Genomic DNA, 57,671 nt, shown 5'->3' on the forward strand with positions numbered 1-57,671 from the left:
CCAAAAAACACCCCAAAAAGTGACGTAAGGCTTCGAAGGTAATTCCGATTACTTTTCGGGGACCCCGGGAACTGAGTAAGGGCTAAAATGCAAATGAAGTTTCGTATCCAGTTTTCAAGGATTAACCTTGAACGTTTGGTGGCGATGGCGGAGGGGTTCCACACGTACCCATCCCGAACACGACCGTTAAGCCCTCTAGCGCCGATGGTACTTGGACCGAAGGGTCCTGGGAGAGTAGGAAGCCGCCAAGCGAAACCCCTTAGGGGGATTTTTTTTCGCCAGTATTTATACATATTATTCGTTGAATTGTGTTCCTTTTATAAGGGCCCTTAGCTCAGTTGGTTAGAGCGCACCCCTGATAAGGGTGAGGTCGGTGGTTCGAGTCCACTAGGGCCCACCATCTAAATCCCATAGCTACTTCATGCATTATACGGAGCCCCGGAAAGTAATCGGAATAAACTTCGTAGCATGTCGTCACTTTTTGGGGTAAAGTTTGGGGCCATAGCTCAGCTGGGAGAGCGCCTGCCTTGCAAGCAGGAGGTCAGCGGTTCGATCCCGCTTGGCTCCACCAATGTTCCCTGATAGCTCAGTTGGTAGAGCACTCGACTGTTAATCGAGTTGTCACAGGTTCGAGTCCTGTTCGGGGAGTTGATTCCCCAGAAAGTGAAGAATTACTGTTAATTCTATTACTTTCTGGGGACCCTAAACACATGGAGAGGTGTCCGAGTTGGCCGAAGGAGCACGATTGGAAATCGTGTAGGCGTCACAAGCGTCTCGAGGGTTCGAATCCCTCTCTCTCCGCCATAATTATCTTACTGTTATACTATATTGCATGGCCCGTTGGTCAAGGGGTTAAGACACCTCCCTTTCACGGAGGTAACAGGGGTTCGAATCCCCTACGGGTCACCATGTATGGAGGCTTAGCTCAGCTGGGAGAGCATCTGCCTTACAAGCAGAGGGTCAGCGGTTCGATCCCGTTAGCCTCCACCATAAGTTACCTCAAAAACATTTTTTTATTGACGCGGGGTGGAGCAGTCCGGTAGCTCGTCGGGCTCATAACCCGAAGGTCGTAGGTTCAAATCCTGCCCCCGCAATTAGCTTCAATCTTAACAACTCAATTAACAATATTATGGCGGTCGTGGCGAAGGGGTTAACGCACCGGATTGTGGCTCCGGCACTCGTGGGTTCAAGTCCCATCGATCGCCCCATTTATTCTTAAAAATGAGTTATTGGGGATTAGCCAAGCGGTAAGGCAACGGACTTTGACTCCGTCACTCATAGGTTCGAATCCTATATCCCCAGCCATTTCATTTTATGAGCCATTAGCTCAGTTGGTAGAGCACCTGACTTTTAATCAGGGTGTCGAAGGTTCGAGTCCTTCATGGCTCACCAGTATACTCATTCGAGTATATAGTGTGATTGTGCGCGTGTGGCGGAATTGGCAGACGCACTAGACTTAGGATCTAGCGTCTTTGACGTGGGGGTTCAAGTCCCTCCACGCGCACCATAATAAGTAATAGACAGTTCTCAAGTTAATTCTTGAGAACTTTTTGTTTTTTATGGGGGTTAGATTATTGCAGGAATAAACGATATCTCTATCAGACCGTAAATTTAAAACATAGTAAATAAATTCAAAGAAAAGGGTATTTTTTAGATTCCTTACCATCAATTTCTTGTCAACTCCCCTACTATAGATGTTATAATCAATTGGATTCGCTTACATAAATTTTTATTAACATACTTTTAATAAAAATCTGGTATGATGGTTATTGTTTGAGAAAACGGAATATCCGAACTTGCAAACAAAACTAATTTCTCTATGGGGGTTAAAGAAAGTGAAGAAAAAATTGATGCTTCTTGCTGTGTTTACTTTGGCTGTTGGATTGCTCGCAGGATGCGGTTCGGGCAACAACTCATCGAAAAGCGACTCTGCTAATTCCGGAAATGCGGGATCCGGGTCTAAAGAAATTAAAGAGCTAAAGATCAGCTTTGTTCCGTCCAAAGATCCAGGAGAAATTATTACGGCGACGGATCCGCTTAAAGACCTTCTGAAGAAACAATTGGCTACTGAAGGTTACGATGTAGGAAAAGTAAGTATCGATGTCGGAACGAATTATGAAGCAGTAGGAGAAGCACTGACGGCTGGCTCAACAGATATCGGATTCATTCCAGGTGGTACTTATGTATTGTATGATGACGGCGCAGATGTAATTTTGACGGCTACTCGCGCAGGCTTGTCCAACGATTCGGACAACCCTAAAGATTGGAATGACAACAAACCAACGGCACCAACTACAGATCAAACCAATCATTATCGCGCATTGTTCATTGCTGGTCCTTCCGCGAAAGGACAAGAACTGGCAGCTAAAGTGAACAATGGCGAAGAATTGACTTGGGATGATTTGAACAGCGCAAACTGGTCAATCATGTCCACTTCTTCACCAGCTGGTTACATCTATCCAACCTTGTGGCTGCAAGATCATTATCAAAAGAGCCTGACGGATCTGTCCCACGTTGTAACTTCAGATTCTTACGGTAGTGCGTTTGCACGTCTGGCTAATGGTCAAACGGATGTACTCGTTAGCTATGCCGATGCTAGAAGAGACTTTGAGAATCAATGGACTTCCGATTTCGGCCGCGACAAATCCGTTTGGGATGAAACGAACGTAATTGGCGTAACTCAAGGGATTTATAACGATACAATTAGCGTCAGCAAGAATGATCCAATTATGACCGACGACTTCAAAGCCGCTCTTCAAAAAGCATTCAAAGATATCGCGCAAACAGAAGAAGGTAAGAAGGTTATTGCGATCTACACCCATGAAGGCTACCAAGATGCAAAATCTTCCGACTATGATGGTGAGAGAAAAGCTCAAGATCTAGTTAGAAGCTTGAAGAAGTAAATGCAAGTTCGATAGCTAATTCGTACTTTTCAAGAAAAGATGAGCGCACCGATACGATGCTCTCATCTTTTCCTACTCTAAAGAATTGGGGTATTTCCATGATTGAGTTTAAAAATGTGGAAAAGAAATATGCCAATGGCACGACAGCTTTGCAGAACATTAATTTGAAAATTGAGCAAGGCGAATTTGTCGCGGTCATCGGTCTTTCCGGTGCAGGTAAATCAACTTTGATTCGATGCATCAACCGTATGCATGATATTACAGAGGGCCAATTGAAGGTAGATGAAGTTGATGTGGCGAAGTTGAAAGGAAAGCAAATTCGTCAGTTTCGCAGAAGAATCGGGATGATATTCCAATCCTTCAACTTGGTGACCCGTACAACCGTTATTAAGAATGTTATGGTGTCCTTTGTACCAGACCTGCCGTTATGGCGCAAGCTGACAGGTATATTTACCAAGGAGCAGAAGATCAAAGCTCTGGAAGCGCTCGATAAAGTGGGGATCTTGGACAAAGCTTTCATTCGTGTAGATCAACTGTCGGGCGGACAGCAGCAACGGGTTGCTTTGGCACGTACGCTGGCTCAGAATCCCGACATTATTTTGGCGGACGAGCCGATTGCTTCTTTGGACCCTGTGACATCCAAACTTGTCATGGACGATTTTAAGAGAATCAATAAAGACATGAACATTTCCGTCATAATGAATATCCACCACGTGGAGATTGCATTAGAATATTGCGATCGGATTATCGGAATACGTAAGGGAGCCGTTGTTTTTGACGGTGAATCCAGCAAGGTCACACAGGAAATTTTAGATGATATTTACGGCGGCAAATTGGAAGAAGTAAAAGCCTCATTGGAGGAGAAGTCGGCGAATGTATGATAAAATTTTCCACCCCAAAGAAGTGGTGCTGCCAAACGGCAAAACCGTGTTGGAGAAAAGATCTCGAACTCCACTTGTATTGCTATTAATAATTGTCGCGCTGATTATATCCGTGAACTTTACGAATTTTAATTTGAAAATTCTGGTGCAAAGAATCGATGAATTTTTCAAAATAATCGCTCAGATGGTTCCACCGAAATGGTCCAGTTTTTCTGGCATATGGAGATCCTTAGTATCTACATTGCAGATGTCTTTGGTTGGCTCGATGATCGGGGCGCTACTGTCTATACCTTTTGCTGTTCTAGCGTCTTCTAATATTGTTCGAAGCAAAACCGTTGTGGTCGTCTTTAAGGTTATTCTTAGTTTGTTTAGAACGCTGCCTACGCTTGTGGTAGCTTTGATTGCCACTTTTGTATTTGGATTAGGTCCTACGGCGGGGATCATTGCCATCTTGTTGTTTACTCTCTCGTACGTAGGAAAATTGTTGTACGAGCAAATTGAAAATGCAGATATGGGTCCCTTTGAAGCGATGGAATCGATCGGAATGACCAGAATTCAAGCTTTTCGCTACGCGATCTTTCCTCAGGTGCTCCCAGGTTTTCTGTCCACCTCACTGTTTTGTTTCGAAGGGAACGTTCGCTATGCGGCCATTCTTGGTTACGTCGGAGCAGGGGGCATCGGACTTCTAATCAATGAAAATATCGGCTGGCGTGATTATTCTGGTCTAGGTATGATTATTCTGGCGCTTGTCGTTACCGTATACTTGATCGAAACGGTTAGTGAGCACTTTAGAAAAAAGCTAATTTAAGGAGAAGTTTGTGCTATGACGACAGTAGAGAAGCAGCTTCTTGCTTCACCGCGCAATCATCGTTATATTCTGATCGTTACATTCATTACCGTCATTCTTTTCATATGGTCGATGACCGTTGTTAGCTTCAAAGATATGAACGCAGGCGGTATGAAGATTGCGCTTAACATTTTTAAAGGGATCACTCATCCGGATCTTCATCTTTTGTTTAATGTATCGAAGCAAGGTGTACCTTATTTGCTGGTGCAAACCTTAGCGATTGCTTTTCTAGGGACGATTGTTGGTGCGATTTTGTCCGTTCCGCTTGCCTTTTTGGCTGCATCCAATATCGTTCCCAAACCGATATCTTGGCTGACAAGATTTCTGCTCATCATCATTCGGACAATTCCGGCGCTCGTTTACGGTCTGATGTTTATTCGTGTATCATCTGGCCCGATGGCAGGGGTGCTGACGATTGCTATAACCTCGATCGGGATGTTGGCCAAGCTTTACGTGGATGCGATTGAGGAACTGGATACGCGGGTGCTGGAGTCGATGACTTCCATCGGCTGTACAACTTTTGAGAAAATCCGCTACGGTATTTTTCCGCAATTGTTATCGATTTTTCTATCGGTGACGATTTATCGATTTGATATGAATATGCGCGAAGCTTCGATTCTTGGCCTTGTCGGAGCCGGAGGGATCGGCGCGCCGCTGATCTTTGCCATGAACGGTTACAAATGGAACCAGGTCGGCTCCATTTTGATCGGACTTCTGGTGCTTATTTTGTTAATTGAACTAATTTCCAACAAGCTTCGTGCAAGATTGATCAAGGGAGTTTAAGATAGACAGGTCGTATTTGTACCACAAAAAAGAACCTTCAACACCCACTTTTCTAGTGGTACTGAAGGTTCTTTTGCTTATTTAACGGGATAGACCACTTTCCAGTTATGGTCGCAGGAGGCGTGAATGACACGGCGCTTCATAATATAGTCGGCCAGAATTTCTGTCATATCCGTCGGAATCTCTCGTATGATCGGCTTGTCCTTGATCATGTCGAAGTTTCCTCCGCCGCCCGAGCGATAGCTGTTCATGACGACGTCGAAGCTAGCTTCGGGATCTAATGGTACGCCATTTTGCTCAAGCTTAGTTACACGCCTACCCTCCGGCATCGAAATATCCAGCTCATATTCAATACCTTCCCACATATCGTAATTAAAGTGTTGTGGCTTCGGCTCTAGATAAGATGCAGAGACCTGTAGTGTCCCTGTCTGTTCATCCAGAGTGAAGTAGCGGGCATTCTGTTCAAGAGCCTCTCTGATATCTTGTCCGGACAGGCGGACGACTTTAAGCGTATTAGGATAAATATAGTTAGAGACGACATCGCGCATTGTAATTTTATCGGTAAATCCTCTGGCCTCATTCGTGAAAATGGCTGCGCACGATATCTCGGCTTCGGTCACTTCCATCTGTACCCGGTTAACGAACTCCGTGAACGAGTGGTCGGCCTGCCGCGCCTCGAATGGGTCAGGTATCGTCATATCCCCTTCGGCTGAACCAATCGGTTGATCCAACCATGCTTGTGTTTTCTGCTCATCTTCTGCGAACATGGCGAGTAGTTCCTCATCCGCACCTACCGAGTCATCCAGGTGAAGCAACTGGGCTGTTTTGTGGCGAATCGTCCAGGAGCCATCTTGCGTTGGTTCGAATTCCAGCTGGACTTTGGCAATGGATTGACCAGCAAATCCAGGCTGAGCAAATGCGACACCGTTCAGTTCGCCAGCAAGAAGTCGATGCTGATGGCCTGTTAGAAGGACGTCTACGCCTTCCAGACGCGTACACATCTCGTAGCCTTGGTTCTCACCGGTAAGTGGTTCCGTTGGCTCACCTGTGGCCGGATCGCGCTCAAAGCCGCCATGGTAGCAGAGGACAAGGGCGTCGGGACGTTCGGATGTACGAATCTGGTTAATCCAGTACTGAGCAGACTCCAGAGCATCTTTAAAGGCTAGTCCCGAAATATTATTGGGCTCTTCCCAGTTTGGAATATAGTGTGTGGTTACGCCAAGGACGGCAATGCGGATTCCCTCAGGCATGTCGAAGATCTTGTAAGGCTGTCCGAAAGCGGGTTGTCCGTCCGTCTCGCCCACGATATTGGCGGATAACCATGGACAATTTGAAGCATCGACTGCGCGGCCTAACAAATCCAGCCCGTAATTGAATTCGTGATTGCCGAACACAGCCGCATCGTATTGAAGTGCATTGAGAGCTCTTGCGGCAGGATGGATACCGCCTCCATCGTACTTGGCGTAGTGGTACATAAACGGCGTGCCCTGTAAAATATCCCCGTTGTCGAGCAGCAGCAGCGCCGGATTTTCGCTTCTCTCCTGATGAATGATGCTGGATAGCTTGGCGAGTCCAAGCGGTTTATCCCCAGGGCCACGGTAATCCGTCGGGTAAATATGGCCGTGCAAATCGCTTGTTTCTAATAACGTAATCGTAACGGATTTTGGCAAGTTCAATTCTATATTTCCTCCTGAATAAATGAAATTATAGTTTAACTTTATAATAATAGTATAACTAATTGAATTTGGCTAACACAAAGGCCGTATTTGGAGAAGATGCAATAAGTAATGGAATTTATGATCGTTAAATTCAAAAAAAGCTTGCAATGCTATGACATGCCTGGTATTATATTTATTGTCGCTAAAAAAGTTGAAATTGCAAACTGCTATTGATAGGCGGACGTGGCTCAGCGGTAGAGCATCGCCTTGCCAAGGCGAGGGTCGCGGGTTCGATTCCCGTCGTCCGCTCCATTTGCGCCCTTAGCTCAGCTGGATAGAGCGTTTGACTACGAATCAAAAGGTCAGGAGTTCGAATCTCTTAGGGCGCGCCATTTCAATTAGATAACAGCATTTTTCCCGGGATGTAGCTCAGCTTGGTAGAGCACCTGGTTTGGGACCAGGGGGTCGCATGTTCGAATCGTGTCATCCCGACCATCATTTTGCGGGTGTAGTTCAATGGTAGAACTCCAGCCTTCCAAGCTGGTAGCGTGGGTTCGATTCCCATCACCCGCTTTAGTAACCCTTGGTGCACAAGGGTTTTTTATTTGCGCAAATTTTCCGATCGTTCATAAGAAAATCCCACCGATCCATTAAGGTCAGTGAGATTTTTGATTATTCATTAGTAATTCCTATCAGTGCTGATGGCCATGTTGGCGGTGTCCGGAAGATTCAGCCTTCACGGTACATAGAATCGAATTGTCATGTCGATGGGCAGAAGTCTCTAATTGAATTGTCATATGGTGAATGTTCTTGTGTTCAAGGTCATGTTCGATTTGACGGAGCAGTCGCTCACTGTCAGCAATGGACAATTGATCATCTACAACGGCGTGGCAGGAAAGTGCATTTAACCCGCTTGTAATCGACCAAACGTGCAGGTCGTGAACGCTTTGAACACCTTTTGTATTTTGGATGGTTTGAATCACTTCGTTCATATCTACATTTTGTGGAGTTCCTTCCATCAGGACATGGAGTCCGGATTTCATAACATAGTAACCGCTGCGTAATACAAGTGCGGCAACAATGACACTTGCGAGTGGATCTGCCCAGCCCCAACCGAAGAACATAATCAGCAGCGCGGCAACAATCGCACCAACGGAACCAAGCATATCACTAATGACATGCAAGTATGCTCCGCGCATATTCAAGTTCTCTTCCACATCCCCACTGCGCATCATAAACCACGCTACAAAAATATTGACCAGTAAGCCAATTGAGGAGATGATTAACATTCCGGTTGAAGCAACTTCAGGTGGATTTTGAAAACGCTGAATTGCCTCGTAAAAAATATAAATCGCAATTAATACGAGGGTCACCCCGTTAAGAACCGCTGCTAATATTTCAAATCGTTTGTATCCATAGGTTTTGCTATAGTTTGCGACCTTTCCCCCAAGTGTAAAAGCCAATAATGCAACACCAAGGGATATGGCGTCACTTAACATATGACCTGCATCAGATAATAACGCAAGGCTGTTGGTAATGAACCCTCCAAAAGCTTCAACAATCATATAGCCTGTAATAATAATAAAACTTATCAGTAATGTCTTTTTATTTGCGCCATGTGAATGGTCATGTCCATGATCGTGTCCCATTGTATATCTCCCCTATATTAAAGATGTGCAGCATGCTCAATTGCCTTCTCCAGTAAATTCATAACGTGATCGTCATCTTCTGAATAATACAAAGTAGTGCCTGCTCTTCTAAATTTGACCAATCTTAAATTTTTCAAAAAACGCAATTGGTGGGAAACACTCGATTGGCTTAAATTTAGTATCTCTGCAATATCATTGACAGAATGCTCCCCTTTACATAATAAATGCAAAATGCGAATTCTTGTTGGGTCGCTCAACGCTTTGAATGTTTGCGAAACGACAAATAACGTTTCTTCATCCAAATCCTGCGTTCCGTCATTAAATGCCTCTTTGTATTTCTGCTCTTCACTCATTTATTACACTCCTCTATAAGGATAATTAAATATATATGAACATATACTCATATTATCATATATAGATTATAATACTCTCTATAGAATGTCAATCGGAAAGTTCCACATCCATTTCAGTCTTGCTGTTTCCCAAAGATAAATATAATATCTAAAAAAAAGACGTATAAACCTTTAATTTGATAAGTTGTTATGTAAACGCTTTATTTCTATAATTTACAAGTAAGGAGGTGGAATTAGAATTTTAAGGAAGAAAAAACAGTAAAAGTTACGTACTGCAAGTAAAACCGACAGAAGGATGTAGGGTAGTAGTGTAGGGCGTAGTTGCAAATCATATATTTAAGGAGGTATTCCATGTTCAAGTTTAATAGGAAAATAATGACGGCATTACTCGTAGCAGCGATGAGTTTTAGTATGTTTGCAGTGACCTCCAGTGCAGCAACAGACTATTGGCAGAATTGGACCGATGGTGGTGGAACCGTGAATGCGGTTAATGGATCTGGCGGTAATTACAGTGTGACATGGTCAAACTCTGGTAACTTTGTTGTGGGCAAAGGCTGGGGTACTGGATCACCGTCCAGAACCGTCAACTACAACGCTGGCGTCTGGGCACCAAATGGCAACGGGTATTTGACTCTCTATGGATGGACAAGAAACTCTCTCATCGAATATTACGTTGTGGATAGCTGGGGAACTTACCGCCCTACTGGAACGTATAAAGGAACGGTATCGAGTGACGGGGGCACGTATGACGTTTATACAACCATGCGGTACAACGCTCCTTCCATTGATGGTACACAAACATTCCAACAGTTCTGGAGTGTCCGTCAGTCGAAGAGAGCGACTGGAAGCAACGTTGCTATTACTTTTGGCAACCACGTTAATGCATGGAAGAATTATGGAATGAATCTGGGCAGCAGTTGGTCTTATCAAGTGTTAGCTACAGAAGGATATCAAAGTAGCGGAAGCTCTAACGTAACGGTGTGGTAATAGGTCGACTGTAAGCAGGACGATGGATAGGTGCCAGACCGATTTTTTGAAGTATTAAGAAAGTCTCTGAATTACTGAATAGCGCCAAAGGCCTGCCGGCTTACACCCGGCGGCCTTATATTTATTATCTTCTGTAGATGTCCCCGATTAACAACTTTTTCCATTCGTTTAAAGGAGATATATCCATGAGAAAATTATTCACTTTCGTTCTAGTAGCACTAGTATTCGTTGTCAGCGCTTGTTCACAAGAGAAGCTAGGGAAGAAAGATGCTAACAATAGTCTTGTATTTGTTGAAGGTGGGACGATGACGAACACGAAGTCCAACTACTATGGAAAAAGTGTAACCATATCAAATTTCTATATCGGTAAATATGAAGTTACTCAAAAAGAGTGGGCCGAGGTTATGGGGTATAATCCTTCAGGATTCCAGGGAGACAATTTGCCGGTTGAAATGGTAACCTGGTACGACGCTATTGAGTACTGCAATCAGAGAAGTATCAAAGAGGGCCTGGCCCCATACTACAATATCGATCAGAACAAACAGGATCCGAACAATATGAGTGAGAACGATAATATGAAATGGGTAGTAACGATTAATGAAGGAGCCAACGGCTACCGATTGCCGACAGAGGCCGAGTGGGAATATGCTGCTGGTGGAGGCCAGATGAGCAAGAGCTATACCTACAGCGGAAGTGATAAGGCAGATGATGTAGCATGGTATTGGAGAAATGCCGGAAATAAATACTTATCAGGGGATTGGAACTGGCCAATTATAGAAGACAACAAAAATAAAACCCAATCTGTTGGTGCCAAGAAGGCTAATGAGCTAGGGCTTTACGATATGTCAGGCAATGTAAGGGAATGGTGTTGGAACTGGTATGGAGAGGAGCTGGATAGTAGCAGCGGATCTTTTCGGGTTGTGAAGGGCGGCGGCTGGATTGGAGATGTTAGCAACAATGAGATTGCTTTCCGCGGCAAGTTCGAGGCGAATGGCCTAGGCCCTGACCAGGGGTTTCGTGTGGCTCGCAGTGAGTAGACTAGACAAGGCTTAGCACCGTATAAAGCAAGCAAGGGAACGATTCAGTTTCCCCTTGGTAAGCCGACCCCGTATGACTTGATCACCAGATCCTAAAGTTCCGAGTCGCCGAGAATATAGCCAAAGCCGAACGTAAAGCGAAGCCGAAGAAATAAATAATGTTCTCCGTAGAAAAAGCCGTCATTCAATCCTGGCGATAAGCAGGTGAGAATGGCGTTTTTTTGCGTGGTAAGCAAGGCGTTCGCCTTTTTTTTTTGTACGACCTATAAATAATGATTACAGTGCAGAAAAACAAGCAAAATTTGCGTACAACCAGCGCAGCGAACTCGTACGGATAGAAGACTGGAACGGGGTTACTGATATTCAACGCGATGTGCTGGGGCAAATAACCCGTGTAACCGATCCGAAGCAGCGTACAGTGAATTATACATGGACACCAGTTGGCAACAAAGCAAGTTTAATTACGCCAGACGGTAAACAGACGACATATGATTACGATGCACTCAATCGACTGAGTAGTGTGAAAGACCATGCTGGGACGACAGCTTATACGTACAATGCAGCGGGCCAATTGATCGAAAAAATAGCAGCTAACGGTAGTACAACGCAATACAGCTACAACTCACGTGGTCTACTGGAGAAACTAAGCGAGCAAAATCAAACTGGAAACATTTTAAATAAACACGAATACAGCTATGATGCAGCGGGAAATATTTTAAAATGGATCGAAACAATCGACGGCAAGAAGCGTGACAAGTCATATACGTATGACGAACTAAACCAATTGATCCAAGTGATCGATCAGGGTCAAGAGCGTACGTACCGCTATGACAGCTTTGGCAATCGGATCGAGAAGGCCGGAACTGGAGATTCGACTACCTACAGTTATAATAGCGCTAACCAACTGTTAGAGGAAAAATCAGGCGGTGTGCAGAAGAAGTACCAATATGATCCACGTGGTAACTTAACTACGGTGACCATAGGCAGCAAAACACTAGAGAGCTACACGTTTGATGAAACGAATCGACTCGTCCAAGCGGTAAAAGAAGGAAAAACGGCGGAATACCGCTATAACGGACAAGGCGCACGCATCCAGAGCAAAACCGCTGATAATACACAGGATTTTGTTACCGATCTAACCTCAGCTTATAACGATCTGTTAGCGGTGTACGAAGGTGAAATGCAGCAAGCCAGCTACACTTACGGTTTAAACCGCCTTCAAGCCCACTTGCCAAATGGTCAGAGTGAAACGTATTCTTATGACCACTTGGGCAGCATCGTTGGCTTGCAGGATCAGCAAGGGAAAATGATCGAGACGCATCGTTACGACGAGTTTGGTGTAATGCAAACTCCAACGCAGACTGATCGAGCAGTTGACTTTGCTTACACAGGCTATTCGTATGAAGATAACGGCTTGTATTATGCGCAGGCGCGGTATTATAATCCGGAGATTGGGCGGTTTATAAGTGAGGATACGTATGAAGGAAATATCCTGAATCCGCTGAGTCAAAACTTATATACGTATGCGCAGAACAATCCTGTGGGCTATGTTGACCCATCAGGTCATAATCCTTTACTATTCTGTCTTATTCCAGTAGTAGGACAAGCGACGTGTTCAGCGGTTGCGGCATCAGTGATAGAAGCCGGAGTGTTTGTGATAGGTGTATTTGGGGTATTGGCATTGGATGATGTTATGGAATCTGCTGCTCCAAAGGAAGTTCCTAAGGTTAAAGTGCCTGTTGTTCCGAAATTAGAGGTTATTAACGGTGGTAAAGGGAATAAAAAGGAAGTTCCTGAACAGAAATTAAAACCAATCCCAGTGCCAAAGGGTGATGGGAATAATAAAAAAATAACAAAAATTTATCGTATGGGTAATGATAGCCCTTGGAATATGACGCCGAGACCAGTGGATGTACGTGGAGGGTTGTCTTTTACGCTTAAGAAACCCGCTAGTAGGCATGTGGAGACAACGATAGAAGCAATTAATTCAACAGGGATACTCATTGCGATTATAGATGGGGTAGATCATGTTTCCGTTAGACCGCTAAATGGGAGTATATCCTATTGGGCGTCTCAACGGCCCAATTCAGGTGACCCAGTGAGAGATTCTAGTAGTTATAATGCCCGAGGACAATGGAATATTTATACTACTGCTTTGCTCAAGGTCATAGGGTCTTATAGCAAATGGGTATCTCAAAAAAAGTGAACGGGGTATTACTATGAGTCAAATTGATGAATGGCTTAATTTAATGAGTAAGGCTGACGAAATGATGAATACAAAGGGAGATGTTGACTCTACGATTCCATTCCTGGTTGAACTTTTAGACATATATCAAAATGCTCATCTGGAAGATGCTGCAGCCAGAGTTACACAATATTTACTTTCTTTTGGTAGCGCAATAATTCCATATTTAAATTTACAGCAACAGGAGACGAACTTTATCCACTATTTTTGTGGCTACGTTATGCCGCAATGTTCAGATGATTTATTAATGATGATGCGAGAGCAACTTTGGGGAGTAATACAAAGGAATGATACTTCTGAAGAAACAGATCTAGTCGTGATTGATTATCTTCTTCAAAGGAAAGTTTTTATTAATGAGCTAAAAGAAATTCTAGTGGAAAAGAAGAAACATATGGAGCAAGAACTAATCCAAGGGGATAGTCCTTTTATCCAAAATTACTTAGGAAGTTTAAATAACATATTACGAAGCTATCAATGACAAGTTTTTATTAAAGAGTGATCCTATAATTCACAAAGAACCTTAGCAGACTTTATGTCCGTTAAGGTTCTTTTTATTAGATAAAATGGGAAGTGTTGGAGTAGTGTAACAATATGACTATTACAACAGTCGTAAAGGAGGCGAAATATTGAAGCTATTTGATGCTGAATTAAAGGTGATGGAAGTATTGTGGAGTCAAGGGCCATTAGCGGCCGGACAGCTTGCCAAGATACTCACGGATGAAATCGGGTGGAACCGAAATACAACTTATACGGTTATTAAAAAACTGGTTGATAAGGGAGCCGTCCAAAGAACAGATCCTAATTTCATATGTGAAGCATTGGTTTCAAAGGAACAAGTTCAGGAGACGATCGGATTAATAAATAAAATGTTTAATGGTTCAACGGAATTTCTTTTCGTCCTTCATCGACGAAAAGCATTTGTCAGATTCTGAGATCGAAAAATTAAAGCAAATTGTTAAGGATCTGAAAAAGTGAGGTGAGGAGATAAGTTTATTTCTAATTGAGACAAGTATCTCTGTAGCAATTTTCATTCTTGTCACTGTGTGCTTGAGCGCTCTGTTGATAAACAATATACAGTGCTGAGAAACAAGTGAAATTTGCGTACAACCAGCTCGGCGAACTCGTGCGGATAGAAGCCGGGGTATTTGTGATAGGTGTGTTTGGGGTATTGGTATTGGATGATGTATCAAAGGAAGAAGTATTCAAAGTATATAGCCATAGATGTGACCGGCCTAAACGTTACTAAAGGGCGAGACAGCGTCTATGTCATCAATACTTCAGTGCCCTTAAATATTACAGGAAGAATTATGGGATTTGGGAATGTTCCTGCAAAGAATTAGGAGGGATTCATTTGAAATATTTGAAATGCAAATGGATTCATGATTTTATGAATGAACCAACGATAATAATATCTGAGATTGACGAAAACCGATTCGAGACCCGAAAAATTGAAATTTTTAGGGACGGAAAGTTTGGACTCGCAGCACCTAATCTAGAGTATATGAATACCCGTCTAGGTGAAGTTCCTTTGCCTGATATGGAGGAGATTGCGAAGGACGAGCAATTCGAAGTACAAAGTATTTCGAGTCAGGAGTTTAATGAAATGTGGAGGGATAAAATACAATCATTTATTAGATTGCTTAAAGATTGAACCGGTAATCACCACAGTTGTTTCGATTTATAAGGTCCATGGAATTGGATCATAGGAGAGTTTCAGATTAATGGGGATAACTTCCATATGATGAACGCGGAATTCCTTGGAGATGAAATTTGTCCTTGTTGTGGGTTTCATTTTGGTTTTAATGATGATGGTGTCAATAAGGAGGATTCCTATTATCGTTGGCGTGAAAAATGGGTTGCAGATGGATGTATTTGGTTTTCAAAAAGTAGACGTCCACATGACACATGGAATCCTGTTGTGCAATTAAAAAAAATGCAAAAGTGAAGTCACGAAGTCTATGTCACGCCACATACGAGTGTAATAACTCCATGTGGTTTTTTCTTTTTGCTGCCCACGACAAACGTGGAAAGAAAATAGCCGATTAGTGTGAGCGCGGCGGGAAATATCATAAACTGGGTCAGAAGCGTACGTATCGTTATGATAGCTTCGGCAATCGGATCGAGAAAGCCGGAACTGGAGGCTCGACTACCTACAGTTACAATAGCGCTAACCAACTGTTAGAGGAAAAATCAGGCGGCGTGCAGAAGAAGTACCAATATGATTCACGTGGCAACTTAACCATGGTGATCACTGGCAGCAAAATATTAGAGAAATACACGTTTGATGAAACGAATAGACTCGTTCAAGCGGTTAAAGACGAAAAAACAGCGGAATACCGTTACAACGCACTAGGCTTAAGCATCCAGAGCAAAACCGCTGATAAAACGTAGGGCTTTGTTACTGATCTAACATCTCTGTTAGCGGTGTATGAAGGTGAAATGCAGCAAGCCAGCTACACTTATGGTTTAAATCGTCTTCAAGCCCACTTACCAAATGGTCAGAGCGAAACGTATTCTTATATACCACTTGGGTAGTATCGTTGGCTTGCAGGATCAGCAAGGGAAAATGATCGAGACGCATCGCTACGACGAGTTTGGTGAAAATGCAAACTCCAACGCAAACTGATCGAGCAGTTGACTTTGCTTATACAGACTATCCGTATGAGGATAACGCTTTGTACTATGCGCAGGCTCGCTACTATAAGCCGGAGGTTGGGCGGGTTATTAGTGAGGATATACGTATGCGCAGAACAATCCTGTGGGCTTTGTTGACTCATCAGGTCATAATCCTTTACTATTCTGTCTTATTCCAGTAGTAAATTTCTAGTTCCAGTTGGGGGTACACAACTTGTTGAATACAGGGCTTACAACGCGGTGGTGGAACAATAAATATTGGGACATACATTCCAAGGCGAAAAGAGGCTACAAATATGAGTTATGCACATCTACAATCGTGGTTTGAATCTCCAAGAGAATTAACTGACACAGAAAAGGAATGGTTGAACAGGTTGCTTATCTCAGAACTGGTTGATAGAATGATTTTGCAGAAACAAGTTGCAAAATCAAAAGTAATTGGAGAGTGCTTATGTGGTTGCAAATCGGTAAATATGCAAGTTGACTCGACAGCACCCAGATATCCTCATACTGAGAGGATTCCAGTCGAGATGACTGCATTTGAATCAGGCAAAGCTCCAGTAATGTTCCTACTGCATATAGTCAATGGATATATTAACGAATTAGAAGTGCTAAGAGCAGACTCAAGTCCAATAGATGACGCAATTGATTTATCAAACATAGAATTGTCTATTAATATCAAGTAAACTCTAGGTGCTTCCGCCACATGTGTGTAACAACTCCATGTGGTTTTCTTTTTTTGCCCCGAACATTATGTTTCATAAACAAAAAGCCTAACTGCACCCTATAGAGTAGACTTTATAAAATACGTCATTCTATAGGGTGTTTTTTTGGCTCAAAACCATCAAGGAGAATTAATATGGATTTTATAAATATGATTAAGAAAAATGTAAACTTTAGTTCGACACCAGGAATTCTTTTAGAAATCAAAGACTCACTGAGAGGCGAAGATAAGGTGAAACAATTTGATGTGAAATTTATAGAAAATGTATATATTATTGAGATTAAGTTACAGGAATTTAATTTATCAAATGTACAACATGTGTTTTCAGAACTTGTTGGCTTTATCCAATATGAATCTGTTTTTTATGAAAGGTCAGATAAATTTGATCAAATAGTTTATGATCTGATTTCAATTAGTAGCAGTCATGATGCATATAATTGCAAGGTATTTTTTATGAAGTAAAATCAAGAAAAGCGGTTTAATTAAACAATTTAGATTGGGAGTTATTGTAGGAACGGGCCTTTGCGAATTATGGCAGTAAAATAAAGATAAAAATTAAAAATAACTATTTGGATGGGAAGGTGTAAGATTTGGATGAACTCTATCCTGAATATGTTACAAAAGAAGCTATTGAAGGGCTTGTGAAAAAATTAAATCTACCTAGGCCTGATAGGTATTCACAAGATTGGGAGTATGAAGTGTCAGATTCAGCAAGAGTAGCGGAATTTGTTGATTTTTATGGAAATAACACTTTAAACAAAGAAGAAAAATTTGCCTTGATGAAAATAATAATCTCTTCCTACGATGAAGCCTTGACAGAAGAAATGACTAATGAGGAAATTGCTTCGCAAATCAAGTCTTATCTTATTCTTGATGTTTACATTCACAGAAATACTATTAGTTACTGGGCATTGTTGGATGAAGGTGATATAGAAGATTGCTTTGCTATAACTCCTTTGATGAGAGAAGTACACGCAGCATTATAGGTCAACAGTGTAGGAATAGGAGATAATTTGATCTAGCATCTTCGGAGAGCGATTGCCCTTCTCTGGGAAGGGGCCTGACTGTTCTGTTTGGTTAATCCAACGATCAGTACAGATGCAATCAGTTCATATTCCTTTAGTGGGATCGAAAGATAACTAAGTGGTATATGTTCTAATGAATAAGGAGAATATGAGAGTTTATAACTGTTTATTTTGTTGATTTGTAGCTCAAGGAAAGAAAGGTTTGTTAATTGCTTAAACTGCACCCTATAGAGTAGACATTGTTTATTGGGAATAGGTTAGTTTCTCATGGAAGACAATACTGATCAATGTGAGGTGTGGATGTATATGAGATACATTGCTGTTGAATGGTTATGGTATAGATATCCCAGTAAATATAAGGATAGACAGAATTCAAGACCAATAAAAATATATTCAGAAATAAATGAACAGGGTGAGGAAGTACGGAAAATCGAATTTTTTTTAATGGTAAAGTAGGCTTCGCATCTTCAGAAGTAAGTTATTGCGAAGTTGTTGAAACTGAAACAGAGCTTTCAGATCAAGTTATGCCTGAATCAGATATGATGAGTGAGGACGGAGGAACAGATTTTGTTATAGGAATTACAAAAGAATATTTCGAGCAGATATGGCAAGTGATTGTCGATACTATTAAAAAATAGTTATTCATTTAAAAAATTGAATAATGTTCTCTGCAGCCCAAACTCCCATTTAGCACCAGTGATAAACAGATGAGATGGGGCTTTTTTTGCGTCGAATGATATTGGCGGATAAAATGATAGATAGTCAACTATGGCGATTGAAATATGGATAGGAGGAGATTATTTTGAACGCTACGCACCAACAGGTATTTAATATTTTGAACAGTATGGGGATTGAATATGGAGTTGTAGAGCATCCGGCTGTATATACGATAGAAGAAATGGATCAGTTATCGATAGACAATAGAGAAGCGATTGCGAAAAATCTGTTTATCCGAGATGACAAAAAGAAAAGATATTTCATCATCGTGCTTCAAAAGACGAAGACCGTTAATCTAAAAAGTTTAAGACAGCGATTAGACTGCCGACCGCTTGGTTTTGCCTCAGAGGAGGATTTACAAAGATATTTAAATCTGAAAAAAGGAGCTGTTACACCCTTAGGGGTTTTGAACGATGAGGCTCATGTGGTAGAGGTCGTAATCGATCAAGATATTCTACAGTTTGACCAGGTTGGAGTACATCCGAATGATAACACCGCAACGGTCTGGCTTCGACCGCAAGATTTGGAGGCGGTCATTAAGAGTCACGGCAATACGGTATGTTACATAGAAATTTAGGGCCCGCTCAATTCAAACGGGTCTTTTTTTGACTTTTTAAGGTATGAGAATAGAGAAGATTTTTGTTTGATAGATATAAGGGTTTAATTCCAAACATCCGTAAGAAAATCAATTTGGGTGGGGATATTGACAGAACGTGCCGAGACTTATTCATCCCTCGCCAACACGCCGATGAAGCTCCTATTATTATGCGATAGAACAGTCCTTTGATCACTCATACCAGTTCCTTTTCCATTAGTCTGATCTTATTGTCTTGACCTTCACGTAACGTGAGCCCTTATGCTATTTTATGAGGGGGCCGACTGGATCCAAAATGGAAGACATGAATCCGCCCCTACCCCATAACTCAAAGAAGGTATAATTCATGAAAATTACTGTCGAAGACACTTTGGAACAATATGGGAAGCTATATGGCTTGGAACCCGGTAAAAGAGAGGATTTTTTTCGCAATACCATGATGAAGCCGTTCGAGACGATGTGGAGGTTCATCAATGTGCCGCTTCGCGCTAAAGAGCCAGGCGGTTACGATGTTGTCATGGCTGCAAAAATGCTTGGGCATTTGGACCTGAACGAAACGGAGAAGGGTACTCGTATTTTGCAAAAGCTAAAAGAGATCGACGCATTATCCACTGCAAAAGAAACTTTGCAAACCTGCACGGACTTTACGCTCCAACATGGACTGAAGGTCAATGCAGACGAGCTGAAGCTTGGCCTGTATATCGCCGATCCCCACAAGCTGGAATTGGTCAACGGATACTCCGGATTTGGCGGAATCCCTGGATTTATCCAGGTTACCATTCACCCTAATGACTATAATATTTCAAGAATTCCTGCCGTGATCGCGCATGAGTTTCATCATAACATCCGATTTTCCAATTTTGACTGGGATCATGGGAACGTGACTGTTGGAGAGTATTTAATTATCGAGGGTTTGGCGGAGTCGTTTGCCCAGGAATTGTATGGACAAGATTCAATAGGTCCTTGGGTGACTTCCTTGGATGAAGAGGATGTGCTGTATTCCATCCGGGTGCTGAAAAACGCGTTGAATATCAAAGGCTTCGCCGAGGTCAGCAGCTACATGTTTGGGGACATCTATGCAAAAGAACAGGGGTACTCCCCTGTCGGATTATCCCCATATGCGGGCTATGCGATTGGTTACAAAGCGGTGCAGTCCTTTATGAACCTGAATCATGTCGGAATTGCGGAAGCAACGCTGCTGAAAGCGGATGAGATCATTGGGCATTGTGGGCTATTCGATTAAATGGATGTTGAAATAGAACAAAGGGACACGGCTTACTCTAGCCTGTGTCCCTTTAAATTTCTTCGTGCTTTTCTTGGATATTCTCATACTCGCTTTCAACCAGCTTGAAGAAATCGGATGGTTTGATTTTTAGTCCTTTGCAAAGCTCAAATATTACATTTGATATATCCAATTAATAACATCTTGTTGAAAACTTTATCTGTTATGGTTCGTGTATCAGATTGATAATGGATGTAACTAAGTAATTTTTGATACAGAGGAGGCCAAGAAATAACAATGGGATTGCCATCGTGGTTTCAAAGTGCAATTGAGCAGAGGGTGGATCAGGTTGCAGCCTGGATTGAGCGCCAACCTGAACTGCGTGAACTCCGTGTTGAAGAACGCGCTGCATTCGACGCCATGTTTTCAGATACAGATCGATCAGGTCTGCCGGAGTATATGCTTTGGAGGATAAACATCATTTCAAGCGGGCAGTCGAGAACGAACACTCGTATTTACAGGGGATGCGTGACGGCGTACGGCTTATAGTAGCGTTATTACATGATCGGGTAACACCGGATACAAAGAGGGAGATGCAGGAGGCTGACCCGAATGAATACTAGTGGAGCTTGATCAGCTTCCTACCGCTTGCTTTCCATGGCGTAATACGTACAATATTATTCAATTATAGGATTCTATCTAGCCCTATAAATAAAAAGGAGTTTGGAGGTCATCCTTTGTATACTTACGACTCGTTTGAAACAGCGGGAGCATTTACATTAATGAGACCCATTTTTATCACGTTATTAATTGTATCTTTATTATTATTTGTGATCATCATCCTGCCCAAACTAAGAGAGAAATTGGCGAATAGCTCGCTTGTTTTTGGTCTATCACTCGTTTCGTTGGTCGTGTCTGCTCAATTATTATACTATGATGCAATTATCGTTGATGAGATTGGTCTAAGTAGAGATGGAGTTTCAACTATACTGTTCTTAGTGAACGCCATTTTCTGTATCGCTAACCCGATTCTTTTCTTAATGAAGGCCAATAAATAGATATTCGTGACATAGAGGAATTCCCCCTATTATTTTAGCTATTGATGGACCCAGATGTTTGAGACTATCATTATTGATACCATGCCTTGATGGTTTCCTCCAGCTGTTATCGTCTGAAGAGGTTCATCCAGCGGTTGGCCAATATTTTTTCTAACGAAACGTGGTATCGCTATTCAGGCCAAAATAGGCACCTGAAAATTCTAACGAAACAGGGTATCGTTATTTAGCAAAAATAGAGGCTCAAAGCCTGTTTTTAGCCCAAATAGCGCTACGTAGTTTCGTTAGATTTTTTTTGCCCTTGTTTTTGCCCAAATAGCGATATGGAGTTTCGTTAAAGCGTTTCAAGGGTGTGCGAATTTAATTCAGCGGCACGTCTTGTTTCACGCTTTCCTACGAATGATTCATTGTACTTGTCAGCCCAAATGTAAGCAGGGAAATACTCCGGTGAACGGCATCACTTTGAATCAGACGGCTGCCTAGCTGGAAGTAGATCAGCAGGTACAGTTACATGCTAATGTGACGCCAGCGAATGCAACGAATAAGCAACTATCATGGACTGTATCCAATGCCAGTGTCGCCTCCGCAGGGGAGAGCTGGTGATGCTTCAGGTTGATACGTCAGCTCCAAAGCAGCAGGGCATAACCTTCTATGATGCGGGCAATGAAGTTTGTCTGTCAGATCATGTGCCGCCTGGCTGTCTTTCGGTTCTAAAGTATGGATAACAAACAAATGGGCTCCTGCCACTTAGGAGCCCATTTGTTTGCGTTCACGATCACTGATGATCAAGAAGTGTGAAGCGTTGTTCCGCGTTGAATCAGTTCATTATCCATCTGGTGATTCATTTCTTCCAGCGGCTGCTGCTCAATCTTCTTGATCAGGATGCGGGCAGCAAGCATGCCCATTTCATAAATCGGCTGAGCTACCGTAGATAATTCTGGGTAGACCATTTCTCCAAGCGGAATACCGTCATATCCAATAATTTGTACCTGATCCGGTACACAAATCCCACGTTTTTGCATAACGCGAAGCGCGCCTATCGCCATTAAGTCATTGCCAGCAAAGATGCCGTCAATATCAGGATGTGCGTCAAAGATTTTATTTACAGCTTCTGAAGCCTCTTTTAACTGAAAATTTCCGTTAACAATGAGCTTAGGGGTGAACCAATCTAAATCTTCAACTAGATCGAGATAACCCTGGCAGCGTTCCTCTGCAATCCATAATCCTTTTGGCCCCCGAATGTGCATAATCTTGGTACAACCTTGCTGCAGTAAGGCCTGTACGGCCAAACGCGCACCCTCGCGATTTTTCGAAGAAATAGTAGGCACTGTCTGAAAGTTTGAGCGATCCAGTGCAACTAACGGAACCTGTAACTGGTCTATCTCATTCGAGGACAAGGTATTTGTAGCCATAATAAATCCATCAATGTATTTTTGTTTTAAGGTTTGAATGTATTGTCTTTCCACGGCTGGGGAATCATTGGTATTGCAAAGTATCGTGGTGTATCCGTACATTTGCGTTACCTTCTCCACGGCAAGCGCAAGTTCATTAAAGAACGGGTTCGTAATATCAGGTACGATGAGAGCGATCGTTTTGGACGATTTCTTGGATAAACTACGAGCAATATCATTGGGTGTGTATTGTAACATTTCGATAGCTTCATGAACTTTCTGGACCGTATCTTTATGAACATACCCCTTCTGATTAAGGACGCGAGAAACGGTCGCCACGGAAACCCCTGCTAATTTTGAGACATCTCGAATCGTTGGGATTGTTCTCAGCTCCTTTTGTTACTTCTTTCTATATTACTATACTTAATAAATATCAGGTATTCAACTGTATGGAACTAAAAATTAGGATACCGGTTACACAATATTTTATGAAATATGTTACCGGTTCCACATTATTCACATCAATTGCAATAATTTCAAGGAGTATACGTATTGACAGCGTTTTAAGATACGTTTATTATGATACTCAAATGAGTAACCGATTACACATTTGATGATACGTCGGAAATTGAGAATCTGGAAATGCTCTATTACACCAATTGAGAGGATGTTGAACCGTATGACTGATAAGAAAATTCCTATCATCATCGATACTGATCCAGGGATTGATGATGCCGTTGCTATCGGAGTGGCGTTATTCCATAAGAAGTTGGACGTCAAGCTGCTATCAACTATTGCCGGAAATGTCTCTGTTGAAAAAACGACGAATAATGCACTCAAGCTGGTTGAATTTTTTGATAAGGACATTCCGGTCGCCAAGGGTGCCGATAAACCATTATGTATCCCATATGAGGACAGCAGCCATATCCATGGAGAATCGGGGATGGGCGGATATGAATTTCCGGAACCGAAGAAGGCGATTCATCCGCAGCATGCGGTTAATGCAATTAGAGAGACGATCATGAACAGCGAAGAAAAAGTAACACTTGTTCCGATTGGCCCTTTGACGAACATCGCTTTATTCCTGACCTTATATCCGGAATGCAAATCGCAGATTGAACGGATTGTGCTGATGGGCGGTTCAGCATCTGCGGGCAATCATACGCCAACGGCAGAATACAACATCTTCGCCGATCCGGAAGCTGCCAAGATCGTATTTGCTTCAGGGCTTGATATTACGATGGTAGGACTGGATGTCACAAGCAAGGCCACCTTGACCCCGGACAATGTAGAGACGATTCGCGATTTGAATGAAACGGGCAGAATGATGTATTCCATGTTCCAGCATTATCGCGGTGGCAGCTTGAAGACAGGGCTAAAAATGCATGATTTATGCGCAATCGCCTATATTGTTAATCCCGAATTATTTAAAACTCAAGTTTGCTTCGTAGATGTCGAGACGTCAGGCACATATACCGCAGGCACTACGATTGTAGATCTGAAGAATCGATATCATAGAGAGCCAAATGCAACGGTGTGCTTGGATATTGATGTAGACGCTTTCAGATCATGGGCGGTAGAGCAATTAGCTAATACTCGATAAAAGGCAGCATTCAGAGAGGAGAATCATTTTGGTAGAACTCATATTCGGTTTAGTTGTAATCGTGCTGGCGGGCTGGATGATTTATAAGAAGGTCAATGCTACGGTTGCATTATTCATTGCGGGTATCCTGCTTCTGTTTGGAGCAGCTATTATGGGGCACCCTGTATTGCCTGAAGAAGCGACGACAGGCTCTATATGGCTGGATCCGATCAAATCGATTACACAAAGTTTCATCAACAACCTAGGGAATATCGGGATGACGATCATGGTTCTGTTCGGCTTCTCGTCGTACATGACGCAGATTGGCGCGAATGAAGTTACGGTTCGAACCTTGATGAAGCCATTATCCGGCATTAAATCAGTCTATGTGTTAGTCCCGGTTATTTTTATCGTAGGAAACCTGCTATCTCTCGTTGTTCCGAGTGCATCAAGTCTGGCCGTACTTCTGATGGCTACATTGTATCCGGTTCTGAAGCGTATCGGAATGTCCGCGCTTACTGCAGGTGCTGTAATTGCGACAACAGCGACAATTATCCCGACTCCTCTTGGTGCGGATAATGTTATTGCGGCTGAGACCTTTGGTATCGATCTGATGGATTATGTATTGAAATATCACGCTGCCATTTCGATTCCTACGTTGATACTCATGACGATTGCACATTACTTTTGGCAGAAATATTTGGACAAGAAGAATCCGGAAACCGATGATATCGATGAATCCAAGCTGACTGCATTACGCGAGGATTTGCCTCCGGCGTTCTATGGGATTCTGCCGATTCTTCCTCTGATCCTGATTACAGTATTTGGAATTTTCGTTAAATCGATTAACATCGGTCTGGTTGAGATCACGTTTATTTCTCTGATCGTTACAGTTATTATTGAAATTATTCGCAAACGCAAGATCCAGCAAGTGTTCGATGAGCTAATGGTGTTCTTCAAAGGTATGGGGAACGGGCTTGCTATGGTCGTAGCGCTGCTTGTTGCGGCAAGCTTGATGGTTGATGGTCTGAAGGCGCTTGGTATTATTGATATGCTGACCAATTCGGTAAAAGACGTCAATGGGGCAGGGATGATCCTGATGTTCGCTTTCTCAGGGATCACGGCGCTTATTGGTCTGATCAGCGGCGGCGGTCTTGCCGTATTCTACGCTTCGGTAGGTTTGCTGCCTGATATCGCACATAATGTGGGTATCAATGGAGTAATGTTGGCCATTCCTATGCAATTAATTGCTAACCTGGTCCGCTCGGTGTCACCTGTTGCTGCAGTTATCATTGTGGTCTGCAGTATTATTGGCAAGAGTCCGATGGCGATTGTGAAACGGACTTCAGTGCCAATTATCGTTGGTATTATAAGTACGTTAGTATTGTCTTATGTGATGTTCTCGTAATACTGCCCTGAATTCCTGAAATAGATAAGACAGAGAGAATATTGTGATTTGGATAGGAGCGAAGCACAGATGAAGAAGATATGCATACTTGGGAGTATCAATATGGATTCCAGCTTATTGCTGGAATCCCTCCCTGTTGAGGGTGAGACTATATTTGCAACGGACAAAATGGTTGGACCAGGGGGCAAAGGTTTCAATCAGGCCGTATCGGCTGCAAGGCTAGGAGCGTCGGTACAATTTATCGGTAAAATCGGTCAGGATGAAAATGGCAAGCAGCTCATGGCTACAATGCAGCAGGAAGGGATCCTTACAGACCATGTTTATACCGATCCGGATTTACCTACAGGAGAAGCCTTGATCTTGTTCGCCAAAAATGGCAGTAATATGATTGTAGTTAGCGCTGGATCCAATATGGGGCTGACAACAGGAGAAGTTGACCTGTCTAGAGAGAATATCGGGTCATCTGACGTTATTGTAGCGCAGTTCGAAGTACCGATTCCTGTCATAGAGCATGCTTTTGCATTAGCTAAAGATGCGGGGAAAATTACTGTGCTCAATCCTGCGCCTGCGAAAGAAATTCCAGCCGGATTGCTCAGAGTAACGGATATCCTTATCCCGAATGAAAGTGAGATGCATATGCTGACAGGATGCAATACCACCAGTGAAGATGAGATTGTACAAGGCGCGCATAAGTTAATTGAACAAGGCGCCGGTTGTGTCATTGTTACGCTGGGCGAACGCGGCAGTCTGGTTTGCCATCCAGAGGGCTCTATCGCTGTTCCGGCTGAAAAAGTACAAGCCATCGATACAACGGCGGCGGGCGATAGCTTTATTGGAGCGCTCTGCACCAGATTACAAGGGAATCATCTCAAATCATTGGATAACATTATAGAAGCCGTTAAATTTGCAAGTAAATTCTCATCGATCGTAGTTCAACGCAAAGGAGCATTCCAATCGATACCTTATGCCCATGAACTCACGAATGGATAGAAATGAGTGGATAGAATGAATATTTTATGGGGACTGCTGGGCTGTTTCGTTGTTTTCGTTATTGCCTATTTGATGTCAGACCATAAGAAAAATATCAATTATCGCACCATTTGTATAGGTTTTCTTATTCAATTATTATTTGGCTTTATTGTGCTGAAATGGGATGTCGGCAAGCAGGTGATAAGAGCGATATCAGGGGCTATTACGAACTTGTTCCACTACGGGTATGAAGGCCTGGGCTTTGTATTCGGCAGCCTGGCCGACAAGACGATGCCCACAGGCAATATCTTTGCGATCCGCGTGGCCATGCTGGCCGTCTTCATTACTCCTTTAATCGGTATTCTATATCATTTTGGGATCGTCCAGATCTTTATGCGTGTCATTGGCGGGGGACTTGGCAGATTGCTGAAGACAAGCCGGTCTGAATCTTTAGCGGCAGCAGGGAATATTTTTCTGGGACTGCAGGAAATCCCGATTATGATCAAGCCATATATGAAATACCTGACGCGATCGGAAATGTTCGCGGTTATGGTTGGCGGACTAGCCTCTGTTGCCGGCGGAATCATGGTCGCTTATGCTGCGCTCGGGATACCTATGGAGTATTTATTATCCGCGAGCATCATGTCGGCTCCTGCAGGGCTTATTATAGCGAAGATTATAATTCCGGAACGGGAAGTACCCGTCAAGGTTGATATACATGAGCTTGAAGAGAGCAAATCGGGGAAAAAGGAAAGCATCGTTAATATTATTTCAAAAGGCGCTTCTTCCGGTATGAAAATGGCGCTGCAAATTGTGGCCATGCTGATCGCATTTATATCCATGGTGGCTTTGCTAAACGGGCTGCTTGGGTGGATCGGCGGATGGTTTGGTTTTGGCGAACTGTCACTGCAATTAATTCTGGGCTGGGTCTTCTCGCCTATTGCCTTTGCAATTGGCGTTCCTTGGTCGGAGGCTACAATGGCAGGAAGCTTCCTAGGACAAAAGCTTGTGATGAATGAAATGATAGCCTTTGGTTCTTTTGCTGAACAGATGGGACATTTGTCAGACAAGACGGTTGCTATCGTTAGCTTTGCTCTCTGCGGATTTGCCAATATTGGCTCCATGGGGATCATGCTGGGTTCATTTAGTTCATTATCCCCTGAGAGAAGCAGTGAGGTAGGTGGGCTTGCATTTAAGGCAGTCATTGCAGGCTCGTTAGCTAATCTGCTGAGCGGGGCAATTGCAGGCATGTACTTTTAAACGAAATGAACGTAAGCTGTAAACGTGAATCGGGAATCAGCGTTTCATCTGAAACATGGCTGTTCCCGATTTTTTTGCGGCCTTTTCTGTCATCGAGGCTTCTCCACGCAAGTCCCTCCCTTTAATCACCTATACGTTCAACACCATTTCCACCTTCGTGAGGTGTTCTTCCATCCGCTGGGAGGCAAGGGCTTCGTCTTGAAGGGAAATAGCTTCATAGATCAGCTGATGCTCCTTCAATAGTTGTAACGCAGAGGCGCGTTCGCCGAACAGCCACATACGCCGTGTGCTGCCCATATGCTTGGCACATTCCTGATGGAACATAGCAAGCATTGGGACAAGGATCGGATTGTGGCTGGCTTCAGCCAGATAGACATGAAATTGCAGATCATCCTGCTGGCTTCTCTCTTCATCGTCCAGATGTTCTTCCATCAGCTTAAGACAAGAAGACATTCGTGTCAGATCCTGTTCCGTTCTTCTTCGCGCCGCGAGTGCGGCTGAGCCGATCTCAACCAGCTTGCGAGCCTCGATCAAGGAGCGGAGCGAATCCATATCGGCAAGGGAGCTGAGCAATTGCTCGGCAGGATTGTGCTCCGGTTTACGTGCGAAGGTACCTCCGCCGTGACGAATATCGAGCCACCCCATCGCTTTCAGGGCGCTTTGGGCTTCGCGGATCGTTGACCGCCCCACTTGGTATTGCTTGGCCAGCGCTTCCACAGAGGGAAGACGCTGCCCTTCCGCATAGCTGCCGTCTTTCAATTGCTGGAGCAGATGCTCTATAACGAGTTCTGCCCCTTTTTTCAGTTGGATATGGTACATGATAGAGTTCCCCCTGCTTGTTGATGTGGATAGGCTGTATAATCCTCAGGTCTATATTCCTTCAAATTTTAAATTAAGTCTATACATACGCTTTAATTATAAGGTATAATATCCCAAAAGTCATCAGATGACCTGAACAATTATCTAAATCTAAGCTGCTTCTGTCCAGAATATCGCCCATTGGTTACCAGTCAAATGCATTGCAATCATCAATTTGTGTGGATACAGCTTCATCCAGGATGAAGACAGGAAGAGGAGAGGTGCAAATGAGATGCTAGATTCTGAGGTAAGACAGTCATTGCTTCAATGGCTTGGCCAAGAACGATTCCGAGATGATCAGGAGACTTTGGTCACCCATTCTTATGATGCTACCCCTATGCTGCAATCGCTGCCTGATGCGGTGGTCTATCCGGAGACAACGGCCGAGGTGCAATCTATATTGAGGCTTGCCAATGAACATCGCATCCCGATCGTTCCGCGAGGCGCTGCGAGCAATCTGTGCGGCGGTACTGTTCCTGTGCAGGGAGGCATCGTGGTAGCCATGTCGCGGATGAACAAGCTGCTTGAACTGGATACCGTCAACCTGACGGCTACCGTGCAGCCTGGCTTGAATACGAAGAAGTTCCATCAGGAAGTGGAGCGGCGGGGACTGTTCTATCCACCAGATCCGAGCAGCATGGTCATTTCAACATTAGGCGGCAACATTATGGAGGGCGCAGGGGGCTTGCGCGGTCTTAAGTATGGCACAACCAAGGATTATGTGATCGGTCTTGAAGCGGTGCTTCCCTCCGGGGAGATGATTCGTACAGGCGGCAAGCTGTACAAGGATGTAGCCGGTTATGACTTGACGAAGCTGTTCGTGGGTTCCGAGGGAACTCTGGCATTGATTACGGAGGCGACCTTGAAGCTTCTGCCTGCTCCTGGAGTACGTCAGACGATGCTGGTTGCTTTTGCAGATATTTATGGTGCGGCTCGCTCGGTCTCACGGATTGTTGGCGCGCGGATTATTCCGGCCACGCTGGAAATTATGGACCAGGCCACGATACGTGTGGTAGAGGATTATAATCATATCGGTCTTCCCACAGACGTGCAGGCTATATTGCTGATTGAGCAGGACGGTCAAGAACTGGAGCAGGTGAAGAAGGATATGAATGATATCAAAAATATCTGTGCGGCAGAAGGGGCAACGGACATCCGTATGGCTCAGGATGAGGCTGAAGCGGAGCAACTGATGATGGCTCGTCGGAGCGCATTATCTACGCTTGCTCGCATCTCGCCGACGACGATTCTGGAGGATGCGACCGTTCCGCGATCTGCCATCGCCGATATGATCCTGGCAATTAATCGGATTGCTGAGAAATACCGCGTCAACATATGCACCTTCGGGCATGCCGGGGATGGCAATTTGCACCCTACTTGTACGACAGATGCTCGTAATGAAGAGGAAATACACCGCGTTGAAGAGGCTTTTGCGGAAATCTTCGAGGAGGCGATCTCGCTTGGCGGGACGATCACGGGCGAGCATGGTGTCGGAACCGTAAAAGCTCCTTATCTGGAATGGAAGGTAGGGAGTGCGGGGATCAACGTGATGAAGGGAATCAAGCGAGTTTTCGATCCTAACGGCATTATGAACCCAGGCAAGATCTTTGCCAAGTCGTCCCGTAAAAGGCTGGTGATCTCGAAATGAGTAGCCCTAATCCTAAAGTAGAGAAGGATCCATCCTTATTAACGCTACAGCGGGAGCTTACGAAGCAGCTGGATTATAATGAACTAATGAACTGTATGCGCTGCGGCTTCTGCCAGCCTTCCTGTCCGACATATCAAGAGACAGGCATCGAGGCTGCGTCGCCGCGGGGGAGAATTGCACTTATGAAGGCGGTAGCTGACGGTGTAATGGAGCCGGATGAGTCGTTCCGCCAGCAGATCAATCTGTGCTTGGGCTGCCGGGCTTGTGAACCCGTGTGCCCATCCGACGTGAAGTATGGACAGCTGCTGGAACAGACCAAGTCGGTGCTGTTCGAACAGCCGTTTCACTCTGCCAAGAAGAAGAGTGGGCAGACGGAAGCTGCAGCCGAACCCGGATATAGCTCTAAATCGGATCGGCCTCCGAACATGAAACGGCTGCATAAGCTGGTCAAGCCTGCCTTCAAGAGCCATAATCGCATGCTGTCTCTTAGCGTTCTGCTAGAGAAATATCAGCGCTCGGGATTACAGCGCTATGCGGCGAAGAAGAAGCTGCTTCGATTTCTGCCAGAGCATTTCCAGACCTTGGAGCGTATTCTGCCGCAGGCTGACAGTCAAGGCGTTGCAAAACGGGTGAAGGCCAGCTTCCTGCCAGCCAAGGGAGAGCGGATCGGAACTGTAGGCATGTTCCGCGGCTGTATCATGGATGTTCTTTTCACTGAAACGAATGTGAATACGGTGAACCTGCTGAGAGAATCGGGCTATGATGTGATCATTCCTGAAGCGCAGGGCTGCTGCGGAGCACTGTTCTCCCACAGCGGTGATCTGAAGACCGCTCGGGAGTTCGCCAAGAAGAATATCCAGGCCTTCGCCGAGGTCAAGGTCGATTATATTGCCTCTAACGCTGGAGGTTGTGGAGCCATGCTGATTGAATATGATCATCTGCTGAAGGATGATGTGGAGTGGTGGGCGCAAGCGGAGCATTTCTCGGAGCAGATCAAGGATATAAGCGAGCTTTTGCTCCGTTCAGAGCGATGGAACTTATTAAAATCGATAGACGCAGAACCTGACGATCGAGAACACTTTTCCCAAGAAAGTCCCGAACACACGCCTCAAGATACGGTTACTTATCAAGACTCCTGCCACCTGAGGAATGTCATGAAGGCAGGCCGGGGACCAAGACAGCTGCTTCATCTTCTGCCTGATTTGAATTATGTAGAGCTTGAAGGCGCGGAAGGCTGCTGCGGTTCAGCCGGCATTTATAATCTGATGCAGCCGAAGATGGCGAATGATATTTTGGATCACAAAATGGGTAAAGTGAATGAGACGGGGGCATCGATCATTTTGACGAGCAACCCCGGCTGTTTGCTGCAAATGAAGATTGGCGTTGAGCGGGAGCAGGCACAGGATCGTCTGAAGGTGATGCATGTGGTTGATTATTTTGCCGAAAAAGTAATGAAATAGAGTTATATCCGCGCCCTTAGGGGCGTTTTTTTATGTTCGTATAGCCGCTAGCTCGTTGACAACGACACTACTCTGCGTTATTATGTAGCGGTACTCAGTAATATTAAGTACCTCTACACATGTCAATACTGTTCTTGTGAGGTGTATGTGTTTGGATAATCTAAGTGAAATGCTCAAAGGAGTGTTAGAGGGAATTGTGCTGGAAATCATCGGACGGGATGAGATTTATGGTTATGAGATTGTAAAGCGGCTCAATGCTCTTGGTTTTGAGGGGATTGCAGAAGGCACCGTTTATGCTCTGTTGGTGCGGCTGGAAAAAAACAAGCTGGTTCATATCGTGAAAAAGCCGTCTGAAATTGGTCCGCCAAGGAAGTTTTACACTCTCAATGAGCGAGGGCGGGATGAATTGATGTCATTTTGGACACGATGGGATTTCTTAAGCGAACGTATCCAAATTTTAAGAAATAAAGGAGGCAATGAATGATGAGCTTCAGCAATGAAACACATCGAAAAATAGAGCAGTTTGCCAAGGAACAGGCGCAGCATTATCTGGAGGAGGCGGAGATGACCTATCTGGAAAAGCTGCGGGCAAGAACCAATCAGACCAAACACAAAATCGGCAGGAAATTGGCCAGATTTAAGAGCAGCTCGGATCAGGCGCAAGAAGCCCGTAATGATATGATCCTCTACATGAGCGACTACATGAATGATCTGATCTCTCAGGGCTTATCGGAAGAGGAAGCTTTTGAAAAGGCAAGGGATAAGCTCGCGGCTTCAGGTGATTCTGACTTCCAAGCCGATCTTCATGAGCGTTTCCGCCAGTATTATGAAAATCGTGATCCTGCAGACTATGAGGCCGTCGGACTATTTTACGGCGGGTTCCTGTTTTTGGGTGTTGCTATCGGCTCCCTGATCGGATTTCTCACTAGTGGAGGCGTTCCTGCCTTTATGCAAAATGGATGGATCTATACCTTGGTTGGTACCGGGGTTGGAGCGATTATTGGCATAGGGCTGGGAGAAATAAGCCACGCGCTTATATCTATGAAGAGAAAGTAGGTGTTGTCTATGTCCTATATGAAAACGGCTCGCCGCAAGAAAGATCTGGGCATCACTGGCTGGATGGCCAAATGGTATGACAAAAACACCCGTAAGTCTCGTCTATCGGAGATGCGGGAATATGCTGACATCGTAAGCGGATATGTTGATCATGGAGCCGAGGTGCTGGAAGTCGCTCCCGGCCCCGGGTATCTGGCCATCGAGCTAGCGAAGCAAGGCTACTCAGTAACCGGCTTGGAGATCAGCGCGGATTTCGTGGAGATTGAGAAACGTAACGCCAGAGAAGCTGGCGTAAATGTAGACTTTCGGCAGGGGAATGCCTCCGCAATGCCCATGGGGGATGGCGTTTATGATTTCATAATTTGCTCCGCCGCGTTCAAAAATTTCAGCGAACCACTGAAGGCTTTGCAGGAAATGTATCGCGTTCTCAAGCCCGGCGGTGCGGCGCTTATTCTGGACATGAACCACGAAGCCACGAGTGAGGATATCGAGAACGAAATTCAAAAATCCGGTATGAAGGGCTTTGATCGCTGGTTTGTCAAACTGTCGTTTCAAACTTTTCTGAAGAACGGCGCCTATACCCGGGAAGGGTTCGAGGATCTGATAGCGCAGACAGATTTCCCGAAACATAAGATCAAGAAACACGGAATCGGCTTTCAAGTCTGGCTGTATAAGCCAGAGAAGGACAGCCCGAAAAGTATGATTTAACATACCTCCTGGGGCTGTCCTCATTTGAACTTCTGTCAATTTTTACTTTGCGTTTCTTTACGGCCAGGCAAGAACTTATTCAACAAAATAGCCGCTAGGGAAGCAGCCAGGATTGGCGAACCCAGCAAATATTGCACGAAGGTAGGCAAGGAATACAAGTAATCCTTCGGAATAAGCACTAATGCCAAAGTTAGAATCATCGGAATGGCAACGATGTACATTTCTTTCTCGCCGATTCGCTCGTTCTTCATGACCTGTATGCCGTTAATGGCGATAATGCCGCAGACGATGCAGAATACGCCGCCGATGACAGCCGTCGGGATGGATGCAATTAGAGCAGCCAGCTTCCCGGAACAGCCAAAGATAACGAACCAGCCACCAACGGCAAGGAAGACTCGACGGCTAGCAATCCCGGTAATGGAGATAATGCCGGCATTGGTGGAATAGCCTGTAACCGGAGTAGAGCCGAGCAGAGAAGCGATCAGACAGCTAATTCCTTCGCCGATGACCCCTCGGTTAATATTTTGATCGGTTAACGGTTGATCGATGACATTGCTGACAGCGAACCAGGTCCCCGTTGTCTCAGCGAGCAGCACAAGATAAATAATGACCATCGTGATAATAGCCGAGAAATTGAAGGAGAAGCCGAAGTCGGCAAAGGGGATCTGCGGCATGCTGAACCAATTGGCCTGGCTAACTGTCGAGAAGTCCAGTACTCCCATAAAATTAGCAGCGATACATCCGCCGATTAACGCGAACATGACGGACATAATCCGGAACAATGATCCTTTTGTCCCTAGCAGAGAACCGAGGATTACAAAGATCAGCAGCACGGCACCTGAGATTAGGGCCAGCATGACGTTCTGATTGATCGTCGCGTCAGCGGCTTCATAAATATTGTCTCTGATCCCCACAGGCAATAAAGACAGACCCACAATAAAAATGATCGTGCCTCCTACAATCGGCGGGATGAAGGATTTGACGATCTTATTGAAGACGCCGCTCATACCCAAGATAATAACGAGAACCGCACCAATAAGGCTCGCGCCCAGTACGGAATTCCAGCCTAACTGCCCGCCTCCGCTGGCGGCATAGATGCTGACAATTGCTCCAAGCGGAACATACGAAGGACCTTGAGCGATCGGCAGCTTCATGCAGAAGTAGCTCTGCACAATCGTTGCTAACCCCGCAGCGATAAAGGTAGATTGAATCAGTGCGCTAGACTGATTGGATTGCAAACCGATCAACATGGCGATCAGGAAAGGAACAACATAGACGTCCATTGCTAATACATGCTGTAAGCCCAGAAGGGCGGACTTGCCGAATGATACCTTCTGATCGGGCAGAACTGTCAGCTGCTGTGAATTCGTTTGAGTTTGCCCCTGGTTGACTGCTTCTGTTTTCACTGAGATGCACACCTCGAATATTTTAGTTTTTTTTGTATTTTAACGAGAATGAACCTTCATGCCCTGTACCCATACTTCACGGATATTTTCAGGTCTGGCCAGATACATGATCTTCTCAAAAATCCCATGCAAATCTTCATTCTCATCAAAGATGGGCAGCTTGGCAGAGGGCAATTTCGTATCGATGATCTGTACATCCCATGCATAATTCTGTTCAAGGCGACCGATCGGTAAGCTTAGACTCTCGCCGCCTCCGGCTGTAGCCAGGTAGAACGCTTCATCAACCGTAATCCGCGATTTTGGAACACCGCGCATATGTGCCGGGAGAGAAGGATCAACGCCATCCTCCAGCATTCTCGAAGAGATGACGGCTTGTCTTACATTATCGAACAGACTCGGCGAGAAACCTCCGGATATGTCCGTGCCCAGCCCAATATCAATGCCTTTGGCATGGAAATGGGCAACCGGAATGACACTATTAGCAAAATAGGCATTCGAGACAGGACAGTGTGCAATCGCTGTTCCGGTCTCTGCGAATAAATCCGCATCAGGCTCGTCCAGGAAATTGCAATGTGCCATAACGGACTTCTCCCGTAGCAGGCCGAAATCACGCAGTGCAAAGGCATCATTTTTATCAAATCGATCTCGTACATACCCATGCGCCCAATCACTCTCACTGCAGTGTGACTGGACGTAGGCGTCATACTTGGCAGCAAGCTTGCCCAGACCTTCCAACCCCTCATCTGTACAGCTTGGAATGAAGCGTGGGGTTACAACCGGATAGACGCCCTGCTTCACGGTTTTGGCTAATTCCTGGACAGCGAGAATGAACTCCTCCGTATCTGCAAGTGCCGAATTGGTGTCAGCGTCGCGATAATATTCCGGGTTTTGCGCCGGATCATCCATCACAACCTTGCCGACGAGTCCGCGCTGTCCTTTCTTCGCACAGAGCTCAGCTAACAATAGACTGGCCTCTTTATGCACGGTAGCAAAATACAGTACGGTCGTTGTCCCATTAGCGAGCAAGGTACTGACCAGATCATCATAGACTTTCTCGGCAAAATCCAGATCCGCAAATTTGGACTCCAGCGGGAAAGTGTACGTATTCAGCCAGTCATAGAGCGGAATGTCCAGGGCTGTTCCCGACTGCGCCCATTGCGGTGCGTGCACATGCAGGTCGATGAACCCGGGCAGTAAATACTGGCCCTCAGCCAAACGATGGAAGTTACTCTTGCCTTGATATGCCTCCAGCAGAGGCTGATATTCCGCATCTCCTGGCGCGATGACCTTTGCAATTAGCCCATCTTCATTGATCGCAAACAGATAGTTCTTTAATATTTGAATTTCTTTGGGAGATTGACTGGAAAAAGCAGTTCCTTGAAATAATTGCATATATTGTTCCATAGTTACCGCCTTAATGTTCGTATTTTAGTATGTAAAAGCTATTATAATCCGTTAAAATAGATAAGTCTATAATAAAAGACGAATATAGGTGATTACTTGTTCAATTATTGTAGGGAATTCGTTAATTATCTTCAAAATAGAGTGTAATAATAAAGACGTATTGCTTATCCTGCATGCAGGTTAAACGATACGTCTTATTTACTAATCAGTAGTAATGACAGCTTTCTAATTAAGAAGGTATTATCATTGCTTTAGTCACATTTAGCTTCGAATATGAGGTCATGAATTCTGGCAGTTCATCTATCTGGATACGGTGACTGATGAGCGGCTCAATTTGTACAATGTTCTGAGCAATGAGTGCAATGGCTTCCTCATGAGTGTACGGATTGATAAAAGAGCCCATAATCCGTAGCTCTTTACTGAAAACATCGAATGGCGAGAAGCAGGCTTGCGCATCTGGTGAGGCAACACCGAAGATCAACACCTGTGCACCTTTGCGCGCTGCTTTAATAGCTAACTCAACGGATTCTGGCCGACCGACACATTCGATAACGATATCAGCAGAGTTCTGCAGCCCCGCGGCCTCATTCGGATCAAATGGTGACACGACATGATTTGCGCCAAGCGTCCGCAGCAACTCATGCTTGTTTTGGTTTGGCTCGCTCACGGTGATGTGCGTAACGCCTGCCGCTTTGACAAGCTGGAGGAACAACTGTCCAATAAAGCCGCCGCCAGAGATCAACACATGATGATTCGCCCGCAGATCCAATTTCTTATAGCCATGTAGCACACATCCAAGTGGCTCGACCATGGCTCCTTCGATCATACTCACATGTTCCGGTAATTTATAGCAGTTGGCAGCTGGAACAACGCATCGTTCAGCCATTCCACCGTCCCGTGTTACGCCAACAGCATTTAACTTATCGCACAGGTGAGCAAGTCCATTACGGCAATACTCGCATGCTCCGCAATAGATATTCGGATCAACGGATACTCGATCTCCCTGCTGTAAAGTGGATACACCTTCACCTACGGCCACGACAACTCCCGAGAGCTCATGACCGAGCACAATTGGGGGATTTACCTCGGCGGAGCCGGGATGACCATGATAAATATGCTGGTCTGTGCCGCATATGCCGCAACAAGCAACTTGAAGCAGAACTTCTTGTTTGCCGGGTGTTTGTTCAGTCCACTCTTCAACTTTCATATTTAATGCTCCGTGAAGTACTGCGGCCTTCATGATACTCATCTCATTTCTCTATAATGTTAAAGTAGTGTAATACTATCTCCATTAGTATTTAAGGCGGACACTCGAAGTGTCTCCCAAGGGATTGTCTTGCCATAGGATTGCTTAACTTGAATCTCCTTGGTTTGGCCTGGAAGCAGATCGAAGAAGTTGTCATTCATGACAAGCCATTCTTCGTCCAGTTCAAGCTTAACCATGCGTGCTACCTGATCTGTCGATATTCGGACAAGACCAGCTGACTTATCAACGCTCACCTGCAGCCTCGCTAGATTGAATCGCATGTCCTTGTAATCGCGTAAGTAGATAAAGTTATCCTCGGTAATACAGCTTGCGGAACTCGCGACACATACAACATCTGCTGCATCGGCTCGAACTGTCAGATCCAGTTCAGTCAACGTAGCAACCTGCAGCTTACTATTTGCAGGAACAGATACATCGAATTCGTGTGTGGACAACAGAGATCCGTCCATTCGATACACAGTTAGTATTACCGTATCATTATAGTCTTCTAGCCGATCGTTCAGTACCCACAATATCAGGTCCTTCCCTGGATCATGGTCAGCAGTTACCAGTATAGGTGCAAAAAACTTGCGCGCATAGTGATACGCTGCCTTCGGGAGTCCATAATAGTCGATAACTGACCAACTCGTTCCTGGCCAGCAATCGTTCAATTGCCAGAACAGTGCCCCGCTCGTATCCGGTTTATTGCGGCGGTAGTGCTCGATACCGTATTTTAATCCCTCAGCCTGGGTCAGCATGGAGTAGTTCAAATACTCCTCTATATTACTAGGGGCACCTGTATATCCTTCCATGAGAAGAATGCCCTTCGGATGGTGAATATCCTTATTGCGGTACATCATTTCATCACTGCCCCAGAAGAATTGGTTCTCGGGTATGTTGCGCTGCAGAGTATAACGATTGGATGATGCATGCATACCGAATTCGCTTGCGAACTTGGTCATGTCGCCTTTGAATTTCTTGAAAGATAAACCTTCAACGCTATAGTCCTGCAACTGCGGCTGACCGAACTCGCGCGGTTCGATATTGCCATGCCACACTTGCCAGTTATGAGTGTCACCTTCTTCACGCGAGTTGTGGTCGTTGCCTCCATAAGGTGAACTAGGCCAGAAGGTTCGTGTAGGATCGAGCGTCTCCAACAGAGCAGGCATCAGCTCGTGGTAAATTTTCTCGCCATAGAACGGATGTGGAATCTCTCCGCTTGAACGGAGCGCCTCGTACAGCCAATCGTTCTCGTTATTACCGCACCACAAAGCGAGGCATGTCCGGCTACGCAGTCGTCTCACGACCTGCTCGATCTCACGCCGCACATTATCCATGAAGTTGCGGTTATAGTCCGGATAGAGGGCACAGGCAAACATGAAGTCCTGCCACACGAGCAAGCCAAGTCGATCACATTCATCGTAAAATATATCGCGCTCATAGATACCGCCTCCCCAGACACGCAGCATGTTCATATTGGCATCCTTCGACATCTGAATGAGATGCTGGTACCTCGTATTTGGCACAGCAGCAATGAAGCTGTCGATAGGAATCCAATTGGCTCCTTTGGCGAACAGCTTTACACCATTTAATACGAAGGTGAAGGCGGGCTGTCCATGTTCATCCCGTTGTATGAGTTCAAGTGTACGGATGCCGAATCGCTGTTCATGTACGTCAACAGACTCTTCATTACACAGAAGCGTTACTTTCAAATGATAAAGATACGGTTGACCTAGGTCATGCGTCCACCACAATGATGGGTTCGAGACGCTTAGACGTACTTCGCTGCTTAAGCTATATGCACAAATTGCACCGTCTTGGATCAGTCCATTATAACGATCGAGTTGGATTGTTTCTGAGGCAACTCGATTATTTTCTGTATCCAACAATTCCACAAAAGCGAAGCAAGGCTTGTTCTTGTGAAATGCCCGAACGTCTACCGTTACATCTACAGTTGCTGTTTTGTCCGTTATTGAAGTTGTACGCGCGAACACACTCTCAACATAAGCGTTGCGGCGTTTAATAAGATGTACACTCTTCCAAATACCGGAACATACAAGCCGTGGACCCCAGTCCCATCCGTAATGATATTGAGCCTTGCGTGTCCAGATCCGCTTCTTGCTGAAACCGGACCAGTAATATTGCATTTTAGCTTGAGCATGCAGATGTACAGGGTCAATTTTGACAGCAAGTACATTCTTGCCTTTCTTCAATTCACGTGTTACTTCAAATGAATGGGCAATAAACATATTGTCAGTGGAGCCAAGCTCCACCCCATTCAAGTACACGGTTGCAAAAGTATCTAACCCTTCGAAGACCAATTCAATGCGTTCTTGGTCATCTTGCCCGCCATCCCAATCAAATGTGTTTCGATACCACCATACCTTATTCTCTACCCAGCGAGACTGTTGATCGTTATGTCCGTAGAAAGGGTCTGCAATGATACCTCGCTCGATTAACGTGGTATGCACATCCCCAGGTACTTTGGTAGTCATCCAGAAATAGTCAATATAGTCTGGAGAAGCAACCTCCAAATCCCGCGCTTCGCCTACATTGAAATCCCGCAGCTTCCAGTTCTCTTGTAGTTCCATCTTATCCCCAATCTGAAATGCGCCACAACCAACAGGCTGTGGCGCATTTCCAATTTCTCTATTTTAGAGGTAATTTAAAAGTCACTCTTTGATCCCGAAGTAATTCTGATAGCTTAATCGACATCGAATCTTGAATTCAGCCGGGGCTAAGCGAATGCTTACGAAGTTATGTTTCCTACGGAAACATCTTAGGTGCTCACGTACCCACTACGTACGCTCCACTCCTCAGTCCCTAAGCTTCATCCAACCTTCTCGGTGCTGAAAGTCCGACTTTTTAAACACACACTTATTTTTTATACGTAAACCAAACTGTCTAGAATCTCTTTAACGCTAAGCTCTGCACATGCCATTGAAGTGTCAGCCACGCCATAGTACACCTTCACAATGTCGCCTTCTACGGATACACCGCAAGAGAATACTACATCACCAAAGAAGCCTTTTTTCTCGTAGTCTGCTTCGGGTTCCATCACAGGCTGCTCGGAGCGGGCGATAATTTTCGTAGGATCGTTCAGATCAAGCAGAACGGCACCCATACAGTAGCGATGATCTTTTGTTGCACCGTGGTATAACTCGAGCCATCCCTTCTCTGTCTTGAACGGGACTGCACCGCCGCCGATGCGACCGCTGTCCCACTTGCCTTCGCGTAAACCTAGTAGATGCTTATGGTTTCCCCAATAGAGTAGGTTATCGGACTCTGCAATCCAGATTTCCGGATCACCGATGCTCTTAGGTGATGGACGATGAAGTGCATAATATTTCCCATTGATCTTCTCAGGAAAGATAAGTACGTCCTTATTATCTGGGTGGAAAATCATGCCATGGTGCTCTACCGTCACAAAATCCTTCGTTGATACCATACATTCACCAATGCCAGCTGGAGATACACCAGAAAAATAGATGTAATAAGTGTCATCGATTTGCGTTACACGCGGATCTTCGATTCCAAAGGTCTCTAATGAGGTGGATGGATAAACGAAAGGTTTATCGTCAATGGTAAAGTGATGTCCATCCTTGCTGCGTGCGATTCGAACATAAGAAATGGATGTCAAATACTCGAACGATGAACTGCCTTGTGTCCGATTACGAATTACGCGCGGATCGGAGAAGTCATAGCGTTCATCGTCTCTGCGCAGATTGATAATATCAAGCTGCTTTGTTTCTGGATTGAATATCGGTGCTTTGACGATATTCGGGTCAGTACTGATGGGCCGTTCTGCAACGCGCAGCAGCAGGAGAGTTTCACTGTTATATGTTGCAACCCCTGCATTGAATGCTCCGATGACTTCAAAATCATCACGATGCGGTTTGACATCGACCGGAGTAATGAGTGGATTTTCTTCGTAGCGATAGATGTTCATATAATAACTCCTCATTCTAGTAATTACATTACAAAACATTATATGTTACATGAAACAAGATTACAAACAGCTAGTAATTAATTACTACAACATTATCGATCAGCCTTAAATAATTGTCAATTGAATTGTGACACAAAGTAGTGTATTTTTTTACAGTACATATATAGCTTATGTTGACCCTATTTTTTTGTAACGTTATAATATTTTTGTAATGTGTTAATTCGAATTTAGAAAGGGGGGACTCTCAGATGAAATCTAAAGTGACGATGCAAGATATTGCAGATCGGCTTAACCTGTCCAAAAATTCTGTATCCCAGGCTATATCCGGCAAAGATGGTGTTAGCGAAGAGACTAGGAAGCTTATTCTAGATACAGCGGATCAAATGGGTTATATCTATCAGGCGGGACGTAAAAAGAGCCAGGCCGAAACTTCTGGTTATATTGCCTTGATAGCCTCCGACTTTGCTTTTGCCCAGAAAGGATTCTTTGGCGAGATCTACTTGAGTGTAGAACAAGAGACGAGACAGCGCGGTAAGCACTTGCTAATCCAATCCGTTGACCAAGAATCAGAGCAAGAACTGATCCTGCCGCCAGTATTAGAAAATCAGGGTGTGGAAGGAATACTCATCCTTTCTCATCTACGGACCTCTTATATGGATATGGTTATCTCCAAAGGTCTCCCGACTGTGCTGATCGACCATCATTATCCGGCGGTTAAGGCAGATTGTATATTAACGAACAATCGGTTTGGCGCTTATGAGGCAATCCATTATCTAACTGAACTAGGTCACCTTAACATCGGTTTTGTTGGAAACATACAGTTTTCTCCAAGTTATTACGAACGATTTGAAGGATTCCGATTGGCAATGAGGGACGCTGGACTGGAAATGCGCGAGGAGTGGCTCTTGTTGGATGCAGTAGAGCAAACCGAGTATATGATGGACGCGATGAAATCCATTCCTGATCAGCCAACGGCTTGGTTCTGTGTAAATGACGGTCTCGGTTTCATTCTCAATTCAACATTACAGCAGCTGGGCTTTCAAATACCTAAAGAGGTGTCGATTTGCAGCTTTGATAACGGACAACTGTCTCAATTATCTACACCACCCACAACTACGATGGAAATTGATTTAAAGCTATTTGGACGTAAGGCTGTAGAACAATTATTCTGGAGAATGGATCATAGGCAAGAGCCATTTGTGGAAATGCTGCTGCCAACCAAGCTGATCACTAGGGAATCGACCGCAGGACCAAGAATGTGATGCTTTACTGTAATAATTTGAGAGAGTCACAGGAATCATATTCTTGTGACTTTTTATTTTTTATAGTTCTGTTACCATATGTTCATTTCGGATTTTTGTAATCTTTGATAATTTACTGTAATGCATTTTGTAACTACAAGCGATTTGCAAGGGTGTTTCATAGATTTTTCATATAAAATGCAGATGTTAAAAGCTGTAAACAGGAATGAAACTGTCATGTTTTTCAACATGATTCTAAATATAATAATGTAAATTAACGTTACAAGTTTAGGATTAATAACTTGATTTAATAGTTTTATAATGTATAATAAACCGTGTAGTAATGGTGAACTTGGTTAACAACCTATTCTGAAGGTTGATCTAAATCATATGTGTAAGCGATTAAAAAAAGGCAGGGGGATTGTTATGAGACAGAAAAATCAAACAGGTTATCTGTACATAATGCCATGGATTATTGGCTTTTTTGTGTTTACAGTAATACCTTTAGGTTTTGCGTTTTATATCGGTTTGACGAAATGGGATACATTCAACACACCAGAATTTGTGGGTCTTGGCAACTATGTTTCACTCTTTAAGGATGAAGATTTTCTTAAAGCTTTGTGGGTTACTATCCGATTTGGGCTAATATCTGTCCCACTCGGCATAGCAACTTCTCTATTGATAGCATGCTTAGTCAACACAAAGATTAAGGGAGTTAATCTCTTTCGAACGGCATTATACTTGCCAGCAGTAGTATCAGGGGTATCCATCTCCTTGCTGTGGAAATGGATCTTGGACCAGGATTTTGGTCTGATCAACATGATTCTGTCCAAATTTGGTATTGGGCCGTTTGGATGGTTAACCAATCCGGATCTCGTATTACCTTCTTACCTTATGATTGTTGTCTGGGGAGCCGGCGGCGGGATGCTTACCTATCTGGCAGGTCTGCAGGATATTCCATCGCATTTGTATGAAGCAGCAGATATTGATGGCGCAAACCTGTTTCATAAATTTAAAAATATTACTTTGCCTATATTAACTCCAGTCATTTTCTACAATTTAGTTATGGGTATTGTCGGAGCAATGCGGAAATTTAGCGATGCTTACATTATAGGCGGTGCTGATAACGAAGGACGCTTCTTTATGGTTTATCTATATGAGAACGCATTTAAGTACTTCAAGATGGGCTATGCCACAGCGATGGGCTGGGTATTATTCGTTATTATTCTTGCGTTAACGTTGATCGTATTCAGATCTTCTTCTGCTTGGGTGTATTATGAGTCGGAAGTTAAGAAGAAATCGAAGAAAGGAAAGTGAATGCCATGTTTACTAGCAATATGAAGTCGAGGAGAAAATGGCGCAATATCTTTCTCTATTTTTTCTTAACATTATTCTCGGTTGCTACTTTGCTCCCTTTGATCTGGATGATATCTACATCACTCAAATCGGGGGATGTAATCTTTGAGATGCCGCCTCGTTTTCTCCCGGATGGATTCAATTGGAACAACTACAGCAGAGCTATAGAGGAGATCAATTTTTTTGTACTCTTTAAAAATACAACGATCATTACTTTGCTCCAAATGTTGAGCAATGTGTTTGTGTCTGCATTAGTAGCTTATGGTTTTGCTCGTTTTGATTTCCGTTGGAAAACCTTCTGGTTCATGTTAATGCTCTCTACAATCATGATACCGGGAGAAGTAACTATGATTCCTGTATTTATCGCCTTCAGTAAAATCGGATGGGTTGATTCCATCAAACCTCTAGTCATTCCTGGATTTTTTGGAGGTTCGCCGGTATTCATTTTCTTATTAAGGCAATTCTTTCTATCTATGCCTAAGGAATTGGAAGAGTCTGCAGTCATTGATGGAGCGAACAGCTTTAAAATTTTCTATCGAATTTTCCTGCCGCTATCTATTCCAGCACTCATTACGATTGGTATTTTCTCATTCCAAGGCAGCTGGAATGATTTGCTCGGACCATTGATTTATTTGAACAGCACCGATAAATTCACGCTAACACTGGGGCTTTCGATGTTTAAAGGGATGATGAAGGTTGAATGGGGGCCATTGATGGCTGGATCAATTATGGCACTGCTACCAGTATTAGTTGTGTTCTTTATAGCTCAAAGGCACTTCGTTGAGGGGGTGAAGCTCAGCGGTATCAAAGGTTAGTTTAGCGTGCATTAGGGTTAGAAATATACAATGGAGGGTTATAAACATGAAATTTTGGAAAAGCACATTATCTTTGATCATGGTCTTATCACTGTCCGCAATGCTTATGAGTGCATGTGGTAGCAATTCTAATGAAAGCAAGAATAAAGATGCTAGTGGGACAAATACGGCTGTTGCTGAGAAAGTAAAGCTTAAAGTTACGACTTGGGCAGGTGCCGATGAATTAAAAGAATTTGAAGATCTGGTCAATAAATTAAATGCGGATTCTGATGAATACTCTATTGAAGTTCAGAGCATTCCTTCTGATTACTATCAGAAGCTGCAGACGATGATTGCCGGCAACCAAGCGCCAGACTTTATGTGGTTATCACAAGAGTACGTTCCTCAGTACGAAAGCATGGGCGTATTAGCGTCATTGGACGAGCCATTGGCTAAGGCGGATTTTAATCAGGACGATTATTTCCCAGGTGCATTGGATGTAGGTAAGTATGACAACCAGCTGGTTGCTCTTCCTTGGATTTCCCAACCTTATGTACTTTACTACAACCAAGATATGTTTGATAAAGCGGGCGTGAATGCACCAGATGGTACATGGACTTGGGATGACTTTATCGAAGCAGGTAAGAAGCTGACGACAGATGGTCAATGGGGTGCACTTATTAACAATATGCCTCTTCCTATGTTCCTATGGTCATATGGCGGAGATGTGTTTGATAAGGATGGAAATATCACATTAGACTCGCCAGAATCTATGAAAGGTCTGGAAATGTATCAGAAAATCGCACAATCCGGTGTGGTTCCTGCCAGATCCCAAGCCGATTCTATGGGTGGTGCCGATATGTTCAAAACCGGTAAAGTTGCTATGTTCATTGGCGGTGCAGGGGATGACTTCGAGAAGACTTCCAATTTCAAAGTGGGGATGAGTCTTCCTCCGAAGGGAAGCGAAGAGGTTACTTTTAGCTGGATTGGTGTAACGGCAATGTCCAAAAAAACGAAGAACCCTGAAGTTGCTGCTAAGGCCTTAAATGATATGACCAAAGCAATTCATCAATGGAAAGTAGTCTCCCCAACTAAAACTGGCTTTGATGAGATCACGAAGATCAGACCCGAGAAGGAATATGCTGTAGATACAATTAGAAAAGCTTCTGAAGTAGCACGTGGTTTTAACAACCAACCGAAACAGGCAGAACTTGATGCTGCGATCTGGGACAAGTTGGTTCAGCCTCTTGAAAAAGGCGAAGATATTCAGAAGACGGTTGATACAACGATAGCGAAATTCAACGAGATTCTAAAATAAGTTCGAGCATGGATAAAGCGCCAACCTTAATCGGTGGTGCTTTATCCATACTGAACAATATTTAGGAGGCATTATATTTATGGGTAATCGTAACGAAATTCAGACATGCAAGACATTACTTGAGCAATATATGGGGAAGCAGCATCAGGAGAAGCATGCAGAGAAATTAAGCTTTACAGGTGTAGGAGACAAGGATGTTTATAACATCTCGGCACCATTTGAAGATCAAGGCAAGCTTGTAATCGCAGGACGGGTAGAAGCTCGTGACAGCGAGCACTCAGAAGTTCATTTTTTTGAAGAACAGAACGGGGTGTGGAGTCCGATTGAAGGTAAGCCGACATATCAACTCCAAGATCCTTTTTACACGCATATTCATGGAGAACTGGTCTTTGGTGGGGTTCAAACCTATCCGCATCCAACCGTTCCGAATGCTTTGATGTGGAGAACTGTGTTCTATAAGGGTGCTTCCATCGATGAGCTTGAGCTTTGCTTTACAGGTCCTGACGGCATGAAGGATTTACGTTTGGTTGAATTACAGGATGGCAGCATCGGTGTATTTACCAGACCGCAAGGCGAGAAGGGCGGACGTGGTAAGATTGGCTTTACACGTGTCGCAAGTTTAGAGGAACTATCCATCGATCAAATTAATAAAGCGCCATTGTTAGAGGGGCAATTTGTTGACGAGGAGTGGGGTGGATGTAATGAGATTCATCTTCTGCCTAATGGAATCCTTGGCGTCCTTGGTCATATCGCTTGCTTTGATGAGCAGGGTGATCGCCACTACTATCCGATGGCCTTCTCATTTGATCCAGAGACAGGAACTCATAGCGAGATCGAGCTTATTGCAACACGTAGCGAGTTCCCGGCAGGCGCATCGAAGCGTTCTGATTTAGTAGATGTGGTGTTTAGCGGCGGTGTTGTATGTCATTTGGATGGGACTGCTAGCCTATATTGTGGAATTAGCGATGCAGAAGCTCATCGAATAACCATCCAAGATCCATTTGCCAAATTTCTATAAACATAGTTGATTTAGTTCAACTTATATAGAACAAACCCCACCAGATATGGTGGGGTTTTACGATTTTATGGAACCCTGGCGCCGCACTATGAACTTAAGAGAACACATCCAACCCTTCCATCCTGGACAGGTAGAGCTTGATGCGCTGGCGGATGTCCCCGAGTTCAGAATAAGTGACGTTCAGCGCAGTGTGATAACAGAAGCTGGGGAATATCTCACGATAGACGAAATAGCGTGACGGCAGCTTCACTTTTCCATGTCCGTTCCATTCAGCAGCGCTTTTGAGACTCGGTATACTTAGTGTATTTTGCCGAATGGTGAGCTGGGTGTCATAAGACATCAAGAAGTTAATGAAGGCCTGTGCTGCCTGCTTATTCTTAGAGTTCTTGTGAATCGCCAGGCCAATGGCAATCACCAGAGTTCGGGGCGTGCCTAGATAAGGCAGCGGCGATATATCATAGGGGAAATCGACATCCTTGATCTTGTTCAGGCAGAAGTAAGACGTTAGGATCATCGACACCTTCTGCTGGCAAAATAGCATCTCGGCATCGTCATCATTCTCCGATCTGAATGGCGGAAATACCTGATCGAGCAGTTCCTTAGATACTTGCAAACTCTCGGTAAGCGCGGCTTCATCAAGCTCCAGCTGCTTCTCCTTACCGCTGCCGCGATTAAAGCGGACGTTATTCTGCAGCAGGAAGATAGGCCAGCGATTATCGGATAAATAATGGAAGAAGAACCCGTGACGGCCAGTGCTATTGGCGAGCTGCTTTGCGGTTTTCTTGACGGTATCCCATGTCCAACTGCTGTCTGGTCCCGCGAGTCCCTTCTCTGAGAAATGCTGCTTATTGTAGCAAAGAATGATTGGCGAGAACAAGAAGGGCTGTACAAATAAGTTCCCATCACGCATAAAAGGTTCCGTCAAGACCGGATAGACTCCTTCTACCGGCTGCAGCGGCTCTAATAGATCAGGCAGACTGTCAGGCTCGGCAAATAGCTCGAAATTCTGATTATTAATCGCCATCACATCAATGTCATCGGACTCCATAAAATCTCGCATTGTCGGCTTCAGATGACTTGAGGGCATCGGGATCATAGTGACGCGGATCAGCGGATGCTGATTATGGAATTCGTCCACCAATGCCATAAGCTCAGCTTCCTCGATGAGTGAGGGATAGTATCCAAATTTAATGGATACCCCGGCAGGTGATTGCCGAATACGATTGCCTACCCTTGGTATTTTCTCGATAAATCCTTCGGATACCAGCAGCTCCAGTCCCTTACGTACGGAGTTCTTGCTTAATTGAAACCGCTCGGCTATATCGTTCTCGGAGGGGAGGAAGCTCCCTTCAACCCAGATTCCAGTAATGATTTCATTTCTTAGCGTAACGAGCATTTCCTCATAACGTCTTCTAAATGTAGAGCGCTTCGGTCCATCCGTCATTTCTACACACCTCTATTCCAATAAACACCTTATTCAAATGATTAATTATATCATTAATATGGCATAGTGTTCGAATTGCAATTGACAGCGTTTTCTACCTTAGATTATAATCTGTTGTAAACCAGATAAGCAACATAATTTTGTACCTAAAATAGATATCTCGTATTTATTTATAATAATAAAGGAGGGTATAACCTGATTTATACAGGTTTTTGAAGTGATTGTGTTATATATCTGGTTCATAACAATGAGTAGGCTATCACCACAAATATAAATATTCGCGAAGAACAAATGAAAGGCGGCGTTCCAACATGGAAGCATTAAAAATTCTTGTCACGATGCCAAAGGGCGAAATCTTTGATACATTCTTCAATGAAGAACTGAAATCGAGGCTGGAAGAGATCGGCGAGGTGATCTGGAATGATAGCACAGCACAATATACCAAATCCCAATTATGTGAGAAAATTAAGGATATCGATATCTGCGTTACAGGCTGGGGGACGGAGGCTTTTGACGAGGAAGTATTAAACCACGCCAATAAGCTTCGTCTAATCGCGCATACAGGCGGTTCAGTTAGACCTTACGTTACGGATGCCGTATACGATCGCAGCATTCGCGTAGTAAGCGGCAATGAAGTGTTCGCTGAGTCGGTAGCAGAGAGTGTCATTGCTTATGCATTGGCATCGCTGCGTGATATCCCGCGTTACTCGGCGGAATTGAAGCAGGGCATCTGGCCTTGGAACTTCTATAATCAAGGATTGCTGGATAAGACCGTAGGTATTGTAGGTTATGGCATGATCGCGAAGATGGTGGTCGAGATGCTTAAGCCGTTCCATGTCAAGATCAAGGTGTTCTCCCGTCATATCTCCCAGGAGGAACTGGAGAAGCACAATATGGAGAAGGCGGAGCTTAGCGAAATATTCTCAACCTGCGACATTGTCTCACTCCATAGTGGTATGACAAAGGAGAATCATCATATGATCACGGAAGAGCTGCTGAATATGATGCCCAAGGGAGCGCTGCTCATCAATACGGCTCGCGGAGCTATTATTGACGAAGAAGCACTATGCAGAGTGCTTTCCAAGGGAGAGATCAGAGCAGTATTGGATGTGTATGAAGTAGAGCCGCTTCCTGCTGGTCATAAGCTCATGGAGATGGATAACGCGATATTGATGCCTCATATGGGCGGGCCAACGATTGACCGGCGTATGATCGTGACTCGTACCGTGATTGGAGATATCAAACTCTTCCTGCAGAACAAGCCTATGACTTGCGAAATTGATCGCGCCTATGCGGCTAAGATGTCAACCCATTAGTGTTAGAGATAAATAGGAGGGATAAGATGGAGATATTCGTTAAGGGTACTACAGAGGATGCTCAGGATATCATAGACTTTGCGGATATGGTTTTTAGTAAAAATTCGGGACCGCTTGATTTTGCGGGGCTGATTCCGAAACTCTATGGTGATGGAGCGGAGACGCAGCAGTATCACTATATGGTTAAAGAGAATGGCAAGATCAAGGCTATGGTTTGCGTACTTCCAGTTACCTGTAATGTAGCAGGCATAGAATTGAAGGTTGGCTGTGTTGGTACAGTGTCCGTACATCCTCGTTCGCGTGGTAAAGGCTATATGCAGAAGCTGATGAACATGGCCTTGGAAGACATGAAGTCACAAGGCTGTTCCTTGAGTGTCCTTGGCGGTCAGCGCCAGCGGTATGAGTTTTTTGGCTATGAGCCTGCGGGCATAAAGTTTGAATTTACTCTAACCTCGGATAATATTCGCCACAAATACAAAGGGTTGGATTCAAGTGGAATTCACTTTGAACCTTTGTTAGATGACAGCCCGCACCTTGATGATGCTTATCAATTGTATCAACAAGGGATCGTAAACGGTGCCAGGACCAAGGAACAATTTGCAACGATTTTGAGAACATGGCAAACACAGCCCCTTGTTATCCTTGAAAACGGCAAGTTTGCAGGTTATGTGGCCTTGTCTAAGGATGGCGGTGCTGTACGTGAGATCGAAATGATTGATCCAGCTTTACTACCCGTAGTGAGCAAGGCGTTGGCTGCCGAAAAAAATCTTGACGAGCTTCATTTTACGGTTCCTCCCTATGATCTTGGGAAGATCGCCTTATTAGGCGATGTATGTGACTGGTACAGAACGAGTTATGAATATAATTATCATATTATGGATTATTCCTCTGTGATCGAGGCATTCTTGAGATGTAAGGCGCAGAATATAATGCTGCAGGACGGTCGTATTGTACTTGGAATTGAAGACTCCGACATTGTAGAAATTGTTGTACAAAATAATCAGGTCATCGTGAATAAATATGATCCTGATCATTCAGACATTCAGGCGCAAGTCTCCCTTACGAAACGGGAAGCCACTGCTCTATTATTCTCTCCGCTAAGTGAATACACGAACTGGAAACAAGCAGCACGGCAATCGAACCTTCCTTCCGGATGGTTGCCACTGCCTTTGTATATACCGCCTTTGGATATTTGCTGATTGGAAACAATACCGTACTTACCATCCCAGATATTCGCTACAATATAACGAGGAGAAGATCTTCAGTCAAATTGAGACGACTCTAGGGGAATTGGTGGGTCGGAAAAAATAGGTAAGAATAGAATCCAGTAGACCGCATCTTTGTAAAAAAGAGCGGTCTACTGCTATTATTGCGGACTTAACAGCTAAATTCCCTATGGAGTAAAAATTTTAGTAGTAATTCCGAGTAATCTGATGTAAAATGACAGAAATAAATTTTTCGGAAGATACTGGAGTGCATAGAAGTCTAGAAAGGGTTGGGCATCATGATTACTTTATCCAATATTCAAGTTACCTTTGATACGGGGTCGCAATCGGTTACCGCCGTACAGGATGTCAGCTTACACGTTGATGCGGGAGATGTGTATGGCATTGTCGGCTACAGCGGGGCCGGGAAGAGTACGCTGGTTCGTGTGATTAATCTGCTGCAGCGGCCTACTACAGGAAGCGTTGAGGTGAATGGCCAGGATTTGCTGACCCTACAGCCCAAGGAATTGCGCTCGGCGAGGAAGAAGATCGGGATGATCTTCCAGCATTTTAATCTGATGAACTCCAGAACGATCTATGACAATGTGGACTATCCCTTGAAGAGCTCCAAGCTATCCAAGAGTGAGAGGGATCAGAAAGTTAAACAATTGCTAGAATTGGTAGGCTTATCAGATAAGCTGAATGCTTATCCCTCCCAATTGTCAGGGGGGCAGAAGCAGCGGGTAGCTATAGCCAGAGCGCTCGCTAATGATCCGGAAATATTGCTATGTGATGAAGCGACCAGCGCTCTGGACCCGAAGACGACGTTATCCATTCTGGAATTGCTGAAGAAATTGAACCAGACGCTGGGTCTGACGATCGTCATTATCACGCACGAAATGCAGGTCGTGAAGGAGATCTGTAACAAGGTTGCCGTGATGGAGGCCGGACGGATAGTTGAGCAAGGCGATATTGTCTCCATCTTCAGCCGTCCGCAGAATACGTTGACTCGCGATTTCATTAATACAGCTACCCACATCGAGCAGACACTGGAGAAGATTACACTCCATCCGTCACTCGTTCATTTGAAGGATAACGATATGCTGTGCAAGATTTCCTATATCGGAGACAGCACAAGCGAACCGGTTATTTCGGAGCTTACCGCCCGCTACAGAGTGAAGACGAATATTCTGTTCGCTAATGTAGAGATTTTACAGCAGACGCCGATCGGCAATCTGATTGTTGTTCTGTCAGGCTCCACCAGCGATCTGGAGGAAGCTCTAAGTTATTTGCAGGCAGCCCAGGTAGACGTTGAAATGATCGATTCGGGGCTTCTTCAGAATAGTAAGGTAGGTGAGCCTGTATGAGTGAGTTTTTTACGAAGTATTTCCCCAACATCTGGAATTTAAGAGGGGATATCCTGTTAAGCACCTATGAGACGCTTTATATGGTGGTCGTTACCTCGTTATTTTCCGTGTTATTCGGGATATTGCTCGGCGTTACCCTCGTTGTAGTGGACCGGGGAGGGATTCTGGAGAACAGGCTGGTCTATAGTGTCCTGGAGAAAATAATTAACCTGTTCAGATCCATTCCGTTCATCATTCTTATCGCGGTTGTTGTGCCGCTGACCCGTCTTATTACGGGTACATCGATCGGCATGAATGCCGCAATCGTACCCTTGGTCATCGGTATCGTGCCTTTCTATGCCCGGCAGATCCAGAATGCGCTGGTCGAGGTCGATCCCGGAATCGTTGAAGCAGCACAGTCTATGGGGTCGGGGCCAATTGAGATTATTTTCCGCGTATATTTGAAGGAAGGTCTGACCGGGATTATCCGCGCTTCCTCGGTGACGATTATCAACTTGATCGGACTGACGACGATGGCTGGGGCCATTGGCTCGGGCGGCTTGGGTAGCCTAGCGATCAATAAGGGGTACAACCGGTTCCAGTCGGATATTACACTCGTAGCTACAATTCTGATCTTGATTCTAGTGTTCGTCTGCCAATTCATCGGGGATTATTTTACCAAGAAGTCGACGCATTAACATGAGAGTTACCCACGGTCTATACAGTATGCCGCCTCTAGCGGAGTACTGAATGAAATATATAACACTATAAAAAAGGACTGAAGAACAATGGCAAAAGTAGAAAGTTTCCAATTGGACCACACGATCGTAAAGGCGCCTTATGTCAGAGCGGCAGGGCTTGAGCATGATGAGAAGGGCAGTACTGTACAAAAATATGATTTGCGCTTCCTGCAGCCGAATAAAGATGCGATTCCTACTGCAGCACTTCATACGCTTGAGCATCTGCTTGCTACGTATATGAGAGACGAGATTCAAGGAATTATTGATATTTCTCCAATGGGATGCAGAACAGGGTATTATCTGATTCTCTGGAATGAGCATGATCCGGAAGAGATCGCCTCCGCACTGGAAAGAACGCTGAAGCGTGTACTAGAGACAACGGAGGTTCCAGCTGTATCCGCACTGGAATGCGGCAATTACAAGGATCATTCTCTCTTTTCCGCACAGGAGTATGCGAAGATTGTACTGGATTCCGGAATTAGCAGAGACCCATTTGAGAGAGTATTGTAAAGCCTATGATTACGCTAGATTTATCGTATCAGACGGCGGTTGTAACCGGCGGCAAATCGGGAATCGGGCGAGGCATCGTACAAATTTTGCTGCAGAGCGGGGCCAGAGTCATATCTGCCGATCTTGCTTATGAAGAGAACTATAAGGGAGTAGACGGACAGTTATTCGAGTCCCGATTGGATCTGTCCAAATCAGAGGATATCTCCCGCTGGTCACAGCTTGTCCTGGAACAGGCCGGTGTTCCGGATATTGTCGTGAACTGTGCAGGTACTTCCACGATGGATTATGTGATTGACAGCAAACTGGAGGATTGGGAGAAGGTATTCTCTATTAACTCCACGGGGTTATACCTGGTATCGAAAATATTTGCGAAGGCGATGGTCGATGCTGAAAAGCCGGGCAGGATCATCCAGATCGCCTCGCAGGCTGGCAAGAACGGTTATCGAGCGATGGGCGGTTATTGCGCATCCAAGCATGCGGTTCTAGGTTTGACGAAGGTGATGGCGATTGAGCTGGCGCGAAATAACATCCTGGTTAATGCGGTATGTCCAGGTATTGTGGAGACACCGATGAAGCATCGGGAGCGGATCGAGGGCGGAATCATCCGCGGCATGACCGCCGAGGAGATCTATGCAGAGGACTGTTCTCAGGTTCCACTGGGTAGAACCGCCGAGGTTCAGGATGTTGCCAACGTCGTGCTGTTCCTGGCCAGTCCATTGTCCTCGTATATGACAGGGCAAGCTATCAACGTAACGGGTGGCATGACAATGCACTAGGAATAGATCAACTGGATGACCTCATCCACACAATTATGGGTTCAACTTATGAAGATATAAAGGGGGAGAGATCAAATGAGTAAAAGAAAGCTATGGGGGGGCCTCGCGCTCGGATTGGTATTGATGCTGGTGGTTGCGGGTTGCGGAAGCAAGTCGTCGGGTGACAGCGAGAAGATCGTTGTAGGTTCGATGGGCTCTGACGCTCAGATTTGGAAGCATATTGCTGAATCTCAGGCGGCCAAGGACGCCAAGCTGAATATTGTCGTTAAGGAAATCAATGGCGGTGTTGAGATGAATAATGCAACCAAAGAGGGCGAAGTCGATGTGAATGCTTTTCAATCCTGGGCTTATCTCGTCAGCTACAATAAAGACAGCAATGCTAATCTGGTAGCGGTAGCGACTACTTATCTTGAGCCGATGGGCATCTACTCTCAGAAGGTTAAGGATATTAAAGAAGTTCCGGACGGTGCTCTCGTCGCCCTGGCGGACAACCCGGCTAATACGGCCAGAGGCTTAAGCCTGCTGCAGGCTGCCGGACTGATCAAGCTGAAGGATGATTTTGATCTGGGGACGGGTACGGCTAACGACATTGTCGACAACCCTAAAAACCTGAACTTCAAGCTGATTGATGATACAACAGGCCCACGTGTCATTCAAGACGTGGATCTGGTACTGATCAGCAATACGGTCGCTCTGGAAGGCGGCTTGAATGTACTGAAAGACTCCTTGTTCCATGAGGAGATTTCCGTAGATACGAAGAATAGTGTCAATATACTGGCGACTACCGCCGAGAAACAAAATGATCCTGGTATTTTGAAATTAGGCGAATTGTATCACAACGAGGATATGCAGAAATATATTGAGCAGGAGTTCGGCGGCACGAAGGTGCCTGTAGATAAGCCGATCTCATATCTGCAAGAATAGAGAGGGCCCCATGCGGATTGCTATCATAACAGCGATGGAGGAGGAAATGGCTCCTTTTCGCAGTCAGGCACATATCACATCTAAGACACAAGTAGGCAAGGTTATCATAGAAGAGGCTACCTACCTTGGCCAACCTTTGATTCTCGTAGAGAGCGGCATCGGCAAGGTCAATGCAGCTGTTGCGACCACGCTTCTGATCGAACGGTATCAGCCGGATCTGATCCTCAATTCCGGCTCGGCAGGCGCGTTCGGTGCTGGGTTGAGCGTCGGTGACGTCGTTGTCGCCACGCAGTATATATATGGTGATGTCGACGCTACCTGCTTCGGGTATGAGCCTGGACAGGTTCCACAAATGCCGGCGAGGTACGATCTGGATGCAGCCTGGCTGGATCGGGCGAAGGGAGTGGCAGCAGCGGCGGAGCTTCCGTATTCCCTCGATTTTGGGTTGGTATTAACATTGGATTCATTCATGAGTGAGGCTGAGCGGGTAGAAGGGATCAAATCAACCTTCCCTGCTGTCAAGGTATCGGATATGGAAGGCCTGGGTATTGTTCAGGCTGCCGCGCAGTACGGCATCCCGGTATTAGCCGTGAAGGCGGTATCGGATATCGCCGGACATGGCGATATGACGGCCAACAGCTTCGATGATAATCTCGATGATGTCGCCACACATGCCGCGCACTTTACCGATCTGCTGGTTCAGCAGCTTCAGTCGGTCTATGTCGAGAGCTGAGCCATTATAATACAATTTAGATCCGCAAGCGGCAAGTTCGTTAGATCGTGCTGTTTGCGGTTTTTTGTCGTCATCTCATAGGGTACGAAAAACAACGAATTTAGGATAAGAATTACTCTGACCTCCGATTTTATAATATAATTATTAGATGTCCAATATTTGATGCAGTTAATGTCATGATCCATACTTCCGCTCTCTTTTGTGTAATACAGCATTGATTTTTAACGACGGCTATAATATGAAAGTTAAAGAACAGCCAAGGGAAGAAAGCAAGGTGGTGAACTGATATGGTAATTTATTTTTGCGATGACAACGAAGAAACAATCGAAAAGTATGCACAGTGGATTACAAAGGCATCGGAAAAGCATGGTATAGAGATTACGCTCGTCACCTTTACTAGCGGCGAAGCTTTGCTGTTTCAGTTGTCCGATTCGCCAAATGAAGCAGCTATTATCTATATGGATATTCTTATGGGGTCAATCAATGGAATCGATGCGGCCAGGCAGCTCCGGGCATGCGGCTGTGCTGCCGAAATCATCTTCCTCACTACCAGTGAGGACTATGTCTATGATGCATTTGATATAACGCCCTTACAATACTTGTTGAAAGCCTCAACCTCGGTGGAAAAATTTGAGCAGGTTTTCCTTCGCGCCACAGCGTTAGCCGGGAAGAAAGCGGACAATATGTTCTTATGCGTAACGGGGAACGCGAAGCAGTTAATTCCGATCAATGAGATATCCTATTTTGAAATTTGGAAACGGGTAATTATGGTGCACTACAACGGAGCGGAAAACGCTGAATTCTATGGAACGCTGGATCAGGTAGAGCAGCAGCTTCAAGACAAGAACTTTATCCGTGTGCACCGTTCATATCTGGTGTCATTATCCTATATTTCCAAATTTCAGCCCCGGAAACTGGTGCTCAAGACAGGAGAGACGGTTCCGATTGGTGTGACGTATACGAAGCAGGTAAAACAGGCATTTTCTGACTATATATCCCAATCCAATATTCATATCATAGTATGATGCGGGGGAGGTCTGCATGCTTCTTTTGGCTGTAATTGCGCTATCTTTTATTCTCATACATAATTATCTCAACCTTCTATATTTCAGAAGAGTACTGCCTGCCAAAAGAGAACATTGGGGCTATTACGCCATTTCGATCACTCTCAACCTCGGTATTGGTGTAATATCGAGTGTTTTTAATTTATATAATATCGGCATATTTATGTTTACGGCCGCTATGGCAATCTCGTTCTATCTCCTGTTCCAGGTAAGCAGACTGCAAATT

58 protein-coding genes, 15 tRNA genes and 1 rRNA gene (1 of these 74 running past the window's edge) are annotated in these 57,671 nt (G+C 44.6%); 63 read left to right on the top strand and 11 right to left on the bottom strand.

Annotated features, from left to right (window positions below):
* Window positions 1-134 precede the first annotated feature (134 nt).
* The 16 genes from rrf (at window position 135) to phnE (ABD014_RS08215) (ending at window position 5,414) form a co-directional block, all read left to right on the top strand.
* A 5S ribosomal RNA gene (gene rrf, locus ABD014_RS08140) occupies window positions 135-251 on the top strand.
* Window positions 252-323: 72 nt separating this feature from the next.
* Window positions 324-400, top strand: a tRNA-Ile gene (locus ABD014_RS08145).
* 95 nt (window positions 401-495) lie between these two features.
* Window positions 496-571 (top strand) — tRNA-Ala (locus tag ABD014_RS08150).
* Between the two features lie 4 nt (window positions 572-575).
* Window positions 576-648 (top strand) — tRNA-Asn (locus tag ABD014_RS08155).
* A gap of 64 nt (window positions 649-712) precedes the next feature.
* Window positions 713-804: transfer RNA gene (locus ABD014_RS08160), tRNA-Ser, on the top strand.
* 30 nt (window positions 805-834) lie between these two features.
* A tRNA-Glu gene (locus ABD014_RS08165) sits at window positions 835-909 on the top strand.
* 5 nt (window positions 910-914) lie between these two features.
* Window positions 915-990, top strand: a tRNA-Val gene (locus ABD014_RS08170).
* A 30-nt stretch (window positions 991-1,020) separates the two neighbouring features.
* A tRNA-Met gene (locus ABD014_RS08175) sits at window positions 1,021-1,094 on the top strand.
* A 38-nt stretch (window positions 1,095-1,132) separates the two neighbouring features.
* Window positions 1,133-1,208: transfer RNA gene (locus tag ABD014_RS08180), tRNA-His, on the top strand.
* Between the two features lie 22 nt (window positions 1,209-1,230).
* Window positions 1,231-1,305 (top strand) — tRNA-Gln (locus tag ABD014_RS08185).
* Window positions 1,306-1,316: 11 nt separating this feature from the next.
* A tRNA-Lys gene (locus ABD014_RS08190) sits at window positions 1,317-1,392 on the top strand.
* Window positions 1,393-1,423: 31 nt separating this feature from the next.
* A tRNA-Leu gene (locus ABD014_RS08195) sits at window positions 1,424-1,507 on the top strand.
* Between the two features lie 328 nt (window positions 1,508-1,835).
* Window positions 1,836-2,903: a phosphate/phosphite/phosphonate ABC transporter substrate-binding protein gene (locus ABD014_RS08200; RefSeq protein ID WP_379337531.1), complete on the top strand. Its 1,068-nt coding sequence runs from the start codon at window positions 1,836-1,838 to the stop codon at window positions 2,901-2,903.
* A 98-nt stretch (window positions 2,904-3,001) separates the two neighbouring features.
* On the top strand, window positions 3,002-3,784 hold the full coding sequence (gene phnC / locus ABD014_RS08205; RefSeq protein WP_343859770.1) for a phosphonate ABC transporter ATP-binding protein: 783 nt from the start codon (window positions 3,002-3,004) through the stop codon (window positions 3,782-3,784).
* Complete coding sequence (gene phnE, locus ABD014_RS08210) at window positions 3,777-4,592, top strand: phosphonate ABC transporter, permease protein PhnE (RefSeq protein WP_343859773.1); 816 nt, start codon at window positions 3,777-3,779, stop codon at window positions 4,590-4,592. The genes phnC and phnE (ABD014_RS08210) overlap by 8 nt, the downstream gene beginning before the upstream one ends.
* 15 nt (window positions 4,593-4,607) lie before the next feature.
* Complete coding sequence (gene phnE / locus ABD014_RS08215) at window positions 4,608-5,414, top strand: phosphonate ABC transporter, permease protein PhnE (protein ID WP_343859776.1); 807 nt, start codon at window positions 4,608-4,610, stop codon at window positions 5,412-5,414.
* 77 nt (window positions 5,415-5,491) lie between these two features.
* Here the strand turns inward: phnE (ABD014_RS08215) and ABD014_RS08220 are convergent, their stop codons facing one another.
* On the bottom strand, window positions 5,492-7,084 hold the full coding sequence (locus ABD014_RS08220) for a bifunctional metallophosphatase/5'-nucleotidase (RefSeq protein ID WP_486189701.1): 1,593 nt from the start codon (window positions 7,082-7,084) through the stop codon (window positions 5,492-5,494).
* Between the two features lie 225 nt (window positions 7,085-7,309).
* Between ABD014_RS08220 and ABD014_RS08225 the strand changes: the two genes are divergently transcribed.
* The 4 genes from ABD014_RS08225 to ABD014_RS08240 all read left to right on the top strand — a co-directional run bounded on the left by ABD014_RS08225 (window position 7,310) and on the right by ABD014_RS08240 (window position 7,645).
* Window positions 7,310-7,384: transfer RNA gene (locus ABD014_RS08225), tRNA-Gly, on the top strand.
* Between the two features lie 3 nt (window positions 7,385-7,387).
* A tRNA-Arg gene (locus tag ABD014_RS08230) sits at window positions 7,388-7,464 on the top strand.
* A 26-nt stretch (window positions 7,465-7,490) separates the two neighbouring features.
* Window positions 7,491-7,567, top strand: a tRNA-Pro gene (locus ABD014_RS08235).
* Window positions 7,568-7,574: 7 nt separating this feature from the next.
* Window positions 7,575-7,645: transfer RNA gene (locus tag ABD014_RS08240), tRNA-Gly, on the top strand.
* A 119-nt stretch (window positions 7,646-7,764) separates the two neighbouring features.
* Here the strand turns inward: ABD014_RS08240 and ABD014_RS08245 are convergent.
* On the bottom strand, window positions 7,765-8,721 hold the full coding sequence (locus tag ABD014_RS08245; protein ID WP_343859783.1) for a cation diffusion facilitator family transporter: 957 nt from the start codon (window positions 8,719-8,721) through the stop codon (window positions 7,765-7,767).
* A gap of 17 nt (window positions 8,722-8,738) precedes the next feature.
* Window positions 8,739-9,074: an ArsR/SmtB family transcription factor gene (locus tag ABD014_RS08250; protein ID WP_126995864.1), complete on the bottom strand. Its 336-nt coding sequence runs from the start codon at window positions 9,072-9,074 to the stop codon at window positions 8,739-8,741.
* Window positions 9,075-9,425: 351 nt separating this feature from the next.
* On the opposite strand from ABD014_RS08250, the gene ABD014_RS08255 reads away from it, so the two are divergent.
* The 19 genes from ABD014_RS08255 to ABD014_RS08335 all read left to right on the top strand — a co-directional run bounded on the left by ABD014_RS08255 (window position 9,426) and on the right by ABD014_RS08335 (window position 22,040).
* A complete protein-coding gene (locus ABD014_RS08255) occupies window positions 9,426-10,061 on the top strand; it encodes a glycoside hydrolase family 11 protein (RefSeq protein ID WP_343859789.1) in 636 nt (211 codons plus the stop codon).
* A gap of 185 nt (window positions 10,062-10,246) precedes the next feature.
* Window positions 10,247-11,098, top strand: a complete 852-nt coding sequence (locus ABD014_RS08260) for a formylglycine-generating enzyme family protein (protein ID WP_343859792.1) — start codon at window positions 10,247-10,249, stop codon at window positions 11,096-11,098.
* A gap of 265 nt (window positions 11,099-11,363) precedes the next feature.
* Complete coding sequence (locus tag ABD014_RS08265) at window positions 11,364-13,304, top strand: RHS repeat domain-containing protein (RefSeq protein WP_486189703.1); 1,941 nt, start codon at window positions 11,364-11,366, stop codon at window positions 13,302-13,304.
* Window positions 13,305-13,317: 13 nt separating this feature from the next.
* Window positions 13,318-13,821: a hypothetical protein gene (locus ABD014_RS08270; protein WP_343859797.1), complete on the top strand. Its 504-nt coding sequence runs from the start codon at window positions 13,318-13,320 to the stop codon at window positions 13,819-13,821.
* Between the two features lie 148 nt (window positions 13,822-13,969).
* A complete protein-coding gene (locus ABD014_RS08275) occupies window positions 13,970-14,275 on the top strand; it encodes a BlaI/MecI/CopY family transcriptional regulator (protein ID WP_343859799.1) in 306 nt (101 codons plus the stop codon).
* A gap of 249 nt (window positions 14,276-14,524) precedes the next feature.
* Window positions 14,525-14,683, top strand: coding sequence for an HYD1 signature containing ADP-ribosyltransferase family protein (locus tag ABD014_RS24830; protein WP_425542065.1), 159 nt, complete (start codon window positions 14,525-14,527; stop codon window positions 14,681-14,683).
* A gap of 11 nt (window positions 14,684-14,694) precedes the next feature.
* On the top strand, window positions 14,695-14,994 hold the full coding sequence (locus ABD014_RS08280; protein WP_343859801.1) for a DUF6881 domain-containing protein: 300 nt from the start codon (window positions 14,695-14,697) through the stop codon (window positions 14,992-14,994).
* Between the two features lie 87 nt (window positions 14,995-15,081).
* The gene (locus ABD014_RS08285) at window positions 15,082-15,288 is read left to right on the top strand and encodes a hypothetical protein (protein ID WP_343859803.1); all 207 of its coding nucleotides are present in this window, start codon (window positions 15,082-15,084) and stop codon (window positions 15,286-15,288) included.
* Between the two features lie 173 nt (window positions 15,289-15,461).
* Window positions 15,462-15,734 (top strand): hypothetical protein, encoded by a 273-nt coding sequence (locus tag ABD014_RS08290; protein WP_486189705.1) that lies wholly within the window; start codon window positions 15,462-15,464, stop codon window positions 15,732-15,734.
* A gap of 539 nt (window positions 15,735-16,273) precedes the next feature.
* Window positions 16,274-16,663, top strand: coding sequence for a hypothetical protein (locus ABD014_RS08295; protein WP_343859808.1), 390 nt, complete (start codon window positions 16,274-16,276; stop codon window positions 16,661-16,663).
* Window positions 16,664-16,836: 173 nt separating this feature from the next.
* Window positions 16,837-17,163, top strand: a complete 327-nt coding sequence (locus ABD014_RS08300) for a hypothetical protein (protein WP_343859810.1) — start codon at window positions 16,837-16,839, stop codon at window positions 17,161-17,163.
* Between the two features lie 128 nt (window positions 17,164-17,291).
* The gene (locus ABD014_RS08305; protein ID WP_343859812.1) at window positions 17,292-17,687 is read left to right on the top strand and encodes a hypothetical protein; all 396 of its coding nucleotides are present in this window, start codon (window positions 17,292-17,294) and stop codon (window positions 17,685-17,687) included.
* Between the two features lie 345 nt (window positions 17,688-18,032).
* Window positions 18,033-18,182, top strand: coding sequence for a DUF6881 domain-containing protein (locus ABD014_RS24835; RefSeq protein ID WP_425542052.1), 150 nt, complete (start codon window positions 18,033-18,035; stop codon window positions 18,180-18,182).
* A gap of 346 nt (window positions 18,183-18,528) precedes the next feature.
* On the top strand, window positions 18,529-19,020 hold the full coding sequence (locus ABD014_RS08310) for a prolyl-tRNA synthetase associated domain-containing protein (RefSeq protein WP_343859814.1): 492 nt from the start codon (window positions 18,529-18,531) through the stop codon (window positions 19,018-19,020).
* A gap of 364 nt (window positions 19,021-19,384) precedes the next feature.
* Window positions 19,385-20,281 (top strand): DUF2268 domain-containing putative Zn-dependent protease, encoded by an 897-nt coding sequence (locus ABD014_RS08315; RefSeq protein WP_343859816.1) that lies wholly within the window; start codon window positions 19,385-19,387, stop codon window positions 20,279-20,281.
* Between the two features lie 443 nt (window positions 20,282-20,724).
* Window positions 20,725-20,883 carry a hypothetical protein gene (locus ABD014_RS08320; RefSeq protein ID WP_343859818.1) on the top strand — a complete coding sequence of 53 codons (159 nt, stop codon included), beginning with the start codon at window positions 20,725-20,727 and terminating at the stop codon, window positions 20,881-20,883.
* Between the two features lie 114 nt (window positions 20,884-20,997).
* On the top strand, window positions 20,998-21,318 hold the full coding sequence (locus ABD014_RS08325) for a hypothetical protein (protein ID WP_343859820.1): 321 nt from the start codon (window positions 20,998-21,000) through the stop codon (window positions 21,316-21,318).
* A 516-nt stretch (window positions 21,319-21,834) separates the two neighbouring features.
* A complete protein-coding gene (locus ABD014_RS08330) occupies window positions 21,835-21,918 on the top strand; it encodes a hypothetical protein (protein WP_343860658.1) in 84 nt (27 codons plus the stop codon).
* On the top strand, window positions 21,918-22,040 hold the full coding sequence (locus tag ABD014_RS08335; protein WP_343859822.1) for an RNA 2'-phosphotransferase family protein: 123 nt from the start codon (window positions 21,918-21,920) through the stop codon (window positions 22,038-22,040). Before ABD014_RS08330 ends, ABD014_RS08335 begins: the two co-directional genes overlap by 1 nt.
* 60 nt (window positions 22,041-22,100) lie before the next feature.
* Here the strand turns inward: ABD014_RS08335 and ABD014_RS08340 are convergent, their stop codons facing one another.
* Entirely contained in the window at window positions 22,101-23,087 is a 987-nt protein-coding gene (locus ABD014_RS08340; RefSeq protein ID WP_343860660.1) for a LacI family DNA-binding transcriptional regulator, read from the bottom strand.
* Window positions 23,088-23,385: 298 nt separating this feature from the next.
* Between ABD014_RS08340 and rihC the strand changes: the two genes are divergently transcribed.
* From rihC to ABD014_RS08360, 4 genes are all read left to right on the top strand, one after another.
* Complete coding sequence (rihC, locus tag ABD014_RS08345; protein WP_343859825.1) at window positions 23,386-24,309, top strand: ribonucleoside hydrolase RihC; 924 nt, start codon at window positions 23,386-23,388, stop codon at window positions 24,307-24,309.
* 28 nt (window positions 24,310-24,337) lie between these two features.
* Window positions 24,338-25,696, top strand: coding sequence for a C4-dicarboxylate transporter DcuC (dcuC, locus tag ABD014_RS08350; RefSeq protein ID WP_343859827.1), 1,359 nt, complete (start codon window positions 24,338-24,340; stop codon window positions 25,694-25,696).
* Window positions 25,697-25,765: 69 nt separating this feature from the next.
* Window positions 25,766-26,686 (top strand): ribokinase, encoded by a 921-nt coding sequence (gene rbsK, locus ABD014_RS08355; protein WP_343859831.1) that lies wholly within the window; start codon window positions 25,766-25,768, stop codon window positions 26,684-26,686.
* A 15-nt stretch (window positions 26,687-26,701) separates the two neighbouring features.
* Entirely contained in the window at window positions 26,702-27,925 is a 1,224-nt protein-coding gene (locus tag ABD014_RS08360) for a NupC/NupG family nucleoside CNT transporter (protein WP_343859833.1), read from the top strand.
* Window positions 27,926-28,054: 129 nt separating this feature from the next.
* Here ABD014_RS08360 and ABD014_RS08365 read toward each other — a convergent pair whose 3' ends face one another.
* Window positions 28,055-28,744: a FadR/GntR family transcriptional regulator gene (locus ABD014_RS08365; RefSeq protein ID WP_343859836.1), complete on the bottom strand. Its 690-nt coding sequence runs from the start codon at window positions 28,742-28,744 to the stop codon at window positions 28,055-28,057.
* A gap of 271 nt (window positions 28,745-29,015) precedes the next feature.
* On the opposite strand from ABD014_RS08365, the gene ABD014_RS08370 reads away from it, so the two are divergent.
* The 5 genes from ABD014_RS08370 (at window position 29,016) to ABD014_RS08390 (ending at window position 33,655) form a co-directional block, all read left to right on the top strand.
* Window positions 29,016-30,431 (top strand): FAD-binding oxidoreductase, encoded by a 1,416-nt coding sequence (locus ABD014_RS08370; RefSeq protein ID WP_343859838.1) that lies wholly within the window; start codon window positions 29,016-29,018, stop codon window positions 30,429-30,431.
* Window positions 30,428-31,891 (top strand): (Fe-S)-binding protein, encoded by a 1,464-nt coding sequence (locus ABD014_RS08375; RefSeq protein WP_343859841.1) that lies wholly within the window; start codon window positions 30,428-30,430, stop codon window positions 31,889-31,891. Before ABD014_RS08370 ends, ABD014_RS08375 begins: the two co-directional genes overlap by 4 nt.
* Before the next feature lie 151 nt (window positions 31,892-32,042).
* A complete protein-coding gene (locus ABD014_RS08380) occupies window positions 32,043-32,375 on the top strand; it encodes a PadR family transcriptional regulator (protein WP_343859843.1) in 333 nt (110 codons plus the stop codon).
* Entirely contained in the window at window positions 32,372-32,947 is a 576-nt protein-coding gene (locus ABD014_RS08385; protein WP_343859845.1) for a hypothetical protein, read from the top strand. Before ABD014_RS08380 ends, ABD014_RS08385 begins: the two co-directional genes overlap by 4 nt.
* A gap of 9 nt (window positions 32,948-32,956) precedes the next feature.
* Window positions 32,957-33,655: a class I SAM-dependent methyltransferase gene (locus tag ABD014_RS08390; RefSeq protein ID WP_343859848.1), complete on the top strand. Its 699-nt coding sequence runs from the start codon at window positions 32,957-32,959 to the stop codon at window positions 33,653-33,655.
* Between the two features lie 35 nt (window positions 33,656-33,690).
* Here ABD014_RS08390 and ABD014_RS08395 read toward each other — a convergent pair whose 3' ends face one another.
* The 5 genes from ABD014_RS08395 to ABD014_RS08415 form a co-directional block, all read right to left on the bottom strand.
* Window positions 33,691-35,061: a uracil-xanthine permease family protein gene (locus tag ABD014_RS08395; RefSeq protein WP_343859851.1), complete on the bottom strand. Its 1,371-nt coding sequence runs from the start codon at window positions 35,059-35,061 to the stop codon at window positions 33,691-33,693.
* A 39-nt stretch (window positions 35,062-35,100) separates the two neighbouring features.
* Complete coding sequence (gene guaD, locus ABD014_RS08400; RefSeq protein WP_343859854.1) at window positions 35,101-36,465, bottom strand: guanine deaminase; 1,365 nt, start codon at window positions 36,463-36,465, stop codon at window positions 35,101-35,103.
* Window positions 36,466-36,694: 229 nt separating this feature from the next.
* Window positions 36,695-37,714, bottom strand: a complete 1,020-nt coding sequence (locus ABD014_RS08405; RefSeq protein ID WP_343859857.1) for a zinc-dependent alcohol dehydrogenase family protein — start codon at window positions 37,712-37,714, stop codon at window positions 36,695-36,697.
* 17 nt (window positions 37,715-37,731) lie between these two features.
* Window positions 37,732-40,302 carry a beta-mannosidase gene (locus ABD014_RS08410; protein WP_343859860.1) on the bottom strand — a complete coding sequence of 857 codons (2,571 nt, stop codon included), beginning with the start codon at window positions 40,300-40,302 and terminating at the stop codon, window positions 37,732-37,734.
* Between the two features lie 293 nt (window positions 40,303-40,595).
* The gene (locus ABD014_RS08415; RefSeq protein WP_343859863.1) at window positions 40,596-41,660 is read right to left on the bottom strand and encodes a BtaManbiosPhlase; all 1,065 of its coding nucleotides are present in this window, start codon (window positions 41,658-41,660) and stop codon (window positions 40,596-40,598) included.
* A 248-nt stretch (window positions 41,661-41,908) separates the two neighbouring features.
* Here ABD014_RS08415 and ABD014_RS08420 point away from each other — a divergent pair, with 248 nt between their 5' ends.
* From ABD014_RS08420 to ABD014_RS08440, 5 genes are all read left to right on the top strand, one after another.
* Entirely contained in the window at window positions 41,909-42,922 is a 1,014-nt protein-coding gene (locus ABD014_RS08420; protein ID WP_343859866.1) for a LacI family DNA-binding transcriptional regulator, read from the top strand.
* Window positions 42,923-43,327: 405 nt separating this feature from the next.
* The gene (locus ABD014_RS08425) at window positions 43,328-44,218 is read left to right on the top strand and encodes a carbohydrate ABC transporter permease (protein ID WP_343859869.1); all 891 of its coding nucleotides are present in this window, start codon (window positions 43,328-43,330) and stop codon (window positions 44,216-44,218) included.
* Window positions 44,219-44,367: 149 nt separating this feature from the next.
* Complete coding sequence (locus tag ABD014_RS08430) at window positions 44,368-45,072, top strand: carbohydrate ABC transporter permease (protein WP_343859871.1); 705 nt, start codon at window positions 44,368-44,370, stop codon at window positions 45,070-45,072.
* A gap of 46 nt (window positions 45,073-45,118) precedes the next feature.
* Window positions 45,119-46,369 carry an ABC transporter substrate-binding protein gene (locus ABD014_RS08435; protein WP_343859874.1) on the top strand — a complete coding sequence of 417 codons (1,251 nt, stop codon included), beginning with the start codon at window positions 45,119-45,121 and terminating at the stop codon, window positions 46,367-46,369.
* Window positions 46,370-46,448: 79 nt separating this feature from the next.
* The gene (locus tag ABD014_RS08440) at window positions 46,449-47,387 is read left to right on the top strand and encodes an MTP-1 family protein (RefSeq protein WP_343859877.1); all 939 of its coding nucleotides are present in this window, start codon (window positions 46,449-46,451) and stop codon (window positions 47,385-47,387) included.
* A gap of 94 nt (window positions 47,388-47,481) precedes the next feature.
* Here the strand turns inward: ABD014_RS08440 and ABD014_RS08445 are convergent, their stop codons facing one another.
* The gene (locus ABD014_RS08445; RefSeq protein ID WP_343859880.1) at window positions 47,482-48,831 is read right to left on the bottom strand and encodes an extracellular solute-binding protein; all 1,350 of its coding nucleotides are present in this window, start codon (window positions 48,829-48,831) and stop codon (window positions 47,482-47,484) included.
* Between the two features lie 311 nt (window positions 48,832-49,142).
* On the opposite strand from ABD014_RS08445, the gene ABD014_RS08450 reads away from it, so the two are divergent.
* The 10 genes from ABD014_RS08450 to ABD014_RS08495 form a co-directional block, all read left to right on the top strand.
* Window positions 49,143-50,147, top strand: a complete 1,005-nt coding sequence (locus ABD014_RS08450) for a hydroxyacid dehydrogenase (RefSeq protein WP_343859883.1) — start codon at window positions 49,143-49,145, stop codon at window positions 50,145-50,147.
* 26 nt (window positions 50,148-50,173) lie between these two features.
* Entirely contained in the window at window positions 50,174-51,346 is a 1,173-nt protein-coding gene (locus tag ABD014_RS08455) for a GNAT family N-acetyltransferase (RefSeq protein WP_343859886.1), read from the top strand.
* Window positions 51,347-51,651: 305 nt separating this feature from the next.
* Complete coding sequence (locus ABD014_RS08460) at window positions 51,652-52,719, top strand: methionine ABC transporter ATP-binding protein (protein ID WP_343859888.1); 1,068 nt, start codon at window positions 51,652-51,654, stop codon at window positions 52,717-52,719.
* Window positions 52,716-53,396, top strand: a complete 681-nt coding sequence (locus ABD014_RS08465) for a methionine ABC transporter permease (RefSeq protein WP_343859890.1) — start codon at window positions 52,716-52,718, stop codon at window positions 53,394-53,396. Before ABD014_RS08460 ends, ABD014_RS08465 begins: the two co-directional genes overlap by 4 nt.
* A gap of 90 nt (window positions 53,397-53,486) precedes the next feature.
* Window positions 53,487-53,948, top strand: a complete 462-nt coding sequence (locus ABD014_RS08470) for an S-ribosylhomocysteine lyase (protein WP_343859892.1) — start codon at window positions 53,487-53,489, stop codon at window positions 53,946-53,948.
* A gap of 5 nt (window positions 53,949-53,953) precedes the next feature.
* A complete protein-coding gene (locus ABD014_RS08475) occupies window positions 53,954-54,724 on the top strand; it encodes an SDR family NAD(P)-dependent oxidoreductase (RefSeq protein ID WP_343859894.1) in 771 nt (256 codons plus the stop codon).
* A gap of 75 nt (window positions 54,725-54,799) precedes the next feature.
* Entirely contained in the window at window positions 54,800-55,648 is an 849-nt protein-coding gene (locus tag ABD014_RS08480; protein ID WP_343859896.1) for a MetQ/NlpA family ABC transporter substrate-binding protein, read from the top strand.
* A 10-nt stretch (window positions 55,649-55,658) separates the two neighbouring features.
* Window positions 55,659-56,381: a 5'-methylthioadenosine/adenosylhomocysteine nucleosidase gene (locus ABD014_RS08485; RefSeq protein ID WP_343859898.1), complete on the top strand. Its 723-nt coding sequence runs from the start codon at window positions 55,659-55,661 to the stop codon at window positions 56,379-56,381.
* Window positions 56,382-56,668: 287 nt separating this feature from the next.
* Window positions 56,669-57,406 (top strand): LytR/AlgR family response regulator transcription factor, encoded by a 738-nt coding sequence (locus ABD014_RS08490; RefSeq protein WP_343859900.1) that lies wholly within the window; start codon window positions 56,669-56,671, stop codon window positions 57,404-57,406.
* A 16-nt stretch (window positions 57,407-57,422) separates the two neighbouring features.
* Window positions 57,423-57,671, top strand: partial view of a sensor histidine kinase gene (locus tag ABD014_RS08495; protein ID WP_343859902.1) — the beginning only. It continues 1,089 nt past the right edge of the window; the window shows 249 of its 1,338 coding nt (coding positions 1-249); its start codon is at window positions 57,423-57,425; its stop codon lies beyond the right edge, outside the window.

It is taken from the genome of Paenibacillus motobuensis, from assembly GCF_039521865.1.
Classification (GTDB): Bacteria; Bacillota; Bacilli; order Paenibacillales; family Paenibacillaceae; genus Fontibacillus; species Fontibacillus motobuensis.

Bases quoted from the DNA above. Each gene is read 5' to 3' on its own strand.
- phnC (WP_343859770.1), top strand. From the start codon at position 3,002: ATGATTGAGTTTAAAAATGTGGAAAAGAAATATGCCAATGGCACGACA.
- phnE (WP_343859773.1), top strand. From the start codon at position 3,777: ATGTATGATAAAATTTTCCACCCCAAAGAAGTGGTGCTGCCAAACGGC.
- phnE (WP_343859776.1), top strand. From the start codon at position 4,608: ATGACGACAGTAGAGAAGCAGCTTCTTGCTTCACCGCGCAATCATCGT.
- ABD014_RS08245 (WP_343859783.1), bottom strand. From the start codon at position 8,721: ATGGGACACGATCATGGACATGACCATTCACATGGCGCAAATAAAAAG.
- ABD014_RS08250 (WP_126995864.1), bottom strand. From the start codon at position 9,074: ATGAGTGAAGAGCAGAAATACAAAGAGGCATTTAATGACGGAACGCAG.
- ABD014_RS08255 (WP_343859789.1), top strand. From the start codon at position 9,426: ATGTTCAAGTTTAATAGGAAAATAATGACGGCATTACTCGTAGCAGCG.
- ABD014_RS08260 (WP_343859792.1), top strand. From the start codon at position 10,247: ATGAGAAAATTATTCACTTTCGTTCTAGTAGCACTAGTATTCGTTGTC.
- ABD014_RS08270 (WP_343859797.1), top strand. From the start codon at position 13,318: ATGAGTCAAATTGATGAATGGCTTAATTTAATGAGTAAGGCTGACGAA.
- ABD014_RS24830 (WP_425542065.1), top strand. From the start codon at position 14,525: ATGTATCAAAGGAAGAAGTATTCAAAGTATATAGCCATAGATGTGACC.
- ABD014_RS08285 (WP_343859803.1), top strand. From the start codon at position 15,082: ATGATGAACGCGGAATTCCTTGGAGATGAAATTTGTCCTTGTTGTGGG.
- ABD014_RS08295 (WP_343859808.1), top strand. From the start codon at position 16,274: ATGAGTTATGCACATCTACAATCGTGGTTTGAATCTCCAAGAGAATTA.
- ABD014_RS08300 (WP_343859810.1), top strand. From the start codon at position 16,837: ATGGATTTTATAAATATGATTAAGAAAAATGTAAACTTTAGTTCGACA.
- ABD014_RS24835 (WP_425542052.1), top strand. From the start codon at position 18,033: ATGAGATACATTGCTGTTGAATGGTTATGGTATAGATATCCCAGTAAA.
- ABD014_RS08315 (WP_343859816.1), top strand. From the start codon at position 19,385: ATGAAAATTACTGTCGAAGACACTTTGGAACAATATGGGAAGCTATAT.
- ABD014_RS08335 (WP_343859822.1), top strand. From the start codon at position 21,918: ATGCTTCAGGTTGATACGTCAGCTCCAAAGCAGCAGGGCATAACCTTC.
- rihC (WP_343859825.1), top strand. From the start codon at position 23,386: ATGACTGATAAGAAAATTCCTATCATCATCGATACTGATCCAGGGATT.
- rbsK (WP_343859831.1), top strand. From the start codon at position 25,766: ATGAAGAAGATATGCATACTTGGGAGTATCAATATGGATTCCAGCTTA.
- ABD014_RS08360 (WP_343859833.1), top strand. From the start codon at position 26,702: ATGAATATTTTATGGGGACTGCTGGGCTGTTTCGTTGTTTTCGTTATT.
- ABD014_RS08365 (WP_343859836.1), bottom strand. From the start codon at position 28,744: ATGTACCATATCCAACTGAAAAAAGGGGCAGAACTCGTTATAGAGCAT.
- ABD014_RS08370 (WP_343859838.1), top strand. From the start codon at position 29,016: ATGCTAGATTCTGAGGTAAGACAGTCATTGCTTCAATGGCTTGGCCAA.
- ABD014_RS08375 (WP_343859841.1), top strand. From the start codon at position 30,428: ATGAGTAGCCCTAATCCTAAAGTAGAGAAGGATCCATCCTTATTAACG.
- ABD014_RS08385 (WP_343859845.1), top strand. From the start codon at position 32,372: ATGATGAGCTTCAGCAATGAAACACATCGAAAAATAGAGCAGTTTGCC.
- ABD014_RS08390 (WP_343859848.1), top strand. From the start codon at position 32,957: ATGTCCTATATGAAAACGGCTCGCCGCAAGAAAGATCTGGGCATCACT.
- guaD (WP_343859854.1), bottom strand. From the start codon at position 36,465: ATGGAACAATATATGCAATTATTTCAAGGAACTGCTTTTTCCAGTCAA.
- ABD014_RS08405 (WP_343859857.1), bottom strand. From the start codon at position 37,714: ATGAGTATCATGAAGGCCGCAGTACTTCACGGAGCATTAAATATGAAA.
- ABD014_RS08410 (WP_343859860.1), bottom strand. From the start codon at position 40,302: ATGGAACTACAAGAGAACTGGAAGCTGCGGGATTTCAATGTAGGCGAA.
- ABD014_RS08415 (WP_343859863.1), bottom strand. From the start codon at position 41,660: ATGAACATCTATCGCTACGAAGAAAATCCACTCATTACTCCGGTCGAT.
- ABD014_RS08420 (WP_343859866.1), top strand. From the start codon at position 41,909: ATGAAATCTAAAGTGACGATGCAAGATATTGCAGATCGGCTTAACCTG.
- ABD014_RS08425 (WP_343859869.1), top strand. From the start codon at position 43,328: ATGAGACAGAAAAATCAAACAGGTTATCTGTACATAATGCCATGGATT.
- ABD014_RS08430 (WP_343859871.1), top strand. From the start codon at position 44,368: ATGCCGCCTCGTTTTCTCCCGGATGGATTCAATTGGAACAACTACAGC.
- ABD014_RS08435 (WP_343859874.1), top strand. From the start codon at position 45,119: ATGAAATTTTGGAAAAGCACATTATCTTTGATCATGGTCTTATCACTG.
- ABD014_RS08440 (WP_343859877.1), top strand. From the start codon at position 46,449: ATGGGTAATCGTAACGAAATTCAGACATGCAAGACATTACTTGAGCAA.
- ABD014_RS08445 (WP_343859880.1), bottom strand. From the start codon at position 48,831: ATGACGGATGGACCGAAGCGCTCTACATTTAGAAGACGTTATGAGGAA.
- ABD014_RS08450 (WP_343859883.1), top strand. From the start codon at position 49,143: ATGGAAGCATTAAAAATTCTTGTCACGATGCCAAAGGGCGAAATCTTT.
- ABD014_RS08455 (WP_343859886.1), top strand. From the start codon at position 50,174: ATGGAGATATTCGTTAAGGGTACTACAGAGGATGCTCAGGATATCATA.
- ABD014_RS08460 (WP_343859888.1), top strand. From the start codon at position 51,652: ATGATTACTTTATCCAATATTCAAGTTACCTTTGATACGGGGTCGCAA.
- ABD014_RS08465 (WP_343859890.1), top strand. From the start codon at position 52,716: ATGAGTGAGTTTTTTACGAAGTATTTCCCCAACATCTGGAATTTAAGA.
- ABD014_RS08470 (WP_343859892.1), top strand. From the start codon at position 53,487: ATGGCAAAAGTAGAAAGTTTCCAATTGGACCACACGATCGTAAAGGCG.
- ABD014_RS08475 (WP_343859894.1), top strand. From the start codon at position 53,954: ATGATTACGCTAGATTTATCGTATCAGACGGCGGTTGTAACCGGCGGC.
- ABD014_RS08480 (WP_343859896.1), top strand. From the start codon at position 54,800: ATGAGTAAAAGAAAGCTATGGGGGGGCCTCGCGCTCGGATTGGTATTG.
- ABD014_RS08485 (WP_343859898.1), top strand. From the start codon at position 55,659: ATGCGGATTGCTATCATAACAGCGATGGAGGAGGAAATGGCTCCTTTT.
- ABD014_RS08490 (WP_343859900.1), top strand. From the start codon at position 56,669: ATGGTAATTTATTTTTGCGATGACAACGAAGAAACAATCGAAAAGTAT.